This window comes from Paraburkholderia sp. GAS199, from assembly GCF_050436585.1.
GTDB lineage: Bacteria > Pseudomonadota > Gammaproteobacteria > Burkholderiales > Burkholderiaceae > Paraburkholderia.
In genome coordinates this window covers 344,477-399,298 of the sequence record NZ_JBNDMM010000003.1, presented here as the reverse complement: position 1 = coordinate 399,298, position 54,822 = coordinate 344,477, and the positions used below count along the sequence as shown (strand labels likewise).

At 63.7% G+C, this 54,822-nt stretch carries 57 protein-coding genes and 1 pseudogene (2 of these 58 only partly in view); 29 read left to right on the top strand and 29 right to left on the bottom strand.

The annotated features are described in order from the left end of the window. Positions 1–299 carry the 3' portion of a hypothetical protein gene (locus tag P3T18_RS13495; RefSeq protein ID WP_429300422.1) on the top strand. 88 nt of this gene lie to the left of the window's left edge, so the window shows 299 of its 387 coding nt (coding positions 89–387); the start codon falls outside the window, past its left edge; its stop codon occupies positions 297–299. 94 nt (positions 300–393) lie between these two features. Next, on the top strand, positions 394–1,362 hold the full coding sequence (locus P3T18_RS13490; RefSeq protein ID WP_429300421.1) for a phosphate acetyltransferase: 969 nt from the start codon (positions 394–396) through the stop codon (positions 1,360–1,362). Here the strand turns inward: P3T18_RS13490 and P3T18_RS13485 are convergent. The 4 genes from P3T18_RS13485 to araD all read right to left on the bottom strand — a co-directional run bounded on the left by P3T18_RS13485 (position 1,359) and on the right by araD (position 6,774). Continuing rightward, a complete protein-coding gene (locus P3T18_RS13485) occupies positions 1,359–2,969 on the bottom strand; it encodes a tetratricopeptide repeat protein (protein ID WP_429300420.1) in 1,611 nt (536 codons plus the stop codon). The two genes, P3T18_RS13490 and P3T18_RS13485, sit on opposite strands and share 4 nt — an antisense overlap. 108 nt (positions 2,970–3,077) lie before the next feature. Next, the gene (locus tag P3T18_RS13480; RefSeq protein ID WP_429300419.1) at positions 3,078–4,175 is read right to left on the bottom strand and encodes a LacI family DNA-binding transcriptional regulator; all 1,098 of its coding nucleotides are present in this window, start codon (positions 4,173–4,175) and stop codon (positions 3,078–3,080) included. A 48-nt stretch (positions 4,176–4,223) separates the two neighbouring features. Continuing rightward, positions 4,224–4,958, bottom strand: a complete 735-nt coding sequence (locus tag P3T18_RS13475; protein ID WP_429300418.1) for a ribonuclease activity regulator RraA — start codon at positions 4,956–4,958, stop codon at positions 4,224–4,226. A 28-nt stretch (positions 4,959–4,986) separates the two neighbouring features. Beyond that, the gene (gene araD / locus P3T18_RS13470; RefSeq protein ID WP_429300417.1) at positions 4,987–6,774 is read right to left on the bottom strand and encodes an L-arabinonate dehydratase; all 1,788 of its coding nucleotides are present in this window, start codon (positions 6,772–6,774) and stop codon (positions 4,987–4,989) included. Positions 6,775–6,931: 157 nt separating this feature from the next. Here araD and P3T18_RS13465 point away from each other — a divergent pair, with 157 nt between their 5' ends. Then, a complete protein-coding gene (locus tag P3T18_RS13465) occupies positions 6,932–7,411 on the top strand; it encodes a PRC-barrel domain-containing protein (protein ID WP_429301090.1) in 480 nt (159 codons plus the stop codon). Positions 7,412–7,582: 171 nt separating this feature from the next. Here the strand turns inward: P3T18_RS13465 and P3T18_RS13460 are convergent, their stop codons facing one another. The 6 genes from P3T18_RS13460 to P3T18_RS13435 all read right to left on the bottom strand — a co-directional run bounded on the left by P3T18_RS13460 (position 7,583) and on the right by P3T18_RS13435 (position 13,821). Then, on the bottom strand, positions 7,583–7,945 hold the full coding sequence (locus P3T18_RS13460) for a translation initiation factor Sui1 (protein WP_429300416.1): 363 nt from the start codon (positions 7,943–7,945) through the stop codon (positions 7,583–7,585). A gap of 88 nt (positions 7,946–8,033) precedes the next feature. Continuing rightward, positions 8,034–8,861 carry an iron uptake system protein EfeO gene (efeO, locus tag P3T18_RS13455; protein ID WP_429300415.1) on the bottom strand — a complete coding sequence of 276 codons (828 nt, stop codon included), beginning with the start codon at positions 8,859–8,861 and terminating at the stop codon, positions 8,034–8,036. Positions 8,862–8,928: 67 nt separating this feature from the next. Then, positions 8,929–10,299, bottom strand: a complete 1,371-nt coding sequence (gene efeB / locus P3T18_RS13450; RefSeq protein WP_429300414.1) for an iron uptake transporter deferrochelatase/peroxidase subunit — start codon at positions 10,297–10,299, stop codon at positions 8,929–8,931. 2 nt (positions 10,300–10,301) lie between these two features. After that, on the bottom strand, positions 10,302–11,591 hold the full coding sequence (gene efeO, locus P3T18_RS13445) for an iron uptake system protein EfeO (protein WP_429300413.1): 1,290 nt from the start codon (positions 11,589–11,591) through the stop codon (positions 10,302–10,304). Between the two features lie 25 nt (positions 11,592–11,616). Continuing rightward, a complete protein-coding gene (gene efeU / locus P3T18_RS13440) occupies positions 11,617–12,456 on the bottom strand; it encodes an iron uptake transporter permease EfeU (protein ID WP_429300412.1) in 840 nt (279 codons plus the stop codon). 198 nt (positions 12,457–12,654) lie between these two features. Further along, positions 12,655–13,821, bottom strand: a complete 1,167-nt coding sequence (locus P3T18_RS13435; protein WP_429300411.1) for a mandelate racemase/muconate lactonizing enzyme family protein — start codon at positions 13,819–13,821, stop codon at positions 12,655–12,657. 142 nt (positions 13,822–13,963) lie between these two features. On the opposite strand from P3T18_RS13435, the gene P3T18_RS13430 reads away from it, so the two are divergent. After that, positions 13,964–14,923 (top strand): LysR family transcriptional regulator, encoded by a 960-nt coding sequence (locus P3T18_RS13430; protein WP_429300410.1) that lies wholly within the window; start codon positions 13,964–13,966, stop codon positions 14,921–14,923. An 18-nt stretch (positions 14,924–14,941) separates the two neighbouring features. On the opposite strand, the gene P3T18_RS13425 is transcribed toward P3T18_RS13430, so the two are convergent. The 5 genes from P3T18_RS13425 to yghU form a co-directional block, all read right to left on the bottom strand. Beyond that, entirely contained in the window at positions 14,942–15,832 is an 891-nt protein-coding gene (locus P3T18_RS13425) for an ABC transporter substrate-binding protein (protein ID WP_429300409.1), read from the bottom strand. After that, positions 15,825–16,592 (bottom strand): ABC transporter permease, encoded by a 768-nt coding sequence (locus tag P3T18_RS13420; RefSeq protein ID WP_429301089.1) that lies wholly within the window; start codon positions 16,590–16,592, stop codon positions 15,825–15,827. The genes P3T18_RS13425 and P3T18_RS13420 overlap by 8 nt, the downstream gene beginning before the upstream one ends. 88 nt (positions 16,593–16,680) lie before the next feature. Continuing rightward, positions 16,681–17,514, bottom strand: a complete 834-nt coding sequence (locus P3T18_RS13415; RefSeq protein WP_429300408.1) for an ABC transporter ATP-binding protein — start codon at positions 17,512–17,514, stop codon at positions 16,681–16,683. Continuing rightward, on the bottom strand, positions 17,514–18,614 hold the full coding sequence (locus P3T18_RS13410) for an ABC transporter substrate-binding protein (RefSeq protein ID WP_429300407.1): 1,101 nt from the start codon (positions 18,612–18,614) through the stop codon (positions 17,514–17,516). The genes P3T18_RS13415 and P3T18_RS13410 overlap by 1 nt, the downstream gene beginning before the upstream one ends. Before the next feature lie 261 nt (positions 18,615–18,875). Continuing rightward, positions 18,876–19,751, bottom strand: a complete 876-nt coding sequence (gene yghU, locus P3T18_RS13405; protein WP_429300406.1) for a glutathione-dependent disulfide-bond oxidoreductase — start codon at positions 19,749–19,751, stop codon at positions 18,876–18,878. Positions 19,752–20,019: 268 nt separating this feature from the next. Here yghU and P3T18_RS13400 point away from each other — a divergent pair, with 268 nt between their 5' ends. From P3T18_RS13400 to P3T18_RS13390, 3 genes are all read left to right on the top strand, one after another. After that, positions 20,020–21,186 (top strand): HPP family protein, encoded by a 1,167-nt coding sequence (locus P3T18_RS13400; protein ID WP_429300405.1) that lies wholly within the window; start codon positions 20,020–20,022, stop codon positions 21,184–21,186. Positions 21,187–21,273: 87 nt separating this feature from the next. Further along, positions 21,274–21,687: a MarR family winged helix-turn-helix transcriptional regulator gene (locus P3T18_RS13395; RefSeq protein ID WP_429300404.1), complete on the top strand. Its 414-nt coding sequence runs from the start codon at positions 21,274–21,276 to the stop codon at positions 21,685–21,687. Between the two features lie 6 nt (positions 21,688–21,693). Beyond that, positions 21,694–23,478, top strand: coding sequence for a chloride channel protein (locus P3T18_RS13390; protein WP_429300403.1), 1,785 nt, complete (start codon positions 21,694–21,696; stop codon positions 23,476–23,478). Between the two features lie 79 nt (positions 23,479–23,557). On the opposite strand, the gene P3T18_RS13385 is transcribed toward P3T18_RS13390, so the two are convergent. Further along, entirely contained in the window at positions 23,558–23,848 is a 291-nt protein-coding gene (locus P3T18_RS13385; protein WP_429300402.1) for a hypothetical protein, read from the bottom strand. A gap of 111 nt (positions 23,849–23,959) precedes the next feature. On the opposite strand from P3T18_RS13385, the gene P3T18_RS13380 reads away from it, so the two are divergent. Beyond that, entirely contained in the window at positions 23,960–24,925 is a 966-nt protein-coding gene (locus P3T18_RS13380; protein ID WP_429300401.1) for a GlxA family transcriptional regulator, read from the top strand. Between the two features lie 18 nt (positions 24,926–24,943). Here the strand turns inward: P3T18_RS13380 and P3T18_RS13375 are convergent, their stop codons facing one another. Beyond that, a complete protein-coding gene (locus tag P3T18_RS13375) occupies positions 24,944–25,648 on the bottom strand; it encodes an SDR family NAD(P)-dependent oxidoreductase (RefSeq protein ID WP_429300400.1) in 705 nt (234 codons plus the stop codon). A gap of 164 nt (positions 25,649–25,812) precedes the next feature. Here P3T18_RS13375 and P3T18_RS13370 point away from each other — a divergent pair, with 164 nt between their 5' ends. Next, positions 25,813–26,724: a LysR family transcriptional regulator gene (locus P3T18_RS13370; protein ID WP_429300399.1), complete on the top strand. Its 912-nt coding sequence runs from the start codon at positions 25,813–25,815 to the stop codon at positions 26,722–26,724. 174 nt (positions 26,725–26,898) lie between these two features. Next, positions 26,899–27,987 carry an MBL fold metallo-hydrolase gene (locus P3T18_RS13365; RefSeq protein ID WP_429301088.1) on the top strand — a complete coding sequence of 363 codons (1,089 nt, stop codon included), beginning with the start codon at positions 26,899–26,901 and terminating at the stop codon, positions 27,985–27,987. Here the strand turns inward: P3T18_RS13365 and P3T18_RS13360 are convergent. After that, the gene (locus P3T18_RS13360; RefSeq protein ID WP_429301087.1) at positions 27,984–28,805 is read right to left on the bottom strand and encodes a LysR substrate-binding domain-containing protein; all 822 of its coding nucleotides are present in this window, start codon (positions 28,803–28,805) and stop codon (positions 27,984–27,986) included. The two genes, P3T18_RS13365 and P3T18_RS13360, sit on opposite strands and share 4 nt — an antisense overlap. A gap of 126 nt (positions 28,806–28,931) precedes the next feature. Here P3T18_RS13360 and P3T18_RS13355 point away from each other — a divergent pair, with 126 nt between their 5' ends. Together P3T18_RS13355 and P3T18_RS13350 are read left to right on the top strand one after the other, a co-directional pair. Beyond that, on the top strand, positions 28,932–29,783 hold the full coding sequence (locus P3T18_RS13355) for an alpha/beta fold hydrolase (RefSeq protein WP_429300398.1): 852 nt from the start codon (positions 28,932–28,934) through the stop codon (positions 29,781–29,783). Positions 29,784–29,807: 24 nt separating this feature from the next. Continuing rightward, positions 29,808–30,383, top strand: coding sequence for a cysteine hydrolase family protein (locus P3T18_RS13350; RefSeq protein ID WP_429300397.1), 576 nt, complete (start codon positions 29,808–29,810; stop codon positions 30,381–30,383). An 11-nt stretch (positions 30,384–30,394) separates the two neighbouring features. Here P3T18_RS13350 and P3T18_RS13345 read toward each other — a convergent pair whose 3' ends face one another. Further along, the gene (locus P3T18_RS13345) at positions 30,395–30,982 is read right to left on the bottom strand and encodes a DUF4865 family protein (protein WP_429300396.1); all 588 of its coding nucleotides are present in this window, start codon (positions 30,980–30,982) and stop codon (positions 30,395–30,397) included. 289 nt (positions 30,983–31,271) lie between these two features. Here P3T18_RS13345 and P3T18_RS13340 point away from each other — a divergent pair, with 289 nt between their 5' ends. Continuing rightward, positions 31,272–31,895, top strand: a complete 624-nt coding sequence (locus P3T18_RS13340; protein ID WP_429300395.1) for a LysE family translocator — start codon at positions 31,272–31,274, stop codon at positions 31,893–31,895. 28 nt (positions 31,896–31,923) lie between these two features. Here the strand turns inward: P3T18_RS13340 and P3T18_RS13335 are convergent, their stop codons facing one another. Further along, positions 31,924–33,339: a PLP-dependent aminotransferase family protein gene (locus tag P3T18_RS13335; protein ID WP_429300394.1), complete on the bottom strand. Its 1,416-nt coding sequence runs from the start codon at positions 33,337–33,339 to the stop codon at positions 31,924–31,926. A gap of 181 nt (positions 33,340–33,520) precedes the next feature. On the opposite strand from P3T18_RS13335, the gene P3T18_RS13330 reads away from it, so the two are divergent. Further along, positions 33,521–34,849, top strand: coding sequence for an aspartate aminotransferase family protein (locus P3T18_RS13330; protein WP_429300393.1), 1,329 nt, complete (start codon positions 33,521–33,523; stop codon positions 34,847–34,849). Between the two features lie 98 nt (positions 34,850–34,947). Here P3T18_RS13330 and P3T18_RS13325 read toward each other — a convergent pair whose 3' ends face one another. Next, positions 34,948–35,466 (bottom strand): DUF6496 domain-containing protein, encoded by a 519-nt coding sequence (locus P3T18_RS13325; protein WP_429300392.1) that lies wholly within the window; start codon positions 35,464–35,466, stop codon positions 34,948–34,950. 193 nt (positions 35,467–35,659) lie between these two features. Between P3T18_RS13325 and P3T18_RS13320 the strand changes: the two genes are divergently transcribed. Beyond that, entirely contained in the window at positions 35,660–35,911 is a 252-nt protein-coding gene (locus tag P3T18_RS13320; protein WP_429300391.1) for a hypothetical protein, read from the top strand. 85 nt (positions 35,912–35,996) lie between these two features. On the opposite strand, the gene P3T18_RS13315 is transcribed toward P3T18_RS13320, so the two are convergent. Both P3T18_RS13315 and P3T18_RS13310 read right to left on the bottom strand, forming a co-directional pair. Continuing rightward, complete coding sequence (locus P3T18_RS13315) at positions 35,997–36,323, bottom strand: DUF4148 domain-containing protein (RefSeq protein ID WP_429300390.1); 327 nt, start codon at positions 36,321–36,323, stop codon at positions 35,997–35,999. A gap of 122 nt (positions 36,324–36,445) precedes the next feature. Next, positions 36,446–37,459, bottom strand: coding sequence for a GlxA family transcriptional regulator (locus P3T18_RS13310; protein ID WP_429300389.1), 1,014 nt, complete (start codon positions 37,457–37,459; stop codon positions 36,446–36,448). Between the two features lie 404 nt (positions 37,460–37,863). On the opposite strand from P3T18_RS13310, the gene P3T18_RS13305 reads away from it, so the two are divergent. The 6 genes from P3T18_RS13305 (at position 37,864) to P3T18_RS13280 (ending at position 42,914) form a co-directional block, all read left to right on the top strand. Continuing rightward, positions 37,864–38,829 (top strand): choline ABC transporter substrate-binding protein, encoded by a 966-nt coding sequence (locus tag P3T18_RS13305; RefSeq protein WP_429300388.1) that lies wholly within the window; start codon positions 37,864–37,866, stop codon positions 38,827–38,829. A gap of 49 nt (positions 38,830–38,878) precedes the next feature. Further along, entirely contained in the window at positions 38,879–39,808 is a 930-nt protein-coding gene (locus P3T18_RS13300) for a 3-keto-5-aminohexanoate cleavage protein (RefSeq protein WP_429300387.1), read from the top strand. Positions 39,809–39,868: 60 nt separating this feature from the next. Continuing rightward, positions 39,869–40,834, top strand: coding sequence for an L-carnitine dehydrogenase (locus tag P3T18_RS13295; protein ID WP_429300386.1), 966 nt, complete (start codon positions 39,869–39,871; stop codon positions 40,832–40,834). A gap of 87 nt (positions 40,835–40,921) precedes the next feature. Then, positions 40,922–41,416: a thioesterase family protein gene (locus P3T18_RS13290; protein ID WP_429300385.1), complete on the top strand. Its 495-nt coding sequence runs from the start codon at positions 40,922–40,924 to the stop codon at positions 41,414–41,416. Continuing rightward, complete coding sequence (locus P3T18_RS13285) at positions 41,409–42,350, top strand: alpha/beta hydrolase (RefSeq protein WP_429300384.1); 942 nt, start codon at positions 41,409–41,411, stop codon at positions 42,348–42,350. The genes P3T18_RS13290 and P3T18_RS13285 overlap by 8 nt, the downstream gene beginning before the upstream one ends. Positions 42,351–42,431: 81 nt before the next feature. Next, complete coding sequence (locus P3T18_RS13280; protein WP_429301086.1) at positions 42,432–42,914, top strand: GNAT family N-acetyltransferase; 483 nt, start codon at positions 42,432–42,434, stop codon at positions 42,912–42,914. A gap of 71 nt (positions 42,915–42,985) precedes the next feature. Here the strand turns inward: P3T18_RS13280 and P3T18_RS13275 are convergent, their stop codons facing one another. After that, on the bottom strand, positions 42,986–43,762 hold the full coding sequence (locus P3T18_RS13275) for an SDR family NAD(P)-dependent oxidoreductase (protein WP_429300383.1): 777 nt from the start codon (positions 43,760–43,762) through the stop codon (positions 42,986–42,988). Positions 43,763–43,852: 90 nt separating this feature from the next. Here P3T18_RS13275 and P3T18_RS13270 point away from each other — a divergent pair, with 90 nt between their 5' ends. Beyond that, complete coding sequence (locus P3T18_RS13270) at positions 43,853–44,431, top strand: TetR/AcrR family transcriptional regulator (RefSeq protein ID WP_429300382.1); 579 nt, start codon at positions 43,853–43,855, stop codon at positions 44,429–44,431. Between the two features lie 21 nt (positions 44,432–44,452). On the opposite strand, the gene P3T18_RS13265 is transcribed toward P3T18_RS13270, so the two are convergent. Both P3T18_RS13265 and P3T18_RS13260 read right to left on the bottom strand, forming a co-directional pair. Next, a complete protein-coding gene (locus P3T18_RS13265; RefSeq protein ID WP_429300381.1) occupies positions 44,453–45,304 on the bottom strand; it encodes an alpha/beta hydrolase in 852 nt (283 codons plus the stop codon). 294 nt (positions 45,305–45,598) lie between these two features. After that, positions 45,599–46,486 (bottom strand): LysR family transcriptional regulator, encoded by an 888-nt coding sequence (locus P3T18_RS13260; RefSeq protein ID WP_429300380.1) that lies wholly within the window; start codon positions 46,484–46,486, stop codon positions 45,599–45,601. A 225-nt stretch (positions 46,487–46,711) separates the two neighbouring features. On the opposite strand from P3T18_RS13260, the gene P3T18_RS13255 reads away from it, so the two are divergent. After that, a complete protein-coding gene (locus tag P3T18_RS13255; RefSeq protein WP_429300379.1) occupies positions 46,712–47,329 on the top strand; it encodes a glutathione S-transferase family protein in 618 nt (205 codons plus the stop codon). A gap of 63 nt (positions 47,330–47,392) precedes the next feature. After that, on the top strand, positions 47,393–49,489 hold the full coding sequence (locus P3T18_RS13250) for a pyridoxamine 5'-phosphate oxidase family protein (RefSeq protein WP_429300378.1): 2,097 nt from the start codon (positions 47,393–47,395) through the stop codon (positions 49,487–49,489). Between the two features lie 32 nt (positions 49,490–49,521). Here P3T18_RS13250 and P3T18_RS13245 read toward each other — a convergent pair whose 3' ends face one another. Together P3T18_RS13245 and P3T18_RS13240 are read right to left on the bottom strand one after the other, a co-directional pair. Continuing rightward, positions 49,522–50,037, bottom strand: coding sequence for an SRPBCC domain-containing protein (locus P3T18_RS13245; RefSeq protein ID WP_429300377.1), 516 nt, complete (start codon positions 50,035–50,037; stop codon positions 49,522–49,524). Positions 50,038–50,040: 3 nt separating this feature from the next. After that, positions 50,041–50,643, bottom strand: coding sequence for an NADPH-dependent F420 reductase (locus tag P3T18_RS13240; protein ID WP_429300376.1), 603 nt, complete (start codon positions 50,641–50,643; stop codon positions 50,041–50,043). A gap of 165 nt (positions 50,644–50,808) precedes the next feature. Here P3T18_RS13240 and P3T18_RS13235 point away from each other — a divergent pair, with 165 nt between their 5' ends. The 5 genes and pseudogenes from P3T18_RS13235 (at position 50,809) to arsH (ending at position 54,474) form a co-directional block, all read left to right on the top strand. Continuing rightward, the gene (locus tag P3T18_RS13235) at positions 50,809–51,729 is read left to right on the top strand and encodes a LysR family transcriptional regulator (RefSeq protein ID WP_429300375.1); all 921 of its coding nucleotides are present in this window, start codon (positions 50,809–50,811) and stop codon (positions 51,727–51,729) included. A 92-nt stretch (positions 51,730–51,821) separates the two neighbouring features. Continuing rightward, positions 51,822–52,154 carry an ArsR/SmtB family transcription factor gene (locus P3T18_RS13230; protein WP_429300374.1) on the top strand — a complete coding sequence of 111 codons (333 nt, stop codon included), beginning with the start codon at positions 51,822–51,824 and terminating at the stop codon, positions 52,152–52,154. Positions 52,155–52,227: 73 nt separating this feature from the next. Continuing rightward, on the top strand, positions 52,228–53,313 hold the full coding sequence (gene arsB / locus P3T18_RS13225) for an ACR3 family arsenite efflux transporter (RefSeq protein WP_429300373.1): 1,086 nt from the start codon (positions 52,228–52,230) through the stop codon (positions 53,311–53,313). Next, entirely contained in the window at positions 53,310–53,735 is a 426-nt protein-coding gene (gene arsC / locus P3T18_RS13220) for an arsenate reductase (glutaredoxin) (RefSeq protein WP_429300372.1), read from the top strand. The genes arsB and arsC overlap by 4 nt, the downstream gene beginning before the upstream one ends. Then, positions 53,621–54,474: pseudogene (arsH, locus tag P3T18_RS13215) on the top strand (arsenical resistance protein ArsH). Before arsC ends, arsH begins: the two are co-directional and overlap by 115 nt. A 60-nt stretch (positions 54,475–54,534) precedes the next feature. Here arsH and P3T18_RS13210 read toward each other — a convergent pair. Next, positions 54,535–54,822: the end of an MFS transporter gene (locus P3T18_RS13210; protein WP_429300371.1), read on the bottom strand. Its footprint extends 951 nt past the window's final position; the window shows 288 of its 1,239 coding nt (coding positions 952–1,239); the start codon falls outside the window, past its right edge; its stop codon occupies positions 54,535–54,537.

Here is a 54,822-nt window from a genome sequence, read left to right as displayed (position 1 = left end):
ACAGCAGCGAGGAAAGAACCCGCGTCGCCGGTGCGCGCGCGCACTTTGCTCAGGAGTTCTGCGGAATTCCAAAGGAGAAGATCGCTCAGTTCAAGGAATCGATCAGAAAGAAATTCGCCGATTCCAAAGACTTCGACGCGCACTGGCAAGCCGGATGGAAACAGGAAGAGCGCGATGCCGGCGCACTGCGTGCAGCGCGTTTGGGCGATCCCGCCGAATACGCGGAACGCGTCAAGACGAGTTGCAGCCGCGTCAAATGGCAAGCCGAAAAATCGATACGCCAGCCGGAACAGAAATAACAGTCCGCGTTAAACTCACTTCGCTGTCGCGGCGCAACACGTGCAATGCGACACGTGCGGTTCAGTACGAATTTGCCGCGCCCGTAGCAAACCCTTGGCACAACCCCAAGCGAAAACCCACGAAATGGAACACGCGCGCGAAAAATACGAGCGGCTGGTTGCCTTCGCCACCACGTTGCCGCCCTTGCCGACCGCCGTCGCGCATCCCTGCGATCACGACTCGCTGTTTGCCGTGCTGGAAGCCGCGCGGCTTCGGCTGATCGCGCCGATTCTCGTGGCGCCGCGCAGCAAGCTCGATGCGGTCGCGCGCGAAGGCGGCTTCGATCTCGCCGCGCTAGACATCGTCGACGTGCCGCACAGTCACGCGGCGGCGGAAGTCGCCGTGCAACTCGTGCACGAAGGCAAGGCGGAAGCATTGATGAAAGGTTCGCTGCACACCGACGAACTGATGGGCGCGGTGGTCGCGCGCACCGGCTTGCGGACCGAGCGGCGTGTGAGTCATTGCTTCGTGATGGACGTGCCGGGCCGCGCAGATGCGCTCATCATCACGGACGCCGCCGTGAACATCTCGCCCACGCTCGACGAAAAACGCGACATCGTGCAGAACGCGATCGATCTCGCGCACGCCTTGCGCTTTCCGGTTGCGCGCGTCGCCATTCTCTCCGCGATGGAAACGGTGAACTCGAAAGTGCCGTCCACGCTCGACGCCGCCGCGCTCTGCAAGATGGCTGATCGTCAGCAGATCACGGGCGGCGTGCTCGACGGCCCGCTCGCGCTCGACAACGCAATCAGCCCGGAAGCCGCGCAAATCAAGGGTATTGCGTCGCCAGTGGCCGGTCATGCCAACGTGCTGGTCGTACCGGACCTCGAAGCCGGCAATCTGCTGGCCAAGAGTCTGTCTTTTCTCGCCGGCGCGGACGCTGCCGGCATCGTGCTGGGCGCCAAAGTGCCCATCATTCTGACGAGCCGTGCAGACTCGGTGATCGCGCGGCTCGCGTCCTGCGCGGTTGCGTCGCTGGTGGCGCTCGCGCGGCGCGAGAAGGCGTCGGCGGCGATCGTTTAACGGCTCGCGGGCCGTGCGTCGCGCGCTTGCGCAAACGCCTCGCTGCACGCATCGCGCACCTGCTCGACGAGCGCCGGCCATCGCTCCCCCAGCGGCTGACGAAACAGCCGCACCGTCCCCGGATACCAGGGCGAATCGGTGCGCTCGTGCATCCAGCGCCAATCGACTTCCGCCGACGGTAGCATGATCCAGCACGGCGTTCCCATCGATGCCGCGAGATGCGCGATCGACGTATCCACGCAAATCACCAGATCGAGTTGCGCGACGATCGCGGCGGTATCCGCCAGATCGTCTATCTCGCCACCGAGATGCAGAAGCGGCTGGCCAGCGCACGGCAAGTCGGCTTCTCCCGCGCCCTTCTGCAAACTCACGAAACTGACGCCCGGCACACGCCAGAGCGGCGCGAGCACGGCGAGAGACGGCAGCGAACGGTTCGCGTCGTTACGATGCAATGGATTACCTTTCCACACCAGCCCCACTCTGCGCCCCACGGGAAGCACGGCAAGACGTTCGCGCCATGTCTGCACGAGCGACGCATCCAGTGCCAGGCGAACGGGCGGCACGATGGTGTCGAGCGTCGTGCCGAGATGCAGGGGCGCGCTCAGCGGGCTCGTCCAGAAGTCGTAATGCAGCGCGTTCGACCATGCCGTCTCGTGGTCGAGCAATACGTCCACACCGTCTACGTCGGCGAATAAACGATGCAGCGCGGGCGCGCAGGCAAATGCGATTTCGCTCGCGCCGCGCGCCTTGAACTCCGCAAGATAACGGCCAAACTGGATGGCGTCGCCGAGGCCGCCTTCCTGCCAGACGAGCAGCTTTTTTCCGGCCAGCGGTTCGCCTTGCCAGCGCGGGCGGCCGAGCACCTGCTGCGTTTTGTATTGCACCGAGTCCGGGTCGGCGTGGCGCTCTTCGTAGAGACGCCAGCCTTCTTCGAAACGTCCTTCGCTGATGAGCAAGGTCGCCAGGGCGAACTTCGCCATTGGGTAATCGCCGCGGATAGTGAGCGCGCGCCGGTAAGCAGCCTCGGCTTCGTCCAGTTGTCCGAGTTCCTTCAACACGTTGCCGAGATTGCTGTGCCCCATGACGAAGCCGGGGTTCAGTTCGACGGACCGTCGATACGCTTGCGCCGCTTCGTGCCAGCGGCCGAGCGGTCTCAGCACGACACCGAGGTTGTAATGAAATTCGTAGCGATCCGGACGCAGGCGCGCCGCATCGGCATAGGCGGCATGCGCCTCGGGCACGCGCCCGAGGTCCTGCAAAACCGAGCCCAGCAGATTGTGGACATCGGCCAGATCGTCGCGCACGGCCAGCAATTGCCGATAGAGCGTCTCCAGATCGTGCAGGCGGCCGAGCCCTTTGAGCAAGGTGCCGAGATTCAGGTAAGCATCCACGAACGCGTGATGCGTTTCGATCGCGCGACGCCAGTACGATTCGGCGTCGTCGAGCAGGCCGATTCCGAGCGAACTGACTGCCGCGATCTGCAACGCCTCGGCGAGCGGCCCGGTTGCGAGCGGCGGTTGCGCGTCGAGCAACGGCTTGACCTTCGAGAGCGCGTCGGCGAATTTCGCCAGTGAATCGGACGACCCGGCAAAGGACGGTGAACTCATGCTGGTTTCGAGCTGGTTTCGATCGCGGTGGATTTGAAAACGTCGGGACGGCTTCGTGTGCGTCGGCCGCCAGCATAGCAGGCCTCGCGCAGTTGACTCGCACGTGATTCACACGTGACACGCAAGCAACGCGCGCCCACAGGTCGTCTCCCGCTCGACGATATGAAAGCCCACGTCGGTCACCTTGTCGCATTGCTGGCCCGCCAGCCGGTCGAGCAGGCAGCGCGCCGCCGTGAGTCCGATGCGCGTGCCGTCCACGCGCACTGTGGTCAGTTGCGGCGTGGTCTCGGTGGCGAATTCGAGGTCGCCGAATCCGCAGATGGACAAGGTCGACGGCACGCCGATATCCAATCGCCGCGCGGCGCCGAGCACGCCGATGGCGAGCAGGTCGGAGCCGCAAAACACGCCGTCGAGGGCGGGCGCCTGCTCAAGCAGCGTGGACAACGCAGCCTTGCCCAAGACTACCGAACTCGGCGGCGACACCAGCACTTCCGCAACTCCGTGAATGCCCGCTTCGGCGAGACGCTCGCGAAAACCGGCGCGGCGCGCGAGCGCGCGTTCGTCGTCGGCCGAGACGCGACCCGGTGTGCGCAGTTTGCGCTGCAGGAAATGCTCCGCCACGGCCACGCCGATCCGGTAATGCGAGAAGCCGACGAGCATGTCGATCGGCTCGCCGGTCATGTCCCACGTTTCGACGATCGGAATGCCCACGTTGCGCAAGCGTTCGCGCAGCGACGCCGTGTGCGCCACGCCCGTCAGCATCACGCCTTCGGGACGTCGGCTGAGCACGGCGTCGAGCAGCGCCTCCTCGCTCGAATCGCTGTACCCGCTCAACGCCAGCAACACCTGATAACCCGCACGCGACATCGTCTCGCTAAACACCTGGATCGTTTCGGAAAACAGCGAGTGTGCGATCGTCGGCACGATGGCGGCGATCAGCCGCGAGCGCGACGAAGACAAACCGCCCGCGAGACGATTGGGCACGTAGCCGAGTTTCTGCACGACCTGGCGCACGCGTTCCAGCGTTTCCGGCGCGACCGTCTCCGGACTGTTGAACACGCGCGACACGGTTATCGGCGCAACGCCAGCGAGCGTGGCGACATCGGTGATGCGCAAGCCTTTGGGACCGCCGCGCTGACGCCGCGCCGTCACAGCGGCATCCAGCTCGTCAGGGCTAGCTACGGTGCCCTGCTTGTGATTCGGCATGATTCGATCGCAAGAATTATCGGGGACGTGGCGAACGGATACAGACCGTCATGATTTCTGCGCGCGCCACTGCGCATAGGCGGCGAGCGTTTCCTCGTTGGGCGGATACGTGCCGCGCAATGGCCGGCCTTCTTCGATGCGTTGTGTGATGAAGGCTTCGAGCTGCTCCTGCTCGGCGGCGTCGCGCGCCACGTCTTCCGCCATCTCGCGCGGCACGATCACGACGCCGTCGCCATCCGCGACGACGATATCGCCCGGATACACCGCCACGCCGCCGCAGGCGATCGGCACGTTCATATCCACGGCATGATGCTTCGCGAGATTGAGCGGCGCGCTTGCGCCCGCGCACCACAGCGGCAAGCCGAGGCCGGCAATCGTGCCGCTGTCGCGCACGGGACCGTCCGACACCATGCCCGCCACGCCGCGTTTGACGAGGCGCAGCGCGAGAATCGAGCCGACCGAGGCGACCGCGCGTTCGCCACGACAGTCCTGCACCAGCACGCTGCCGGGCGGCGCGGTCTCGACGGCTTTGCGCTGCGGATGATCCGGGTCCTGAAACACGCCGACATGATCGAGGTCTTCACGCGCCGGAATATTGCGCAGCGTGAAGGCGGGTCCCACCAGATTCGCTGCGCCGGGCGACGGTTTGACGAGCGGCGTCACGCCTTGCAAAAAGACGTTGCGCAAGCCGCGCTTGAATAGCTGCGTGGTCAGCGTCGCCGTGCTGACGTGACGCAATAGCTCAAGCGCTGCTTCGCTCACCGTGATTTCGGAGGCAGTCATGAAAGGCCTGCAAGAGTGAGTGATTCGGTTAGTGGATTTCAGGCCCGGTGCGGTCGGCTGCCGTGCCGTCAGTTGCGGAAACTTGCGAGCGCGCGGTTTCAATCGGTTCTTCGAGGAAGTCGAAATCGCAGCCCTTGTTCGCCTGTGTCACGTGCAATTGATGCATGACGCCGAAACCGCGTTCGAACGGCGCCTTCGGCGCGGTCCATGCGGCTTTGCGCGCGGCCAACTCGGCGTCGCTTACGTCGAGATGCAAGCGCCGCGCGTGCACATCCATCTCGATCATGTCGCCGTCGCGCACCAGTGCCAACGGTCCGCCCACGAACGATTCGGGCGCCACGTGCAGCACGCACGCGCCGTAACTGGTGCCGCTCATGCGTGCATCGGAAATACGCATCATGTCGCGCACGCCCTGTTTCAGCAGCTTTTGCGGAATCGGCAACTGGCCCCACTCGGGCATGCCCGGCGCGCCCACCGGACCGGCGTGTTGCAGCACGATCACGGAATCGGCGGTAACGTCGAGCGATTCGCTGTCGATGCGCGCGGCCATGTCCGCGTAATCCTTGAATACGACGGCGGGGCCGCGATGCTTCATGAACTGCGTTTCCATCGCGGCGGGTTTGATCACGGCGCCGTCGGGCGCAAGGTTGCCGGTCAGCACGGCGAGGCCGTCGCTCGCCACTAGCGGACGACTGCGTTTGCGGATCACGTCGTCGTTGAAAATTTCCGCACCGGCGATGTTCTCGCCGAGCGTCGAGCCGTTCACGGTCATCTGCGAACCGTCGATCAACTCGCCCAGTTCGAGCAGCAAGGCGCGCAAACCGCCCGCATAGAAAAAATCTTCCATCAGGTACTGGCCGGCCGGACGCACGTTGCCGATCACCGGCGTGATCCGCGCGAGTTCGTCGAAACGCGCGGTGGTCAGGTCGATGCCGGCGCGGCGTGCCACCGCAACCAGATGCACGATCGCGTTGGTCGAACCCGACATGGCCAGCACGGTCGTGACAGCGTTGTCGAAGGAACGCGCGGTGAGAATGTCGGACGGCTTCTGGTCGATCCACACCATCTCGACGATGCGCTGACCGGTCAGCGAAGCGAATTGCGCATGCCGCGAATCCACTGCGGGAATCGACGAGAAGCCCGACAAGGTCAGGCCGAGCGCTTCGGCGGCGCTCGTCATGGTCGAGGCGGTGCCCATCGTCATGCAATGACCGGGCGAACGGGCAATGCCGCTTTCGATGCCCTTCCACTCGGCCTCGCTGATCTTGCCGGCGCGCAACTCCGCCCAATACTTCCAGGTGTCCGAGCCGCTGCCGAGCGTGCGGCCGTTCCAGTTGCCACGCAGCATCGGACCGGCCGGCAGATAGATGGCCGGCAGGTCCATGCTGATCGCGCCCATCAGCAAACCGGGCGTGGTCTTGTCGCAACCGCCCATCAGCACGCAGCCGTCGAACGGGTAGGACTTCAGCAATTCCTCCGTCTCCATGGCGAGGAAATTGCGGTAGAGCATCGTGGTGGGCTTCTGGAACGGCTCGGCGAGGGTCATGACCGGCATCTCCACGGGGAAACCGCCGGCCTGCCAGACGCCGCGTTTCACCTCCTCCACGCGCTGTTTGAAATGCGTGTGGCAGGAGTTGATCTCGCTCCACGTATTGACGATCGCGATGACCGGCTTGCCCATGTAGTCCGACGCGTGATAACCCATCTGCGCCGTGCGCGAACGGTGACCGAACGAGCGCAGGTCGTTCACGCCGTACCAGCGGTAGCTGCGAAGCTGCTCAGGTGTTTTCCGGGTCGATGACACGCTCGCCTCCATGATAGCGACGCCACCGCGCGACACATGTTCGCGTGAGGACGCGCTAATGAGTTGCCGTCGATGGTATCGCTACCATTAGCGAGGGTCGTCCTGGGGATTGCACGTAGGTATGGCGCTTGCGCGCACTCCGGTACACCCATTTTCCAAGGAGGCAATGATGGGCTCAATCAATCCCCAAGGCGATATGCGCAGCGGAGCGAACGTGATCGGCAGCGGCATGGGCGAGGGTCCCGGGCCGGACATCATGGCGGCGGCAACGCTGGACGGCAACAAGGTGATGTCGTCCGACGGCGAACATGTCGGCAAGATCTCCGACATCATGCTCGACGTGCGCAGCGGACGAATCGCTTACGCCGTGCTGTCGGAAGGCGGCTTTCTCGGGATGGGCGCGAATCTGCACGCCATTCCGTGGAGCGCGCTCACGCTCGACACCGACGAGAAATGTTTCCACGTCGATATCACCGCGCAACGTTTGAAAGACGATCCGGGCTTCGACAAGGATCACTGGCCGACAATGGCCGATTCGAAATGGGGCGCGTCGACGCACAGCTATTACAACCGTCAGCCGTATTGGCTCGCCACGCAGGAAGTGGTGGAAGACGACCCGGATGTCATGCGGCCGCCGCTCGACCACTAGTCGACCGGTAGAAAGGATAGGCCGCGATAAAAGTAATACTGAATCGCGGCACTGAAAGACGCTTCGCCGCCTGCGCGTTTCATGCCGCGCCGGCGGCGCGTTTTTTTGCGGCAGCTAATTAAAAACTTGCGGGCTGGCGAGCCAGTGCAAAAACGGCAGCGTGTGTAAAAGCTAGCCGCCTGCCCGCTTCGCATGATGACCGTCTTTCTTGAGCAATTCGACGACGCGCTCGGCGTGGTCGCCCTGAATCTCGATCACGCCATCTTTCACCGTGCCGCCGGAACCGCAGGCGGTGCGCAATTGCTTGCCGAGCGTCGCCAGCGCAAGCGGGTCGAGCGGCAAGCCTTTGACGAGCGTCACGCTCTTGCCGCCGCGCCCTTTCGTCTCGCGGCTCACGCGCGCAATGCCGTCGCCGGCAGGTGACGATTTATGTGCCGTCTTGCAGACGCAATCCTTGACCGGGCGCCTGCATTCGGGACACATCTGGCCGCCGTCGGTGGAATAGACGAGGCCGCCTTTCGAACTACTTTTCATGATCTCGATGACTTGCAGACGCGTGGACCGGAATGGCCCCGAGTCTAGCAGTCGGCGGCGAGGCTCGCACGCATCGTCGAGACCTTGCTTACTTCAGACCGAGTATGCCGCGCAGTCGCGACAGATCTTCGGCGAGCGTCTGCACCGGACGAACCAGCGCTTTGCGATCGGCGTCGCTGAGTTTGTCGTATGTCTGGAAACCGTCCGCCGTTTTGTACTTCGCGAGAATCGCGTCGACGGTAGCGAAGTTCGCATCGACCTTCTTCGCAAACGCCGGGTCCTGTTTCTGGATCATCGGCTCGAACAGCGTCACGATTTTCTTCGCGCCGTCCACGTTGCCCTGGAAGTCCCACAAATCCGTGTGGCTGTAGCGGTCTTCTTCACCGGAGATTTTCGTCGCGGCGACTTCTTCCATCAACGCGGCCGCGCCGCCCACCACCTTCGACGGCGGGAACACGAGGCCCTGAATGCGCGTCTGCAGATCGAGCACGTCTTTCATCAGCTTGTCGGCGAGCGGGCCGAGGTCGGCCGTGCTGTTCTTCGTGTACAGGCCGTATTCGATGCGGTGAAAACCGGTGAACGACGGATCGGCTTCTTTCTTTTCGTGGTCGTCGGCGCGGGAATCCACGGCGTTATCGAGGTCGCTGAAAAGCTCGGCGATCGGCTCGATCGATTCGTAGTGAACACGCGTAGGCGCATACAGGGCTTTCGCTTTCGCCAGATCGCCGCTCTTGATCGCGGCGACGAACGCGCGCGTTCCGTCCACCAGTTGCTGGGTTTCGACAGACACGTAGATCTTGTAGTCGGAAACCGGCTTCACGAGGTCGAGCGGCGCGACGGCTGCGTTTGCCTGATAAACCGTGCCGAAGAGACTCGTCACGAGTAGAGCCGCGATCAGAATGCGTTTTTGTTTCATGAGTTTCCCCTTGTCGATATGTTCACGTTCACAGGCCACCTCGTGACCCTTCGGCGGGCCAGCGTGGCTACGCCGACAACATGGCGCGTCCGAGATAATCGGCGCGGCTCGTGGCGCCAGGCAGCACAAAGAAGTAGCCGCCGCCGATCGGCTTCAAATACTCTTCCAGCGGCTCACCGTTCAGTTTTGTCTGCACGGCGACGAAACCCTTGTCGAGGTCCGACTGAAACGCGATGAACAGCAGGCCCATTTCGAGTTGCCCGTTCGGCGCGATCCCGTTCGAATAGTTGAAGGGACGGCGCAGCAGCAGATGGCCGCTGGCTTCGCGCGTGCGGTCGTTCGCGAGCCGGATGTGCGCATCCAGCGGCGTCGCCGTTCCCTTCGGATCGCGCGCGTAATTGGGCACATCGCTTTCTTTCTTGCCGTCGAGCGGCGCGCCGCTCGCCTTGCGCCGTCCGATGATGGTCTCCTGCTCCTGAAGCGGCGTGCGATCCCAGCGCTCGACGAAATTGCGAATGATGCGCACGGCCTGGTAGGTGCCGTTCGCGGCCCACGCCGGTTCGGCCGCGCCATTCGTGTCCGCCTGCGACGGCTGCACCCACACGATGCGGTTCATCAGCGCGGCGTCGTTGACATCCGGATTGGCCGACCCATCGCGAAAGCCGAGCAGATTGCGCGCGCTGCTGACCTCGCCTTTGGCTTGCGCGGGTGTCGGCGGCACGGTGCCTTCCTGCTTCCAGCGCAGCATCAGCAGATCCGGCGTGTTCTTGACGATATCGCGCAGCGCGTGAATGTTGGTGTCCGGCGTGTTGGCGCAGAATTGCAGCAGCAGGTCACCGTGGCAGAGCTTTTCGTCGAGCGCGTCGTTGGGAAAACCGCGCATGCGCGAGAGCCGCACCGGCTTCTTCGCGGCCAGACCGAAACGCTCGTCGAACAGGCTCGCGCCCACCGCCACCGTGACGGTCAAGCCATCCGGCGCGATCACGGGACCGAGTATGCCCGAGTCGGGCGGCGGAAACTTCGGGTCGGTTTCAGGCGTCTTGCCGCCCTGCGTCAGAAACGCGATGCGCTCGGTCAGCGTGCGAAACAGCCGCTCGAGATCGGCGCGATCCGTGCTGAGAACGTCGAATGCCACCACCATGCCGGACGCCGGACGCGGCGTCGTCACCCCTTGCTGACGCACGCCGAAAAACGGGTAGCGCTGGGTTTGATCGAGATGCGCCTGCGGGGCGTCGGTGACCTGCTTGCCCGCGCCCGCTTCGCGCGCGTTGGCCCAGTTCATGGCGAGCGCGCCCGCGCCCGCACCGAGTCCCGTCAGCAACCGGCGGCGTGTCGGCGACGGCGCGCGGCTGTCCTGTGCGATCGATGAATCCGTTGAGGTCACTGCGCTCGTGGCGTCCTGGTCGTGTTCTGGCTTGGGCATAAATGGAGTAGTCACGATCAATTCAGTCCGAGGGACGAGTTGATCTTTCGAAGATCATTGGCGAGCGTGCCGAGGCGGGCCGCGAGTTGTTCGCGCTGACCGGCGTCGAACGTCGCGAACGTGGCGTCGGCGCTCGCGTTGTCGAAGGTTTTCTTTGCCTGCGCGGTGCCGCCGTCGAGATCGGCGTTCAACGCGCTCATCAGCGCGGGATTCGATTGCTGCAGCAACGGCTTGAGCAGTCCGACGATTTCGCCGACGCCTTCGAGTGCCGGCGCGACATCGGACGGACTCATGGATGCGTGCGGCTGTTCGTTGCCGGCCTTGATCGCGGTGGCGATCAGATCGACACGACGCGCCGCCGCCACGGCCAGTTGCTTTGGCTGCACGGACAGATCGTCCATCCGCTGACGCAGCGCCTGCGTGTCCTTCAGCAATTGCTGCGACGGCGCGGCAAGCGACGCATCGGCGCCCGACGCATATAGCCCGTACTGCACGCGGTGGAAACCGGTGAAACCCGGATCTTTCTCGCGCTTGTCGAAGAAGTCGGCGGGCGCGTCGAGTTTCTTGTCGAGGTCGCTAAAGAGATCGGCGATCGGCGACAGGTGCATATAGACCGCGTGCGCGTCGGCATACGCCGTTTTCGCGGCTGCTGCATCGCCGCTCGCGATGGCGTGATCGAGCGTCTGTACGGCCGTGACGAGCGACATGGATTGCAAGGTCAGATAGACGCGGTATTCCGACAGCGGACCTACGAAGTCGGTCATGGAAGGCGCCGCCTTGCTGGCCTGCTCCGACTGCGCCGTGGGCGTGACGTGCAGTCTGCCGCGCGGATTGCTCAACAGGCCGCAGGTGATGTCGTAATCGCCGGGCGAGAGTTGCACGGACAACGTCTGCGCAAAGGCAGGCGCGATGTTCTCGCGTTCCTCGATCACCATCACGCCATCGAGAATTTCCCATTCGACCGCGCGGTCCGACGTATTGACGATGCGAAACGTCGAGAGTCCGGCGGGCACGGTCAGCTCGGCAGGCGTGCACTCGTGCGCGCCCACGTTGACCGTGATCACGCCCGCGCCGGCTTCGTGCGACTCGTGCGCCTGCCGCGCGAAACGCGTGGCCATGTAAAAGGCCACGAGTCCCACGACCACCAGCAACGCGGCCGCGACCAGCAGCACCCACATCGTCTTGCCGGCGGCCGGCGCGGCGTCCGGATTTGCAGCGGCGTTGGCGGCGGCATTCGCGGCGTGCTGCGCGTTCGGTGATTGACCGGCGTTCTTCTTCTCGCCCCGTGTCTGACTGGATTCGCTCATAAATACGTCTTGTTGGACCGTCTTTTTACGTTCTGGTTTGACCGACCTGCTGGCTCGGCGACGGTGCCGCCGGACGCAGAAAGCCGTAGAGGCTGACGACGAGGAACACCACGTAGGCGAGCACTTCGCTCTGCGTCGGTGCGTCTTCGTAGCCGAAGATGCCGGCGAAGACCGTGCCGAGCGCGCTGTCGGCCGGCAGGATGGAGCTTGCGTCGAAGACGACGCCTTGCAGGAGATTCCACACGCCCGCTTCGTGCAACGCGCGCACGGAACCTGCGAGAATGCCCGCGGCCACCACGAGGATGAAGACGCCGGTCCAGCGGAAGAAACGCTTGAGGTTCAGACGCACGCCGCCGGCGTAAATGGCGTAGCCGATGATGCACGCGCATACGAGGCCGAGCAGCGCGCCGACGGGCGCCGCCGCACTTTCGCTCTGCTGGAACGTGGCGAGCAGGAAGAACACCGATTCGAGCCCTTCGCGCGCCACCGCGAAGAAGATCATGCCGACGAGCGCATAGCCCTGGCGTCGCGACGACGCCAACGCGCTATCGACCGAGGCCCGCAATTCGGACGCGATGGAGCGCGACACCTTGCGCATCCAGAACACCATCGACGTCAGCACGCACACGGCGATCCCGCCGACCACGGCTTCGAAGAATTCCTGGGCTTTCTGGGGGAACTCGGCGCTGATGAACTGCAGTGCCGCGCCGACGAACAGGGACAGCGCGGTGGCGAGCAGAATGCCGATCCACACCATCGGCATCCAGCGCGCCCGCCCCGTCTGATTGAGATAACCGGCAACGATGCCGACGATCAGTGCTGCCTCGATACCTTCTCGAAGCATGATGAGAAACGGGACAAGCATAGTGACCTGGTAAGCGGAAAGATCGCGTTAGAAGCGACGTTGCCGACCACCGCGATCAAGCACAGGCCCGTGACAACGACGTGAACTCCGCAATGTACGCCGTCGACTATTTAAATGCAAGTGATTCGCATTACCGAAATTAACAATAGTACTGTCGAAAATCGGCAATAAGGGCCGGTCGAAGCCGGCCCCTCGTGCTTACGCCGACAGCTTCGTCATTTCCGCGAAGAGATCGGCCTTGCCCTCGAAGCCGATGCCGGGCAGATCGGGCATGGTGATGAAGCCGTTCTCCACTTTCACGCCGTCAGGGAAGCCGCCATAAGGCTGGAACAGATCCGGATAGGACTCGTTGCCGCCGAGCCCCAGACCCGCCGCGATGTTCAACGACATCTGATGGCCACCGTGCGGAATGCAGCGACTCGCCGACCAGCCGTGCTGATGCAGCATCTCGAGCGTGCGCAGGTATTCGACGAGCCCGTAGCTCAGCGCGCAGTCGAATTGCAGCCAGTCACGGTCGGCACGCATGCCGCCGTAACGGATCAGGTTGCGCGCGTCCTGCATCGAGAACAGGTTCTCGCCGGTCGCCATCGGCTTGTCGTAGTAATTGCGCAGCGTGGCTTGCAATTCGTAATCGAGCGGATCGCCCGCTTCTTCGTACCAGAACAGGTCGTATTGGGAGAGCGCCTTGGCGTACTGAATGGCGGTATCCAGATCGAAGCGGCCGTTCGCATCCACGGCGAGCTTCTGGCCGTCGCCGAGCACGCTCAGGATCGAATCGATACGGCGCAGGTCTTCGTCGAGCGACGCGCCGCCAATCTTCTTCTTCACGACCGTATAGCCGCGATCGATATAGCTGCGCATTTCGTCTTTCAGCTTTTCATGATCCTGGCCCGGATAGTAGTAACCGCCCGCGGCGTACACGAAAATCTCGCGATTCGGCTGACCGTTGCCGTAGCGATCCGCGAGTAACTGGAACAGCGGTTTGCCTTCGATCTTCGCGACCGCATCCCAGATCGCCATGTCGATGGTGCCGATGGCGACCGAGCGCTCGCCGTGGCCGCCGGGTTTTTCGTTGGTGAACATGGCGGCCCAGATCTTGTGCGGATCGAGGTTGTCGCCAGCGTCGTTCACGAGGCTGGCCGGATCGGCTTCGAGAATGCGCGGAATGAAGCGCTCGCGCATCAGCTTGCCCTGACCGTAGCGGCCATTCGAATTGAAGCCGTAACCGACGACCGGTTTGCCGTCGCGGATCACGTCCGTCACCAGGGCGACGAGACTCAGCGTCATCTTGCTGAAGTCGATATAGGCATTGCGGATCGGCGAACTGATCGGCATGGTTTTTTCGCGGATTTCAACGATTCTCACGGCGGTGTCTCCAGAATGAAGGGCAGCGATTGCATGCGCCCTGCTGCAATGACACGTAGCTTAGCCGTCAAACGCAGCGCTATAATTCACTTCGATTCATTTCATTTTTTACTTTCAGCGAATAACCTCGCGATTACGCGAAATGGCGACCGACGCCCTGCCCGATTTCGATTTCTTCATTCTGCTCGCGCGACTCAGGAGCATGTCGGGCGCCGCGCGTGCGCTCGACCTCACGCCGCCGGCTGCCACCAAGCGGCTTGCGTCGATCGAACAGCGTCTCGGCGTGCGCCTCGTGAACCGCACCACGCGAAGCGTCAGCCTCACGCCCGAAGGCGAAACGTATCTGCGCTACGCGACGCAAATCGCGGAGCAGGTCCGCCAGATGGAAGACGAGATCGCCGGCTCACGCGCCGATCCGCACGGGCTGCTGCGTATCAATGCAACGCTCGGCTTCGGGCGCACCTCGATCGCACCGCTCGTTTCCGAGTTTGCGAAACGCTTTCCCAAGGTCGAGATCCAGTTCGAAGTGACCGATCGGCCCATCGATCTGGTGGAAGAAGCCTTCGATATGGCAATCCGTTTCGGTGAACTGCCCGACAGCCGGCTCAGCGCGCGGCGCATCATGAGCAACCGGCGCTTTCTGTGCGCGTCGCCGAAATACCTCGAACGTTTCGGCACGCCCGAACGCGTGGAAGACCTGCTCCGGCACCGTTGCATCGTCCATCGTCAGAACGACGACGCGTATGGCGTCTGGCGCTATATGCAGGGCGATCAGATGGAAGCGTTGAAGGTGAAAGGCGCGCTATCGAGCAACGACGGCGACATCGTGCTGCGCTGGGCACTCGACGGCCACGGCATTCTGATCCGCTCGGAATGGGATCTCGCGAAGTACGTTCAGAGCGGTCGCCTGAAACTGGTCTTGCCCGACACGGTGCTGCCGTCGGCCGATCTGTTCGTGTACTACCCCAGCCAGCGAAATCAGACGGCGCGCGCCCGAGCATTCATCGACTTTCTGATCGACCACTTCCAGGCGCCGTTCATTCCCGTTGAAACGGGTGCGCGAATTTACGCCCGCAAAAAGAAGGCGGCCCGCAAGGCGTAGCGTTTTTCCGCTTTGGCTTTAGTGGCAATACAGGTCGGTTTCAGCGTTGAACATGTCGAACGCGAGACGGGTCGCCTGATCCTGGCGCACGGCCGATAACCAGCGCCGGCGTTGCCAGTCGTCCAGTGTGCGCTCGAGGAACGCTGTGCTGGCCGCGTCGCCGGCACGCGTTGCGATGAACGAAGGCGCGGCCGCGATGGTGCCGGACAGTTGCCGGTAGTAAGCCCAGTCGGGCTGTTTGAGCAAGGCGCGAATCACGTATTCGTCGTCGACGAGCGCGGCGCACTCGCCCGCCTGAAACGCGAGCAAGGCGTCGAGCGGACGATCGTAGCGTTGCAGCACGCTGCCGCTGTCGTGCGCCGCACGCGCCGCGAACGGACTGTCAAGCGACGCGCAAATCGCGCGGTCTTTCAGATCGCGCCAGTTCTCCACCTTGCCATGACGCAAAACCAGCGCTGCGCCACGTCCGGACGAATACGCGGTTGGCGCGAATGCAACCGACGCATCCGGCGAGAAAGCCAGACCGGCGATGGCAAGGTCGGCCCGGCCCGATTGAACCGCCGCACGCGCTTCGCGTGGCTCGGCAAGCAGCAACTGCACCGGAACACCCATACGTTGACCGAGATCGGCGGCGAGCGCCGCGGCGTAGCTTTCCGGTGCGCGCACCGAGCGGTCGACCTTGCCGACTGTCAGCGTCGGCGCGGGCTGCGACGGCACGGCCACGATCAGCGTGCCGCGCGCGACGGCGGCGGCAAACGGTTTGTCTTCCGCGAACACATGGCGTAGCCCGCCGCTTGCCGGCGACCACGCGACGGCGACGAGCAGCAGAGCGGCCGCCACGATCGCGAACGGCACGAAGCGCCAGCGCCCGCCCAACTGCAATGCCGCGACGTGGACCCCTTTAGCCATTTTGCGCGAGACCGACGCGCCAGCGCAGCAGGCGCCGTTCGAGTAGCGAAAGACTCTTGTTGATCAGGAGCCCGAATAAGGCCAGCAGCACGATACCCGCGTACATATCGGGAATCTGAAATGTTTCCTGCGAATTGAGCGTGTAGAAGCCGAGTCCCGATCGCGCGCCGATCATTTCCGCCGCCACCAGCGCCGTGATGCTGTACGCGCCCGCCAGCCGGATACCCGTGAGAATTTCCGGCAGCGCGGCCGGCAAAACGACCTTCGTGAAAATGAATCCCTGCGACGCGCCCATCGAGCGCGCGGAATCGATGAACACGCGTTCGACCTGCTTGACGCCGGAAATCGTATTCAGCAAGACCGGCCAGAATGCAGCCCATACGATGATCGCGATCTTCGACGACTCGCCAATGCCGAGAAACAGAATGAACACGGGAAAGAGCGCAAAAGCGGAGACCTGCCGAAGCAGTTGATAAAGCGGATCGATGATGCGTTCGGCGCGCCGGAACCAGCCGAGCGCGAATCCGCAGACCACGCCGCCCGCGACGGCCAGCAGCAATCCGCTGATCGATCGGAACGCGCTCGACCCAAGGTGCTGCCACACTTCGCCGCTCTCGAAAAGCCGCCCGATGGCGAGCGCCACTTGCGACGGCGGACTCAGATAAGCCGGACTCACGACGCCAAAGCGCGGCAGCAATTCCCACAGCAGAACGAAAGCCACGAGCGCGATGGAACGCTCGAACGCCGCCGACAGATGCACACCGCGACGAAGCGGCCGGGCGCGGCGCGCTCGGGACGCGGATGCGATCAGTACCGGAAGATCGCGAACAGTGTTGTGATCGGCCACGCTATGCCTCTATGTGTTTTTCGACGACGCGCCCGGGCACGGGCTGTTCGCCGAGTTCCTGGCTCAGGCTCGCCCAGGCACGCTCGCGCAACGCGACGAATGCCGCCGAGTGACGAATCGAAGCCGGACGCGGACGCGGCAGATCGACGGTCATGATTTCCTTCACGCGACCCGGAGCGCGTCCCATGATGGCCACGCGATCCGCGAGAAAGATCGCTTCGTCGATACTGTGTGTGACGAACACGACCGTCTTAACGCTTTGTTCCCAGATGCCCAGCAATTCCTGTTGCAACGACTCGCGCGTTTGCGCGTCGAGCGCGCCGAAGGGTTCGTCCATCAACAGAATCTCGGGACCATACGCGAGCGCGCGGGCGATGGCCACGCGCTGCCGCATGCCGCCGGAGAGTTGATGCGGGTAGTGATCCGCGAAATCGATCAGGCCCACGAGGCGCAGAAAATGTTCTGCCACACTGCGCCGCTCCGCGCCTTTCACGCCACGAATTTCCAGCCCGGTTTCGACGTTCTTGCGTACCGTGCGCCACGGGAATAGCGCATAACCCTGGAACACCACGCCGAGCTTCTGGCGCGCCGCGCTCACCGGCTCGCCATCCACCGTGATCTCGCCCGACGTTTGCGGCACCAGTCCCGCGAGGACGCTCAGAAAAGTGGACTTGCCGCAACCGCTCGGGCCGAGCACCGCGAGAAACTCGCCGTCGCGCACGCTCAGGTCGAAGCCGTCCAGCACCGTATGGCTCGACCCCGTTGCCGCGTTCTCGTACGTGAGCGAGAGGTTGCGCGCGACGATCTTCGCGAACGAACGTGCTTCATGGCTCATCACGAGTTTCCGTTGGACGGTGCGGCCGCGTTTGCTGGAGACTGCGCCGCGACCTGCTTGCCGGCGAAGGCGTTGTATTGGTTCGTATAGACATCTTTCACCGACACCTTGCCCTTCGGAATCTTGCCGGCCTGTTCGAGAATATCGATGTAGTACTGGATCGGCGGCTCGGTTACGACGAGATCTTTCACGTAGGCGTATCGCTCCACCAGCTTCACGTCGATGCCGAGACGCTCAGCCGTGAGCTGGCGCGCTTCGTCCGGATGCGCGTTGACCCAGTTGCCCGCCTTCGCGATTGCGGTGACAAAATCCTTCACCGCCTGCGGATGCGCGCGCGCAAACGCGCCATTCACGCTATACGGCGCCATGCCGCCCAGGCCGCCGTCTTCGTCCCAGTCGCTCCACAGCTTGTGCAGTTGCGTATCGGCTTCGGCCGCGCCGGAGAACGGCGGGTGAATGATGGCGACGTCGACGTTTTTCGTGACCAGCGCCTGCTGCGACTGATTGTCCGGCACGACGATCCAGTTCACCTTCGACACGTCGACGCCATGCTGTGACAGATATTTCTTCGTCACGAACTCGGCGCACGCGCCGAAGCTGTTGAAGGCCACCGTCTTGCCTTCGAAATCTTTCGGCGAGCGGATGCCGGAGTCTTTGCGCGTGAAGTACTTCATATGCGGCGCGTCGCGCAACGTCTCGCCGCCCGCCGACACGACCTTGATATCCGCGCCGCTGGCAATCGCCGAAATGACGAGCGGCACCATCCGCGTGCCGAAGTCGATTTCGCCGGTTCCTACCAGCGGAATGATCTGCGGCGCCGAAATCTTGCCGACGTATTTCGGCCGCGTGCTGGTGTTCTCGAAGTAGCCGAGTTTGTCGGCGAGATAGACGAGATCGAACGCAGGATTGTCCGGATACTTGAAGTAGGTAATGTCCTGCTTTGCCGGGCCGGCCGAGGCAAGAGAAGAAGACGCGGCATTCTGCGCGTGATCTTCCTGCGGTTTGCAGCCACTCAGAAGAAGCAGGGCCGCCGCCGCGCAGGCCGCAATGAGCATTTTTCCGGCGAACGGAGACCGGGAGTGGGAAAGAAACGCCTTCATGGAATCAGCCTGGCAAAGCAGCGTGGAATGGGAGCGGAAAACCGCGCGGCGGCGGCAATGCCGGCACCGTGCGCAAAAAATATAGCGCGACGGTCCGCGTGACCCAACCAACAAAATATGCTTTGTTTAGCTTCCAGCGTTCAATCGCCGGCAACGGATGCCGCAGCGGCAAAATGTCTGCCGATGCGCACAACCGCTTAGCGAACGATGAGCGACGCGTTGACGCCGGCGTCGTTGCGACGCCGGGCGCTTTCGCTGTTTTTACTTCTGCGGCGCCAGTTTGTCCTGCGTGTTGGTGTCGAAGTCGCTGGCGGCATGGCGTTCGTGAAGCTGGTCCGAGGGCTCGCCGAACAGACGGTTCACCTTGCGCCCGCGCTGCACGGCCGCACGCTTGCCGATGGTGTCGGCCCAGCGTTGCACGTGCCGATACTCCTGCACCGACAGAAACTCGCCACCGCTGTACAACAACCCTTTGGCTAGCGCGCCGTACCACGGCCAGATGGCGATATCGGCGATCGTGTAGTCGTTGCCCGCGATGTATTCGTTGGCCGCGAGCTGCTTGTCCAGAACATCGAGCTGACGTTTCACTTCCATCGCGAAGCGGTCAATCGCGTATTCGATTTTCGTAGGCGCGTAGGCGTAAAAATGTCCAAAGCCGCCGCCCAGGTACGGCGCGCTGCCCATTTGCCAGAACAGCCACGAAAGGCATTCAGCGCGCGCGCCGGATTCGGTCGGCACGAAAGCCCCGAATTTTTCGGCCAGATAGAGCAGAATCGCGCCAGATTCGAATACGCGCACCGGTTTCGCGCCGCTGCGATCGAGCAGCGCCGGAATTTTCGAGTTCGGATTCACCTCGACGAAACCGCTGCCGAACTGGTCGCCGTCGCCAATCCTGATCGGCCAGGCGTCGTATTCCGCGCCGCTGTGGCCGAGCGCCAGCAATTCTTCCAGCATGACCGTCACCTTGACGCCGTTCGGCGTGGCGAGCGAATACAGCTGCAGCGGGTGTTGACCCACCGGCAATGCCTTCTCGTGCGTAGCCCCCGAGATCGGACGGTTGATGCTGGCGAAACGGCCACCGTTGTCCTTATTCCAGGTCCAGACCTTGGGCGGTTCGTATTCGGCGGGCTGACTCATGTTCGACGCTCCTTGCGGATAAGTAATCATTGCGGTATCAGCCGCGAGATTAACAAAACCAGGGAAAACGCGCTGGCGAGCGAACTGGCCGCCTGGGACGGGAATTTGCCGCGCTGATCGGGCGGCATCGGCAACCGTCCGGCACGATTTTTTATATCACAATGACATATAATCACCGGCGTACGCGGTTTTCCGTCTCGCGACAGCCGGGCCTTCAATTCCAACTCCGGCTGGCGCGGCTTCTCCCTCTTTCTCTCCGGGTTCGACCTTGTCCCGCAACGCCCTACTCCGCTGGCTCGTCAGCTTTACCCCCAGTCCGATGGCCGTGCGCTGGCCCGAGCGGCTGCGATCCTGTCTGGGCGCACTGCTGGGCATCGCATTCACCGGCGGAACGATGCACGTTCTGCTCGGCCCCGCTGCGAACATTCCCCTGCTAGTTGCGCCGATGGGCGCCTCGGCCGTGCTGCTGTTCGCCGTTCCCGCCAGTCCGCTTGCACAACCGTGGTCCATCATCGGCGGCAACCTGGTGTCCGCCACGGTGGGTGTGGCGTGCGCGAATGCAATCGGCGACCCCGTCGGCGCCGCGGCGCTCGCCGTTTCACTGGCCATCTGCGCGATGTTCGCGCTGCGCTGCGTGCATCCGCCATCCGGCGCGGTCGCGCTGACCGCCGTGCTCGGCGGACCCACGGTGCATGCACTTGGTTATCGCTTCGTGGCCGAACCCATCGCGATCCAGTCTGCCTTGCTGCTGTGTGCCGCGATCGTCTATCACGCCGCCACCGGGCATCGCTATCCGCATGTTGCGCCGCAGAGTTCGGGCAAGGGCACGCAACCGTCCGCCACGCCGCCGTCGGAAGGCTTCACGCGCGCGGATCTCGAAGCCGTGCTGAGCCGGCGCGGCGAACTGCTCGACATCGGCACGGACGATCTTGAATCGCTGCTGCGCGACGTTCAATTGCAGTCCTATGCCCGCACGTTCAATGAACTGACCTGCGCCGACATCATGTCGCGCTCGCTGGTGGCCGTCTCCGCGGTAACGAGAGCGTCCGCGGCGTGGCGTCTGTTGAAACAGCGTCATATCAAGGCATTGCCGGTGACGGACGAACGGCAGCATGTCATCGGCATCGTGACGCGTACCGATCTCGTCGACAAACGGGCGTTTCGCCGGGTGGCCGGGATGCCGCCTGCGGTGCAGCGGTGGTTCAGGCGCAACGTGGTGTCCGAGCCGCTGGTGGGCGCGCTGATGAATGCGGAAGTTCACACCATCGACGCCGCAACGCCCATCGTCGAACTGGTGCCGGTGTTCGCCAATTACGGCCACCATCACATCCCCGTTCTCGACTCGCACAAACGGCTTGCCGGCATGATTACGCAGGCCGATCTCATCGCGGGACTGTATCGTCAGTCATATGCCGAGAAGCATCGCGCGGTGTGACGCGCACGCGGTTCAGCGAGAAATCGAACGCGGGCATAAATATCACGTCGTGATATAGTTTGTCTTCGGCATCCTCACGACACTTCGATGAAAACACTCACACGCGGCCTGACCAAGGCGAACTTCGAACAACTCTCCGAGTTTCGCTATCAGATGCGGCGCTTCGAGCGTTTTTCCGAACAGGCCGCTCAGGGCGAAGGCATCACGCCGCTGCAATATCTCCTGCTGCTGCATATCAAGGGCTATCCCGAGCGCGACTGGGCGACCGTCGGCGAACTTGCGGAGCGGCTTCAATCGCAGCATCACGGCGTGGTCGCACTGGTGTCCCGCTGCGAAGCGCTCGGTCTGGTGCGCCGCAAAGTGAGCGCCACCGATCGTCGTCAGGTGGAAGTCCATTTATTGAAGGCCGGTGAACAGGTACTCGCCCGTCTCGCCGAAATGCATCGCGCCGAATTGAAGTCGCTCAAAGGCGCGTTCAACGTCCCGCAAATCGATGTCTGAAGCGCCATGAACCTTTCCAGTCACAAACGCGATTTCGCCGTGAATGCGCGGCTGCCCGGCATTGCCGCGCTGGCCGCCGGCATCGGCGCGCTGAGCACGCTCGCCGCTTTCGTGTTGCTGAGCCTGATCCACCTTTTCACCAACCTCTTTTTCTTCCAGCAGTTTTCATTCGCGGACCGTTCGCCCGCGCTCAATCATCTGGGACTCTGGGTCGTATTCATTCCGGTGGCCGGCGGTCTGATCGTGGGTCTGATGGCGCGCTACGGTTCGGAAAAAATTCGCGGCCACGGCATTCCCGAAGCCATCGAAGCGATTCTGTTCGGCAAGAGCCGCATGTCGCCGAAAGTGGCGGTGCTCAAGCCGCTGTCGTCGGGCATCGTGATCGGCAGCGGCGGCCCGTTCGGTGCTGAAGGACCGATCATCATGACGGGCGGCGCACTCGGATCGCTGATCGCGCAATGCTTCAAGGTGACGTCCGCCGAGCGCAAGACGCTGCTGGTAGCGGGCGCCGCCGCGGGCATGACCGCCGTGTTCGGCACGCCCGTCGCGGCGGTTCTGCTCGCGGTCGAATTGCTGCTGTTCGAATGGCGGCCGCGCAGCTTTCTGCCCGTGGCGCTCGCGTGTGCGGTGGCGGGCTTCGCGCGCGCGGTGTTCTTCGGCACGGGCCCGCTGTTTCCGCTCGAAACCGCGCCGCCCGGCGCGTTGTCGCTGGTGTCGTGCGTGATCGCCGGGTTGCTGTCCGGTGCGCTGGCGTCGGGCCTGTCGGCGGCGCTCTACAAAACCGAAGACCTGTTCGGCAAGTTGCCGCTTCACTGGATGTGGTGGCCGGCGCTCGGCGGACTGGTGGTCGGCATCGGCGGCTTTATCGAACCGCGCGCGCTCGGTGTCGGTTACGACGTGATCGGCGACCTGCTTCATCAGCATATGGCCGTGCAGATTGCGCTGGCCATCCTGCTCGTCAAGGCGGTCATCTGGGTGGTGGCACTGGGTTCCGGTACATCGGGCGGCGTGCTCGCGCCGCTCCTGATGCTCGGCGCCGGGCTCGGCGTTCTGCTCGGACATGTGTTGCCGGGCGGCGAACCCGCATTGTGGCCGCTCGTGTGCATGGCCGCCGTGCTCGGCGCGACGCTCGGCGCACCGCTCACCGCCATCGTCTTCGCCTTCGGCCTCACGCACGACAGTAACGCGTTGCTGCCGCTGCTCGCCGCCACGCTGGTCGCGCACGGCTTCGCGACGGTCGTCATGAAGCGCTCCATCATGACGGAGAAAATCGCGCGGCGCGGCTATCACATCTATCGCGAGTACGGCGTCGATCCGCTCGAACGTCATCACGTGGACGAAGTCATGTCGCGCACGATCGAAACCATCGACGGCGATCTGCCGCTTGCCGAGGTTCTGTCCGGCTACTTCGGCGCGGCGCAGACGCATCGCGCCTATCCCGTGGTTCGCGCCGGCGTGCTGCTGGGCGTGGTCGACCGCGCACTGCTCGACGCTGCCGGCGAACATCAACACGGCCAAGCGCATCAACGGCGTCTGGCCGACGTACTGCACGATACGCCGGCCTTCGCGTTGCCCGGCGAAACCTGCCGGCTCGTCGCGACGCGGCTTGCCGTGCTCGGACTCGAACGCCTGCCGGTCGTGGCCGATTCCACCACGCGGCAACTGGTCGGCATCGTATCGCGCAGCGATCTGATCAAGCCGTCGCTCGCGCATTTCGACGACGAACACAAAAAAGAACGCTTCCGTCGTTTGCCGATGCCCACGGGCAAACGGCATTTCCCGCCGGCGTGACAAGCACCGGCGCAACGGTGGGTCTTCACGCCAACGTGCGGGCGATCCGCCACTGCTTCCGATGGATCGCCCGACGTCATCAGCCAGCCTGAATCAGGCGGCCCAGCGGTGCAAGCGGACCGACCGGCAGGAATTCGTACGTCATCAGTCCGTCGGCCACCAGCGGCAGCGCGTCCAGCGTCGCCTTGGCCTGCTCGACCGATTCCACGTTCATCAGGAAGATCGGGCCCGCCTTCTCGCGAAACCAGAATTGCTCCACCTTGCCGTCGAGATACAGCTTGAGCGTGGCGGGCACTTCGCTCGGCATGTGCTGCTGGAGCTTGTCCGGGGTGAGGGTCAGTTGCGCCGATGCGATAGCAAATACTTTCATGTTCGACTCCGTGATCGAGGTTGGTGTTGCGCTGTACAACGGAGAGAACTGTAGCCTTCCGGCGCAAAGACCGGTATCGTCGCAAATGCCAACTTTATGGTCATTTACGCCATGCGCATTTCGATCCTCGCCCTCGAAGGACTGTTCGACACCGGCCTGACGGCCATGCTCGACACGCTGTCGCTCGCCAACAAGTTTTCGGCCCGGCAATTTGGCGGCACGCCCTATTTCGACGTGTCGATCGTCGGCGTACGCAGGAAGGTGCGCTCCGGTCAGGGCCTCGTCATACCCGTGCGCCCCATCACGCCCGATCTGAAGCCCGACTGGGTCGTCATTCCGGCGCTGGGCACCGGCACGCCGGACGAACTGGTGCCCGCGCTCGCGCGACCCGACGTGCGGGCGGCGGGCGGGCAACTGATGGCGTGGCACGCCGAAGGCGCGCAAATCGCGGCGTCCTGCATCGGCACGTTTCTCGTCGCGGAAACGGGGCTGCTCGATCACCGTGCAGCCACCACGACCTGGTGGCTCGGGCCGCTCTTCCGGCAGCGCTATCCGAACGTGCTGCTCGACGAATCGCGCATGCTGGTGCCGTCCGATGTCGGCGTCACGGCGGGCGCGGCGCTCGGTCATCTCGACCTCGCGCTCTGGCTGGTGCGCCGCGCGAGTCCGGAACTCGCCGCTGTCGTGTCGCGCTATCTGCTCGCCGATATTCGCTCGTCCCAGGCGCCATACATCATTCCCAACCATCTCGCGCAGGCGGACCCCTTGATCCAGCGATTCGAACGCTGGGCGCGCGATCATCTCAAGGACGGCTTCTCGCTACGGGATGCGGCCAGCGCGCTCGCCACCAGCACGCGCTCGTTGCAGCGACGCTGCCAGGACGTGCTCGGCAAATCGCCGCTCGCCTACTTCCAGGACCTGCGCGTCGAGCATGCGCAGTCGCTGTTGCACGGCAGCGGTCTCGACATCGACGCAATCGCCGCCGAAGTGGGTTACGTCGACGGTGCGACCTTGCGCACGCTGCTGCGTCAACGGCTGGGACGCGGCGTACGCGATCTTCGCGCCGAACTGCGCTAATTCCCGTCTCTCATCCGCTCACCACGGCACAGTCCGGCCGAGATAGTCGAGATAGTGCAGCCCGGCCTGACCTTCGTGAGCTTCGATGGTGTTCACCAGATTCGGAATGCTCTCGTCGATGGTGAGGCGGGCGCCCGGACCGCCCATGTCGGTCTGCACCCAACCGGGCGCCATCAGCAGCAGCGTGCGCGGCACCTCGGCGCGGCGGGCCGCGTAAGTGCGCATGAACATATTCAGCGCCGCCTTGCTGCCCCGGTAGACTTCGTAATTCGCGTTGGTGGCGTTCGTCAGGCTGCCCTGTCCCGACGACATCACACCGATCGTGCCGGTCGGCGGCACGAGGTCTTCGAGCGTGTCGATGACCCGCATCGGACTCAGCGAATTCGTCACCATGACGCGCACGAATTCGTCCGTCGAGACATCGGCCAGCGTTTCACCGTCGTCGTTTTTCACGCCGGCATTCACGAACAGCACGTCGATGCGCCGGTCCGCGAGACGTTGACGCAGAGCGCTCACCTGCGCGGGGACGGTCACGTCCACGGTCTCGACTTCCAGCGCGCCCGCGCTGCGCGCCGCCAGTTGCCGGAGTGCGTCGGTCGAGTTGGCGCGCCCGGTTGCGATGACGCGATAGCCGCGCTTCAGATACGTTTCGACCATCGCGAAGCCGAGTCCGCGCGACGCGCCAATCAATAGAACGGTTTTCTGCGAAGCAATGTGCGACATGGCTCTCTCCTGGTTTCAAATGCGCCGGCAAATGCTGCCGTTCAAGCGATTCAATATAGCCAGCCGGGGCGAACGCCGGAAGGCGCGGCCGCTGCAACTAAACTATGCGCCAGACGCCTTCGTCGCCGTTGCCGTCCTCCACTTCTGCCCGCTGCCAACGACACATGTCCGAACCCGATCTCAATCTGCTATTCGCGCTCGACGCCCTGTTCAGCGAGAAGAACGTGACGCGCGCCGCCAGATCGCTGCATCTGAGTCCGTCCGCCATGAGCCGCACACTGACGCGTCTGCGTGAAACGACCGGCGATCCGCTGCTCGTGCGCGCCGGTCGCGAGATGGTGTTGACGCCCTACGCCGAGGAAATTCGCGAGCACACGCAGCGCACGGTTCACGAGGCGCGCGCGTTACTGCTTCCGTCGGTGACGTCGCCCGACTTCTCGACCTTGCGCAGAACGCTCGGGATTCGCGCCAATGAAGCCTTCGTGGAAGCCTTCGGTGCGCCTCTGATTGCCGAACTCACCGCGCTTGCGCCGTTCGTGCGCCTGCACTTTTTCGCCAAAGCGGAAAAGAACGCCGAGAGTCTGCGCAAGGGCGAGGCCGATCTGGAGATTGGCGTGGTGGAAGACATGGGCCCCGAGATACGGATTCAGGCGCTGTTCCGCGACCGCTATGTGGGCGTGGTCCGCAAAGGGCATCCGCTGGACACCAGGGCAAAAGTCACGATGCAACGGTATGCGGCGTTCGGCCATGTGCTCGCGCCGCATGGCAGGTCGACCGTCGAGGCGCTCGACGCCGGGCTTGCACGCGCGAATCTCGAGCGGACCACGGTCGCGATCGTGCCGAGCTTTCCCGCCGCTCTCGCGGTGGCGCGCGCGTCCGATCTGATCGCGCTGCTTCCCGCGTCTTTCATGCAGGCGCAAAACGCCGCCGCCGGCGATTGTTCGTTCGAGCTTCCCGTTCCCGCCGACACCTTCACGATCTCGCAGATGTGGCATCCACGCTCGGAGAACGATGCGGTTCACCGCTGGCTGCGGCAGATCGTTCTCAAGGTATGCCGTCAGCGAATTCCGCTGTAAGCGTTGCCGTCCCGGCGAGCAAAACGGCGGCGGTCTACACTGCGGTGTCGCAGTCTTCGCCTGGTCAGCGCGCTTAGCTGCGTTGCTTACTTGCTTCGCTCATCACCGTCCAGCCATTTCGATCCGCTTACGATGCCACGTTCAACAGGCCTGCCTCTGCGTCACACCGTCCTCATGCTCTGCGCCGCAAGCGCGATCGGCTCAGCTGCCGCGCAAGACGTCGACCCGTCGCCGGAGCGTCTCGCCGCCAGCGGCATTCATCACGCGAAACACACGGATAACGGCTTCGAAAACAGCGACGGCCCGCTCGCGCGCGGCTCGGTCTGGAAGTGGCGCTGGGAGCGGCTGATTCACGGCCTGCCGCGTCCGCCGGAGAACGGCTACGCGTTTCCCGTCGATCATCCCGATGTGGCGTGGCTCAAGGCCAACCGCAGCGTGAACACGATGACGTGGATCGGCCATGCGAGCGCGCTGCTGCAGATAGACGGCGTGAATATCCTGACCGACCCGGTGTTCTCCGAACGCGCGTCGCCGTTCTCGTTCGCGGGACCGAAGCGTTACGTGCCGCCCGGCCTCGCGCTGACGGACCTGCCACATATCGACGTGGTGCTGATCTCGCACAGCCACTACGACCATCTCGACGCGGCGAGCGTGCAGGCCTTGAATGCCCAGGCGGGCGGCCCGCCGCTCTTTCTCGTGCCGCTCGGCATCAAGGCGTGGCTCGCGAACAAGGGCATCGTGAATGCGCAGGAACTGGACTGGAGCGATCGCACGCGGGCGTCGGGGCTCGACTTCTGGTTCGTGCCGGCCACGCACTGGTCCGCGCGCAGCCTGACCGACCGCAACGAAACCTTGTGGGGCGGCTGGGTCGTCAGGACGCCGCCGCATGCGGCGCATCCGTTCTCGCTGTATTTCGCGGGCGACACGGGTTATTCCGGCGACTTCAAACGGATCGGCGCGGCCTTCGGCTGCTTCGATCTCGCGCTGATTCCCATCGGGGCGTACGCGCCGCGCTGGTTCATGGGTCCACAGCACGTCGATCCGCAACAGGCCGTGCAGATCTTCCAGGACATCCACGCGAGAAAGGCCATCGGCATTCACTGGGGCACGTTCGAACTCGCCGACGAACCGCTCGACGAGCCGCCGAAAAAGCTCGCCGACGCCACCCGCGACGCCGGACTTTCCCCCGATGCGTTCACCGTGCTGCATCACGGGCAGATGATGACGCTCGACACGTCCACTGCCGGCGCCTGCACGCCCTAGCGTCTCAGTTCGGAAAGAATCGCCTCGGCGAGAAAATCGCAGGGCGGACGTTTGGACGCCGTGCTGCGCGCGAGCACCATCTCGAGCGCGTCGATTTCGGGCAAGCCTTGCGCCGGTCCCAGCAACGAGAAGTGCTTCGGCACCGCGCAACGCGCCAGCGGCACGATGGCGAGCCCCGCTTCGGCCATCGACAGCAGGCCGAGCAGGCTTGGGCTTTCATACGACGTCCGGTAGCTGATCTTCGCCCGCTCCAGGCTGCGAATTGCGTTCTCGCGCGCCACGCTGCCCGTCAGAAAGACGGCGATCGGCAGCGGCCTCTCCTGCCAGATTTCGTGAGCGCTCGGCACCGCCGCCCATTCCATCGGTTCGAAGCGGATGAACTCGCCGGACACGCCCTTCACGCGCGTCGCGCAGACCAGATCGACGGAGCCGTCCTTCACCATCGGCGCGAGCGCGAGGCTCGGCAAACCGACCACCTGAATCTCCACCTTGGGATAAGTCGCGGAAAATTTCTTGAGAATCGGCGGCAGCAGCGACGACGCGTAGTCGTCCGGCACGCCGATGCTCACGCGGCCGGTGACGTCCGGACGGACCACGGCGGCCCACGCTTCGTCACGCAAGGCCAGCATGCGGCGGGCGTAGGTCAGCAGCACTTCGCCGTCCTGCGTCGGCACCACGCTGCGCGGTTTGCGCACGAACAGCGGCTTGCCCAGCGCGGTTTCGAGGGTCTTGATCTGCATGCTGACCGCCGACTGCGAGCGGTGCACGACTTCCGCCGCGCGGCTGATGTTACCGGTGTCGGCCACCGCGACGATCATCGACATGACGTCCAGGTCGAGTGCTTTCAAAGGGCTTGGTATCAGAAAAGTGAATAGATTCGATCAATATTACGCGATTTTCTAAAATATCGACATCGGGCATAGTGACCCCAAAGGAGCCTGTCAATGAACGCCCGTACCGATTTCTCTGTGCTTGCCGTACCTGAAGTGTCGTTCGCGACCATCGCGTCCGGCATCAGCGTGCCGTATGTCGAGTGCGGAGAAGGCGAACCGCTGCTGTTCGTTCACGGGTCGTTGTGCGATTTTCGCTACTGGGATGCGCAAACGGCCGCGCTGTCCCAGCACTATCGCTGCATTTCGGTGAGCCTGAGCCACTATTGGCCGGCGAATGAGGCATGCATTCAGGGCGAATTCGGCTGGCAGACGCATGTCGCCGAACTGGCTGAATTCATCGAGGCGCTCGATCTCGCGCCGGTCCATCTGGTCGGCCATTCGCGCGGCGGTTGCGTGGCGTTTCATATGGCGCGTGAGTATCCGCGTCTGGTCAAAACGCTGACGCTGGCCGACCCCGGCGGTCCGCTGCACGTCGAAGGCACGCCGGAAGCGTCGCTGCCGCCGGCCACCAACGTGCTGCGCGCGCGCGTCGCGGAACTCATCGAAAGCCATCAGATCGACGCCGGACTCGAACTGTTCGTCGATTCCGTGAGCATGCCGGGCGCGTGGCGCAAGAGCCCGATCGCGTTTCGCACCATGGCCATCGACAACGCGGACACCTTGCCCAAACAGCTTCGCGATCCGCTGCCCGCCTATTCGCGCGAAGCGGCGCAGGGCGTGAAGTGCCGCACCCTGCTGATCGACGGACAGCGCAGCCCGCGCATGTTCCGCAATAACGTCGAAAAGCTCGTCGAGTGGATCGACTACGCCGAGCGGCAGACCATCGCCGGGGCGTCGCACGGCATGAACGTATCGAATGCCGGCGCGTTCAACCGGGTCCTGCAGGCGTTTCTCGCTGCGTAAGCACGTTTCGTCGGCACCACGACCATGACCACGCTCGCCAACCGCCCGAATACGGCGCTCCTCGTCATCGATCTCCAGAACGACGTCATCGCCGAAGCGTACCGGCGCGACGACGTGCTGCGCGTCGTCAACACGCTGGTCGACAAAGCGCGTGCTGCGAACGTACCCGTGATCTGGATTCGTCATTCGGACGAAGAACTAGTAGCCGGCAGCGACGCGTGGCAGTTGGTCGGCGAACTCTCGCCCGCGCCGCTCGAAACGATTGTCGAGAAGCACTATCGCGACGCGTTCGAAGCGACCGAACTGGAGCCGACACTCGCCGCGCTCGGCGTGGGACGGCTCATCGTGACCGGCGCGCAAACGGACATGTGCGTGCGCTCGACGCTGCACGGCGCCCTCGCACGTGGTTACGACGCCATCCTCGTGGCCGACGCGCACACGACCGTCGACTCCTCCGCACACGGCGCACCGCCGCCGCACAGCGTGATCGCCCACACGAATTTCTACTGGCGCAACCAGCGTGCGCCGGGCCGCACGGGCGGCGTCGTGGAAAGCCGGGAAGTCGATTTCGGGCGCCCGAGCAATTCCGCGCGGCACTGACTGCACGCGCGCTACCCGGCTTCCCGCAGGAGTTCGTCGAAGCCCGGTCGCGACAGATGCAGCACTTCGTAGCGCTCGCCCGGCACCGCGGCCGGCGGATTGTCGATCCATAACGTCAGGACCACGCGCTCCCACGAACGCGGATCGATCGCGCACGCGCTGATCAGCGCACTGCGATGCGCGGCCAGTTGTTCGACCTCGGCCATCGCGTCGCGCGCGGCGTTGGCGAGATCGGCCTCGCGAGCGAGCGGCACGCGATCACGCGTGGCGCTCACCGGAAACGTAAACGCCGCTTCTCCCCGCACGCACAGCAGGCCGGACCACGTCTGCACGACAGGCCGTCCGAACGATTCGACGATGCCCTGAAAGCCGCCGCCCTCCCACAGAAAGCGGTTCATGCCCGCCGTGTCGTTCCACAAATAGAACGGCGCGTACTGGTTCAGCGTGGACCCCGCCTTGCCACGTTCGCGAATCAGGTAAGCCTTCACACCGAGCCCGCCGAACGCGTCGGTCATATGTCCGCGCTCCGCCACGCGGTTGCGGATCGTGTTCATATCGTAGTCGGCGGGCAACGTGATTTCGTAATGCATCGCATACATGGTCGCGCTCCAGGTTCCGCTTCGGCCAGACGGACTGCCAGCTTTGCACTCTAGAAGATTATCGGTAGAACGAACGATATCCGTCGCGCGAACATGAGCGTTTGGCGGATGATCGCCTGCCGGTTGGAAAGCGCGACGTGCCGTGCGCGCGGCCTGGTCGAAGGGCGGCGGCCTCACCGGCAACGCCGCCACGCGCGCCGTACCGGACACCATCTCTAAAATCGTACCGGTACTGTACCGGCTCACGTCGATAGAATGTTTTCCAGTTCTACCGATCCCGGAGCCTTCCATGTCGTACCTGAGTCTCAGCGCATTGCCCGCGGGCATCCTGTTCGCGCTCGTCACCACCATCACGCCAGGCCCAAATAACACCATGCTGCTGGCCTCGGGCGTCAATTTCGGGTTTCGCCGCACCTTGCCGCATCTGTCGGGCATTAGCGCCGGCGTCGTGCTGCTGATGCTGTCGGTGGGGATCGGTCTCGGCGAAGCCTTCGTCCACTTTCCGGTGCTGTACACCGTGCTCGAAGTGGCGAGCGTCGCGTATCTGCTGTATCTGGCGTGGAAGATCGGCACCTCGGGTCAGCTGAAGGTGAAGAAAGCCGACAGCCGGCCGATGAAGTTCTACGAAGCGATCGCCTTCCAGTGGGTCAATCCGAAAGCGTGGATGATGGTGCTCACCGCCGCGACCACCGTCCACCTGAGCGAAAGCTTCAGCGTCAACGCGATGGCCATGGCGGTGATCTTCTACGTGATCGGCTTTCCGTGCATCTGCCTGTGGGCCGGTTTCGGCACCGCCATGCGCCGCGTGCTGTCGGACCCGAAACGTCTGCGCATCTTCAACGTGGCGATGGCGCTGCTGCTGGTGGCTTCGCTCTATCCGATCGCGCTGAAGCTGTCGGGACACGCCGGCTGAGTGCCGCCACCGTGGCGCGCGTCAGTTGCTAGAGCGCGCCCTGCCCGACCCGCTCGATGAAACGCCACAACGCGTCGTCCGTGGAATAAGGCGCGTTGAAGCGAAACCAGGCGCTGGGCGCGTCGTCGGGGCGGAAGTAGGAACCGGGCGCGAGCCAGATGCCGTGCGCGAGCGCGGCGGTCGCCACTTCGCCGGCGCGCTCGGCCTCGATCGGCAAACGCGCCCACAGGAAAAGCCCGGCGCGCGGACGGTGAAACAGTTCGAGCCCGAGCGAATCGATGCGCTCCTCCACCGTGGCATGCGCGGCCTTGAGCCGTTCGTTCACGGCTTCCACATGACGCGCGTAGCGCCCTTCGAGCAGCACCTTGTCGACGATCCGCTCGATCGCCTCCGACGAAGTCAGCCCCACCGCCATCTTGGTCCGCGCCAGTTCGCGCAGAACCGCGCGCTCGGCCACCACATAGCCGCAGCGCAGCCCCGGCGTCACCGTCTTCGAAAACCCCCCTACGTACAGCACGCGCTGCAAGCCTTCCATGGCCGCGAACAGGGGCGCGCCGGTGGGTGCAAGCTCACGGCTCACATCGTCTTCGATGACCCACATGCGCTGACGCTCGGCGATCTGCAACAGGCGGAACGCCGCCGACATGCCGAAAGTCGCGCCGGTCGGATTCTGCAGCGTGGTATTGACGAAGATCGCCTTCGGCTTGTGCTGCGCGACGAGCGCCTCCAGCACGTCCGTATCGACGCCGGCCGGCGTGCGCGGCACGCCATGCACCACCAGACCGGCGAGCTTGAGAATCTGCAGCAGATTGCAGTAACCCGGATCTTCGACGATCACGGCGTCGCCGGCGCGCAGCAACGTACGCACGATCAGGTCGAGCCCTTGCGTCGCGCCCTGTGTGAGCAGCACGTTGGACACGTCGACCGGCAAACCGCGGCGGTCAAGTTGCTCGGCGATGCGCTCGCGCAACGGTGCGAAGCCGTACGGATGCCCGTAGTCGCCCAGACGCGCCGCCGGCACGCGGCTCATCGCCCGCAGCGCGTGCTGCAAGCCGCTTTCGTTGATCCACTCGTTCGGCAGCCAGCCGCCGCCGGCCTTGATCGGCACCGAATGGTCGGCGAATACGTCCGAGAGCAGCCAGGTGGCGGTCAGGCTCGGCGGCTGCCATTCGGTGGCGGCCGCGCGCGCGGGCTGCGAGCGCAGCGCCACGCGATAGCCGGAGCCGCGCCGCGCCACGACCAGTCCCATCGAAACAAGACGGTTGTAAGCCTCCGTCACGGTGAAGGTGCTCAGTTCGTGACTTTGCGCGAGTTGCCGCACCGAGGGCAGCAGCGCGCCGGCGCGCAGCGATTGCGCCTCGATGGCGCTCGCAAAGCCTTGCACCACCTGCTCGACGAGGGTTGGAGCGGCGCGGCGGTCGCGCTCGAGTTGTAGTTCGATCATGGTCGGAACGGGAATGATGCCGGGCGAGTGTCGAACCGATCGACACAGTTATCGCGTTTTCACCAGCACAGTTAGCACCACACTGCGTCAACTGTTTATGCCGCCATTAAACCGCGAACGCTACAGTTTTGGCTACGCCCCGAAGGAAGTCCTTTTGGGGGACCACTTCGAGGAGAACACCATGACTTCGCGCCCCGTCATCGACGATATGTCGTCCTTCTGGATGCCCTTCACCGCCAACCGCCAGTTCAAGGCCGCGCCGCGCCTGCTGGAATCGGCCAAGGGCATGTACTACCGCAGCACCGACGGCCGTGAAGTGCTCGACGGCTGCGCGGGTCTGTGGTGCGTGAACGCGGGCCACGGCCGCGAGGAAATCGTCGCCGCCATCACGCAGCAGCTGTCCACGCTCGACTTCGCCCCGACCTTCCAGATGGGTCACCCGCTGGCATTCGAAGCGGCCACCAAGGTGGCGGAACTGATGCCGGAAGGGCTCGATCGCATCTTCTTCACCAACTCCGGCTCGGAATCGGTGGACACCGCGCTGAAGATCGCCCTCGCCTATCACCGCGCGCGCGGCGAAGGCCAGCGCACGCGCCTGATCGGCCGCGAGCGCGGTTACCACGGCGTCGGCTTCGGCGGCATTTCGGTGGGCGGCATCGCGCCGAATCGCAAGACCTTCTCGGGCGCATTGCTGCCGGCCGTCGATCATCTGCCGCACACGCATAACCTCGAACACAACGCGTATTCGAAAGGCCAGCCGGCCTGGGGCGCGCACCTCGCCGAAGAACTCGAACGCATCGTCACGCTGCACGACGCCTCGACCATCGCCGCGGTGATCGTCGAACCGGTGGCCGGCTCGACCGGCGTGCTGATTCCGCCGCAAGGCTATTTGCAGAAGCTGCGCGAGATCTGCACGAAGCACGGCATCCTGCTGATTTTCGACGAAGTGATCACCGGTTTCGGCCGCGTCGGCAAGGCCACCGCCAGCGAGTTTTTCGGCGTAACGCCCGACCTCATCACGATGGCGAAGGCCATCAACAACGCGTCGATTCCGATGGGCGCGGTGGCCGCGAGCCGCACGATCCACGACACCATCGTCAACGCCGGCGCGCAGGGCGCCATCGAGCTGTTCCACGGTTATACGTACTCGGCGCACCCGGCCGCCGCTGCCGCCGCCGTGGCCACGCTCGACCTGTATCGCCGCGAAGGCCTGTTCGAACGCGCCGCCACGCTCGCGCCGACTTTCGAAGCCGCGGCCCACTCGCTGCGCGGCACCAAGCACGTCAAGGACGTTCGCAACCTCGGCATGATCGCGGGCGTCGAACTGGAGTCGCGCGAAGGTGCGCCGGGCGCACGTGCTTACGAAGCCTTCGTGAAGTGCTTCGAGGCCGGCGTGCTGGTCCGCTTCACGGGCGACATCCTGGCGTTCTCGCCGCCGCTCATCATCAACGAAGAGCAGATCGCGCACATCTTCAAGACCGTGGGCGACGTGCTGGCGACGGTGCAATAAGCCGTGCGATAAGCGGTGCAATAAGCGCTTGCCCAGACAAAACGGCGGGACGTATCGCTCAGATACGTCCCGCCGTTTTTTTTATGACCGCGGCCGGCTCAATGATGCGAGCGCGCCGCCCGCGTATGCGCAGCTTTTTTGGCTGCCGCCGAACGTCCTGCCGCCCCCTTCGTGGCAGCGGCTTTCTTCGCGGCCGCGGAGCGACTGGCGGCCGGCCGTTTCGCGGCGGCTGCCTTGGTCTGCTTCGACAGCGCCGTGCGCGAAGCCCCGGCCGTGCCCTCGCGTTTGAGCGCATTGGTGGCCGCGCGCGAGCGCTTCGCGGTCGATTCGCTGCTCTTCTTCGACGCCGTCTTATGCTGACCGGCGGCCGAATCCTTCTCAGCCTTCTTGCGGGTCGCCTCGCTTGTCGCGCCCTTCTTCGGCGCCTTCACGGCAACACCCGCGCGACGTGCCTCCGACAAGCCGATGGCAATCGCCTGCTTCGCCGACCGGACGCCGTGCTTGCCGGCGCGAACCTGATCGACCTGTTCCTTCACGAACTCACCGGCCTGAGTGCTCGCCGACTTGCCGGCGCGTTTATCGGCACTGGCACGTTTAAGCGTTTTTTGCAGGGGCATGGCGTCCTCCGTTGGCTGTTGACTCCAATGGAGTCAGCAACGGCCGTGCCGCGCGGCAGGCGCACAGATGGTCCATCGCGCCTGCCGCGCCGCAAAAATTCTGAAATTACCCGACGAGGCGTGCGCCGTGTGGCGGGACGGGGTATGGTGAGGGTGAAGGTTCGCACCGCGGACCGTCTGCCGGGAGAGACCCATGAAGACACCGACCGTACGCGCGGGCGCGCATATCGAAGGCGTGCACTGGATCGCCGAGTACGCAGAAGTCGCCCACGAGATTCGCATCTTTCGTGAAGGCCTGGAAGTGGACGTTCACGATGCGCCGTCTGCCCTGTTTGGCGACGAAGAGAATGCCGGGTCGAAAAGCACCGCCGACCATCGCGGCGTGGAAGCCGCCGTGCTGGCTTACCTGAAACGCTTCGTCATCGAGCACGACGCGGAAGAATGAGCGGCGCGCGGCAAGCCTGGGTTTGCCTGCGCTGGCCGCAGGCAATCACTCCTCAGCTGCCGCGCTCGCGCCGATCAGTGGCCGATTAGTGGCCGATATAAACGACCGGTGCCGAATAGGAACTCACGGCGCCTGAACGCTTCGCGCCTGCCTGCGAAGTACCGTCGGTTGCGGAACCGTAGCCGCTGTTGCGGGTAGCGGCATTTTCAGCGGCGACACGCGCTTCGGCGGCTTGCAGGTCGCCCGGATAATTCGTGTCGTTCGCGATGGCCGGGTTATAGCCGGCCTTTTCCAGTTGCACGAGTTCAGCGCGAACCTGCGCACGCGTGACGGGCTGGCTCGACTGTGCGAATGCTGCCAACGGTGCGGTAATAAGAGCGGCGATAACAGCGGCTTCGATGAGCGATTTCATGATAACTACCTCCAGAGATTGTTTTTGCGTCGCTTCGGGATCACATTTCCCCAGCGCATGAAGACAGTCTAGAAGGCAGTCGAATCAGGGTAAACACTTAAACGTTGAATTCACTGTTGTGATTACGGACACAATGCCGCGGCCACGAGCGGCGTATGCCGTTCAACGGCGGGTTGGTCCGCGGCATTGCGGCCGCCGCTCGCCTGCCGGTCGCTTCTCGGACTCGCGCCGAAACGCGCGCGATAGGTCCGCGAAAAGTGCGAGGGAGATTCGAATCCGCACGCGACGCAAATCGCCGTGATCGACATATCCGTTTGCTGCAGCAGTTCACGGGCGCGCGTAAGGCGCAGTTGCAGATAGAAATGCGTCGGCGTGTCCTTGAGCGACGCGCAGAACAGGCGCTCCAGTTGCCGCCGCGTCACCCCTATTTCCGCGGCGAGCCGGTCGGGTGACAGCGGTTCTTCCATGTGCTGTTCCATCACGCCGATCACCTGAATCAGCTTCCGATTGTGCACGCCGTAACGCGCCGCGACTTCCATGCGCTGATGGTCGGAGCGTTGCCGGATACGGCTCACCACGAACTGCTCCGACACGGCCGACGCCAGCGCGGCGCCGTGCTTGCGGCCGATCAGGTCGAGCATCATGTCGATCGACGCCGTGCCGCCCGCGCACGTAATGCGTCGCTCGCCGATTTCGAACAGTTCCTGACTCGCGTTCAGCGACGCATAGCGCTCGCGAAACGCCGACAACGCTTCCCAATGCACGGTCACGCTATCGGATGCGCCGAGGAGCCCCGCTTCGGCCAGCACGAAGCTGCCGGTGTCGATGCCGCCGAGCGTCGCGCCGAGGCGGTTGAGCCGCTTGAGCGTGTCGCCGAGCGCGCGTGTGTAGCAGCCAAGCGGATCGAAGCCCGCCACCACGAAGACCGTCTGCGGAGAATCGACTTCGCCGATGGCGGCGTCGGCGTTGATCGAAATGCCGTTGCTCGCGACGACCGGCGCGCCGTCGAGGCTCAGAATGCGCCAGCGATACAACCCGGCGCGAAACCGGTTCGCCACACGCAGCGGTTCGACCGCCGACATGAAGCCGATCGCCGAGAAGCCGGGCAGCAGCAGAAACGACATGTCTTCGGGCATCGGCCGCACTCGATAGATGACAGGAACGCACAGGGATGTGCAAACCCGGCGAGCGTAGCAAGCGACGCACGACGCGGCAACCCGCGAAAACAATGAGTGGCCCGCGATTCTGCACTGCAACGTGCCGGCGTGGCGGCTTGCCTCGTGGCGACGCACGTGTCGCTGGCGGGCAAGAACGGGTCGCCGGCGGTCGCTTGCCGGTGAATATGGGGCATTAACGTTAGGGCATCGCTTCACGCCGCCATGCAAAGTCAATCGACGTCAATCGACGTCGATGCAGCGGTGACGCAGCGGCGACGCAATCGCAATCCAGTCAGCAACCGAGTCGTATCGCGCAGGTCCGGGGCCGCCAGAACGCGGCCGTTTCGAAACACGCTGTCGAACGTGTCCGAAGGGAGAACATCATGAAGTGGAACGTCAAAGCCTTGCTGAACCAACTCGCGTGGCTGACGGCCGCCACCGCCGTCGCGTGGTCGTCCACGCCGGCGCTCGCGCAGGACCCGGCGGCCTGCAAGGCGGTGCATTTCGCCGACATCGGCTGGACCGACATCACCTCGACCACGGCGCTCGCTTCGACCGTCTTCGAGGGCCTCGGCTATCAGCCGGTCACGACCGTCGCATCGGTGCCGATTTCCTTCGCCGGGCTGAAAAGCCGGCAGCTCGATGTGTCGCTCGGCTACTGGTGGCCGGTGCAGGAAAAAGCGATCGCGCCGTTCGTCGAATCGAAATCGATCCAGGTACTGCAACCGCCCAATCTGACCGGCGCGAAAGCGACGTTCGCCGTGCCGAGCTACGAATACGACGCGGGGCTGAAGACCTTCGCCGACATCGCGAAACATCGCGACCAGCTCGACGGCAAGATTTATGGCATCGAACCCGGCAGCAGCGCCAACGCCGCGATCCAGAAAATGATCGCCACCAACCAGTTCGGGCTCGGCGGCTTCAAGCTGATCGAATCGAGCGAGGCCGGCATGCTGGTGTCCGTGGATCGCGCGGTCCGCGAGAAAAAGTGGGTGGTGTTTCTCGGCTGGCAGCCGCACCCCATGAACCTCACCATCGACATGAAATACCTGAGCGGCAGCGACGGCGTATTCGGTCCGAACGACGGCGAAGCACGCGTTTATACGCTGACGTCCCCCGACTTTCTGACGCGCTGCCCGAACGCGGGCAAGCTCGTCAGCAATCTGCGCTTCACGACGCAACTGGAAAACCTCGTGATGCAGTCGGTGATGAACAAGGAAAAACCGGCCGACGCCGCCAAGGCGTATCTGAAGCAAAACCCACAACTGCTCGACGCCTGGCTCGCCGGCGTCAAGACCTACGACGGCCGCGACGGTCTGCCCGCGGTCAAGGCCTACCTCGGACTCTGATCGCGCTCCGCGCACACGAACAGCTCGCACATAGAGGAACTCACCCGCAATGAACCATGAAGTCATCGTGACCTGCGCCGTGACCGGCGCAGGCGATACGGTCGGCAAGCATCCGGCCATTCCCGTCACGCCGAAGCAGATTGCCGAAGCCGCAATCGAAGCCGCGAAGGCGGGCGCCACCGTCGCGCACTGCCACGTTCGCGATCCGAAGACCGGACGCGGCAGCCGCGACCCGAGTCTGTACCGCGAAGTGGTGGATCGAATCCGCTCGTCCGGCACCGACGTCATCATCAATCTGACGGCGGGCATGGGCGGCGATCTGGAGATCGGCCCCGGCGAGGACCCAATGCGTTTTGGCGCGGGAACGGACCTGGTCGGTGGACTGACGCGTCTCGCGCACGTGGAAGAACTGCTGCCGGAAATCTGCACGCTCGACTGCGGCACGCTCAATTTCGGCGACGGCGATTACATCTACGTGTCGACACCCGCGCAACTGCGCGCGGGCGCAGCGCGCATTCAGGAACTCGGCGTGAAGCCGGAACTGGAAATCTTCGATACGGGGCATCTGTGGTTCGCCAAACAGCTGCTCAAGGAAGGCCTGCTGGACGCACCGCCGCTGTTCCAGATCTGCCTCGGCATTCCATGGGGCGCGCCCGCCGACACCACCACGATGAAGGCGATGGCCGACAACCTGCCGCCCGGCGCGCAGTGGGCGGGCTTCGGCATCGGCCGCATGCAGATGCCGATGGTCGCGCAGGCGATGCTGCTCGGCGGTCACGTGCGCGTCGGTCTCGAAGACAACATCTGGCTCGACAGAGGTGTTCCCGCCACCAACGGCTCGCTCGTGCAGCGCGCCGTGGAAATCATCGAAAGGCTCGGCGCGCGCGCGCTCACTCCCGCCGAAGGGCGCAAGAAGCTCGGCTTGCCCGCGCGCGGCGAGCGGCAACTGGAGCGTCGCGCACTCGCGCAGTACGCATAACGCGACCGGCGTGCGCGCCGGCGGCATCGTCCAATTTTTCAGGTCAAAGGATCGTCAGACATGACAGTGATCGTCGATATCAAAACCTTCGCCGCGATCGGCGTGGGTGTCATCGGCAGCGGCTGGGTGGCGCGCGCGCTCGCCCACGGACTCGACGTGATCGCGTGGGACCCCGCGCCGGGCGCGGAAAAGCAACTGCGCGAGAACATCGCCAACGCATGGCCGGCGCTGCAACGTATCGGGCTTGCCGAAGGTGCGTCGCCGCAACGCCTGCGTTTCGTGGACACCATCGAAGCCTGCGTCGGGAACGCGGACTTCATTCAGGAAAGCGCGCCCGAGCGCGAATCACTGAAGCTCGAACTGCACGAGCAGATCAGCCGGGCGGCGAAACCGGACGCGATCATCGCGTCGTCCACCTCGGGTCTACTGCCGAGCGATTTTTACGCGCGTGCGCTGCATCCGCAACGCTGCATCGTCGGGCATCCGTTCAATCCGGTGTATCTGCTGCCGCTCGTGGAAGTGCTCGGCGGCGAGCGCACCGCGCCCGGCACCCTCGACGCCGCGCTGCAGATCTACCGTTCACTGTCGATGCGGCCGCTGCACGTGCGCAAGGAAGTCCCGGGCTTCATCGCCGACCGTCTGCTCGAAGCTTTGTGGCGCGAAGCACTGCATCTGGTCGACGAAGGCGTGGCGACCACCGGCGAGATCGACGACGCAATCCGCTTCGGCGCCGGCATCCGCTGGTCCTTCATGGGCACGTTTCTGACCTACACACTGGCGGGCGGCGACGCCGGCATGCGTCATTTCATGCAGCAGTTCGGCCCCGCGCTCGAACTGCCGTGGACTAAACTGGTAGCGCCCAGGCTCACCGACGCACTGATCGACCGCGTGGTGGACGGCACGGCCGAGCAGGTCGGCGCGCGCTCGATCAAGCAGCTCGAACGTTACCGCGACGACTGCATCACGAGCGTGCTGGCCGCGATCGGCGAGGCCAAGGCACGGCATGGCATGTTGCCGTCCGAGTAACATGATCGCAGCACGACGGCGGCGTTCAGATATGGCCGCCGACAGTTGCACATATTGCACCGTTCAGCACGACTGAGAGGAGACGCCTTGCTGCCCAGCTATCGCGACACCGTACGCGCCGAGTGGGTCGACTACAACGGTCACCTGCGCGACGCGTTTTACATGCTGATTTTCAGCTTCGCAACAGACGCCCTGATCGACCGGATCGGTCTGCCCGACACTGTGCGCGAGGCACGGCACCGCTCGATCTACACGCTGGAGGCGCACGTAAGCTATCTGCACGAGATCAAGGAAGGCGCGCAGGTTCGCGTCGATATGCGCATCCTTGCGCACGACGCGAAACGCATCCATCTTTACCTCGAAATGTTCACCGAAGGCAACGCCGACCCGGTGTCCGCCGGCGAGCAGATGCTGCTGCACGTCGACACGACCGGACCGCGCGGCGCGGCGTTCGACCCCGACGTCGCCGTCAGCCTGAGCGCGCTCGTCGAAGCCCAGACCGCGTTGCCGCCGCCGCGATTCGCGGGGCGCGTCATCGGCCTGCCCGCCAAACGATCGCCGACGGGAGGCGAACATGCTTGAGCCGGAGATTGCCGCATTCGTCGAGCGCACGGCCGCGATCTATTCGCACACCACGCCGCTGTCGCCGCCCGAACAGCGTGAGCTTTACGAACGCTACACGGCAGCGCTCGCGCCGCAGATGCCGGCCAACGTGAGCACGCAAGATGCGGTATTCGAGTCGCGCGCGGGCCATGCCATCGGTCTGCGTCTGTATCGCAATACGGCGGCTGCGGGGCTCGCGCGTGGCACCGTGCTGTATTTTCACGGCGGCGGCTTCGTGCTTGGCTCGCTGCAAAGCCACCAGCCCGTCACGGCGCGGCTTGCCGCAGATACGGGTCTGGACATCGTCGCCGTGGACTACCGTCTCGCGCCCGAACATCCCGCGCCGGCCGCTCACGACGATTGTCTGGAAGTCACCATGGCCGCGCTCCGGCATGCGTTGCCATTCGATTCGCTGTCGACCGGCACGCTGCAACTGGCGGGCGACAGCGCCGGCGCCACGCTCGCCGCCGGCGTCGCGCTGCGTTTGCGCGACGAAGGCATAGCAGGCGTGAGCGGCCTCGCGCTGGTCTACCCGATGCTCGGCACCGACCCGCAGAAACCCGCGCGCGATACCGAAGCGCACGCGCCCATGCTGACGCTCGCCAACGTGCACGGTTTCAGCGATCTGTACTGGGGTAAAGAGCGGCCCTATCCCACCTGGACGATTCCACTCGAAGCGGATCGCTACGACGGCCTGCCGCCCACGCTGGCCATCGGCGTCGAGCACGATCCGTTGCGCGACGACGCCCGCGTGTTCGTCGAACGCATGACAGCCGCGGGCGGCGACGCTCGTCTGTGGATCGCCGCCGGCCTCGTGCACGGCTGCTGGCGCGCGCTGGACATGAGCCCCGGCGCGCTGGCATTGCATCGGGAGGTGTGCGGCTTTTTGCGCGCCCATGTGACGCAGACGTGACGCCGAGGTGATTCGCGATGCTACGCTGTGCCGATGAACAACATGTCGGCACTCGCGTCGGCACATCAGGGAACGGCACACATGGTGGAAATCGTCGAAGCGCAATTTCCGGAACAGGTCGCCACCGTGCGCGCCATCTTCCGCGACTACGCCGACTCGCTCGGCATCGATCTGGGCTTCCAGGATTTCGAAACGGAACTCGCGCAATTGCCCGGCAAATTCGCCGCGCCGCGCGGACGCGTCCTGCTTGCCTGGCAGGATGCGCAAGCGGTGGGCTGCGTCGCCATGCGTCCGCTCGACGACACCGTCTGCGAGATGAAGCGGCTGTATCTTCGCCCCGAGGGACGCGGCCAGCAACTCGGCCGTGCCCTCGCAACACGCATTTGCCGGCTTGCCAAAGACGCCGGCTACACGCGTATCCGGCTGGACACGCTGCCGACTATGACGGCCGCGATGCAACTCTATGCATCGCTCGGTTTCGAGCCGATACCGGCTTATGTTTTCAATCCGATCGAGGGCACGAAATTTCTCGAACTCGACCTCGACCGGTTCGAACCGGCATGAACCGAGCGGCGCGCAGGCATACCACCCGCGCGCGCTCGCCGGCCTCTCGCCGCTAGCGCGACGCGCCGGCTTCAGCCCTGGCGAAACAGCGGCGCGCCCCACGGCGCGCCGATCGTGCCGCCGTCCACGACAATCTCGGCCGCCGTCATGCCCGAGGCGTCGCCCGAGGCGAGGAACAGCACCGCCGCCGCGACTTCTTCAGGCGTGGCGAACCGGGCGAAGGGCACCCGCGGCGCGAGCATCTGTTCGGTGCCGTCGAGCGTCGCGCCTTCACGCGCACCACGCGTCCAGATCGGCGTGCGGGTGCCGCCCGGAATCACCGTGTTCACGCGAATGCCACGCTGCACCAGTTCGGCCGCAAAAACCTTCGCCATGCCGGTGACGCCGGCCTTGGTGGCGGAATACGCGGCCGTTCCCGGCGCGCCGAGTTCGCGCATCACCGAGCCGTTCAGCACGATCGCGCCGCCCGCTTTCATCAGCGGCAACGCGCCCTGGACGGTCAGAAACACGGCTGTCAGATTGGTGCGGAGAATCGCGTCGAATGCCGCTGCGGTGGTGCCGCCGAGCGGCGTCGGTCCGGAGATGCCGGCATTGGCGAAGACGATATCCAGCGCCCCGAACGCCTCGCCGATTTGCTTGAACACGGGATCGATGGCCGCTTCGTCGTTCAGGTCCGCTTGCAGACCCAGCGCGTTCGGTCCCAGTTCGGCTACCGCCTGATCCAGCTTGGCGCGATCGCGCCCGGTGATCGCCACCCGCGCGCCTTCGGCAATCAGCATTTTTGCCGTGACAAACCCAATCCCGCTGTTGCCGCCCGTGACCAGGGCCGTTTTTCCTTCGAAACGCATCGTGCTACTCCTTGAAAAATCTGTATGTTGATCGTCATGCACATTTTCAGTATTATTCGCATCATGCAGATTGTCAAGGGCGGATAAGCGATGGGTTACTCACAGGCACAGAAAGCGGAAAGCAAGCAGCGCGTGCTGGAAACAGCGTCGCGGCAGATTCGTGAGAACGGCATCGAGGCGCTCGGCGTGGCGGACTGCATGCGTAGCGCGGGACTCACGCACGGCGCGTTCTACGGCCACTTTTCATCGCGTGACGCGCTGATCGTCGAGGCGTTGGAGTACGCGGTCGCGCAAAGCCAGAAGCGCATGATCGCGTTCGACGAAAGTTTTGACGGGAAGGCGCCGCTGCGGGCGCTGGGAGAGTTTTTTCTCAACGCGAATCACGTCGGCAATCCGGGCGCCGGCTGCGCCTTGTGCGCGCTGGCCGGTGAAGCGCGCCATGCGGGGCCGGAAGTTCGCGAGCAACTGACCCGCTATGTGCACGCGCTGGCCGCGCGGATTGCTGGAACGCTGGCGGGACGCGACGAGAAGATGGCGCTCGGCATCGTGGCGACCATCGTCGGCGCGATCACGCTGGCGCGTGTGGTCGACACCGAAGAACTCGCCGGTTCGATTCTCTCCGGCGCGCTGGATCTGATCGTCACGCAGGAGCGCGACAGCGCGTCTTGAAACAACCCGGCGAATAGAAACTCAGGTCTGGGCGCTTTGGCCGTAGGCTCCGTTGCGCTTGAACGAACTGGCGAAGAACAGCACCTGATACTGCACCGCGTTCGACCAGTACTTCCAGGTGTGGCCGCCCGGCCGTTCCGCGTAGTCGTGCGGCACGCCCAGTTCGACGAGCCGCGCATGCAGCATGCGGTTGGACTGGACGAGCGAGTCGTTCACGCCGCAGTCGATGGTCAGCGCAATGTGGGCGTTGCCGAAATTGCGCGCGTTCGCGACGATCGCTTCGTTGTTCCAGAAGTCGGCATGGCGCGCGGGATCGCCGAATACCTGATCGATGCCGGGTTCGTCCTCGCAACCGCGCGGATCGACCGCGCCGCTGATGCTGCCCGCCGCGCCGAACGCGTCCGGGCGATCCAGCGCGATATGCAGCGCGCCGAAGCCGCCCATGCTCAGACCAGTGATGGCACGCGCCTGACGGGTCGCCACCGTGCGGAAATGCATGTCGACATACGCGACCACTTCCGTGCCCACGTAGGTTTCGTACAGGCTGCGCGGGTCGACCGGACTGTCGATGTACCAGCTTTCGTGACCACCGTCGGGCATCACGAGAATCATGTGATAACGGTCGGCCAGTCTGCCGATCTGCGAATTCGAGGTCCAGTCGGTGTAGTCGCCGCCCGAACCGTGCAGCAGATAGACCACCGGAAAGCGGTCGGCCGCCTTGCCGTGGCTGTACTGATCGGGCAGCACGACCGTCGCCTCGAACGACTTATGCATTGCCGCGCTGGGAATGGTCACCACCCGCGTCTGGAAAGCCCAGGCCGGGGCCGTAAAAAGCAGCGTCAGAATGAGCCAACAGGCACGAGCTATGTTCATGGTTGTCGCTCTCCCACTGTTCGCGTGTGCTCGGAAACACCGTCTGGCTTCCGGTGGAAAATTGCTCGGACGACTCTAGCAATAGCGACTTACAACCAAATTTCAGTTCGGCCTACGATCCCGTCAGTTTGTTTCCGTTTGTTTCCGTTTATTTCCGTTTTTTTTGGCAGTTATGCGAAATGGGCAGATGCATCGCGTCGACCGGCAGCGACATAGGTTTTCAGTGTGCACTCCGGAACATCGTGCTTCTGCTCGCGCACGTGCTCGCGTGTGTGCTCGCGCTAAAGATAACGATCACGCCCAGTCGCCGGTGCCGAACTCGCTTCTCAGCCGCTCGACCGCCAGATCGATAAAGCCTCGAATCTTCGCTGGCGTGTGAAGCCGCTCGGCGTAGACGACATGCACGGGCATGGGCGGTTCTTCGAACTCGTCCAGCACTGTTTGCAATGCGCCGGACTGGAGTTGCGCCGCGATCTGATACGCAGGGACGCGCGTCACGCCCATGCCCGACTCGGCGGCTGCAATCGCGGCGTCGTTCGTATTGCACGACAAGACCGGGCTCAGCCGCGCCACGATGTCGCTCGCGGCTCCAAAGCGCCACTCGAACGCGGACCAGGCCGCCGTCGAACCGATGATCCGATGACGAGACAGGTCATCGGGGCTCTGCGGCACGCCATGACGCCGCCAGTAATCCGGCGCGGCGCAGACGACACGCCGCACGGCGCCGACCGTCCGCGCGACATAACTCGCGTCCGGCAGATGGCCGATGCGAACCGCGACGTCGATCCCCTCTTCGACCAGGTTCGTCATGCGGTCGACGAACAGCGCGTGCCCGATCAACTTGGGATGACGTTCGAGAAACGCGTTGAGAATGGGCAGCACGTGCATGCGGCCGAACAGTACCGGCGCCGACACCGTGAGCGTCCCGGTGGGTGCCGCATACGAGCCGGAAGCGGCCGCTTCGGCTTGCTGCACTTCCGCGATGATGCGGCGGCAGTCGTCGAGATAGCGCTCGCCGATGTCGGTGAGCTTGATCGACCGCGTCGTTCTGACGAACAGGCGCGCGCCGAGCGTCTCTTCGAGCAACGCGATGGTGCGGGTCACGGTCGGCGGGCTGGCGTTCAGTTGACGGGCCGCGCCCGCAAAGCCGCCCGCTTCGGCAACCTTCACGAAGACCGTCATGGCGTGTAAGCGATCGATGATATTCCCCTTGTCGTACTCAGCCGGCGCGCGCTCAGTATTCTGTTCGCTGGATGATATACGAGCCGATCGTGCCGGATTCCGCGCCACCATTCGAAAAAACGGAAGAGTCTATTCAGCCCGATTGGCGTTCTGTTCGGGCGCGTGTGTCTTTACGCTTCGTTCATCTGAGCGGACTGGCCGCCCAGGCTAACCGAGGTTGAACACATGAAACTCTATTACGACGCATTGTCGGGCCACTCGCATCGCGTGCAGCTTTTCCTGTCGCTTCTTGGCAAGCCGGTTGAAATCGTCAACGTGTCGCTCGCGGCCGGCGAACACAAGAAGTCCGAGTTCCTCAAACTGAATCGCTTCGGCCAACTGCCGGTTCTCGAAGAAAACGGCGCGGTGCTCGCCGACTCGGCCGCCATCCTCGTGTATCTCGCCAAAAAATTCGGCCACGGTGCGTGGCTCCCTGAAGACGCGCTGGGTGCAGCACGCGTGCATCGCTGGCTCTCGGTGGCGTCCGGAGAAATCGCCTATGGCCCTTCGGCCGCGCGCCTCATCACCCTGTTCGGCGCGAAGCTGAATGCGGACGAAGTCATCAAGCGTTCCCACGACATCCTGAAGCTCATCGACGCGGAACTCGACGGCCGTCAGTGGATTGCGCTCGATCAGCCGAGCATCGCCGATGTCGCGCTGTACAGCTACATCACGGCGGCGCCGGAAGGCAATGTCGACATTTCCGGCTACGCCAATGTCAACGCGTGGCTCAAGCGTGTCGAAGCACTGCCCGGCTTCGTGCCCTTCGCACGCAACGCGGTCGGCCTGCGGGCTGCTGCCTGATCTTTCGAACTCAGGGAAGCCGCTGCTTGCCGGGCGTCTTCCCGTCGCGACCTCGAGCTCATCATGTCGAATACGCCACCATCGCCGGGCTGGGGCCTGGAACAATCGCCTTTCCATGAAGGTGAACTGGCCGTGCAGGAACGGGTCGGCGTACGCGAGAAAATGGCCGTGGCGGGCCGCCAGGTCGTGCGGGAATATCTCACTGAACAGCACCGGGAATTCTTCGGTCTACTACCCTATATTTTCGTTGGATCGGTCGACGCACAAGGAAGACCGTGGGCGTCGATTCTGCTCGGCAAGACCGGCTTTCTCGATGCAATCGACACGACCACGGTCAAGGTGAAAGCAACGCCGCTCCACGGCGACCCGCTCGCCGACAATCTGCGAACCGGCGCCGAGATCGCCATGCTCGGCGTTCAACTCCACACGCGTCGTCGCAATCGCTTTTTCGGCAGCGTGGCCGATCTGAAAGACGGCGAATTCACGATCGCCGTGCGGCAGACGCTGGGAATTTGTCCTCAGTACATTCAAGGCCGCGAGCCGGTCTTTCACCGTGACCCGGCGCTGCGCGAAGCGACGCCGGTGCACCGTCATGAGCGTATCGACGCAACAGTGAAGGCCATGATCGGAAGCGCGGACACTTACTTCATTGCGTCCGCGAACATGCGCGAAGGCGACGGTGTCGCGCGTGGCGCCGATGTCTCTCATCGCGGAGGCCGGCCGGGTTTCGTTCGCGTCGACAATGAAACGACGCTCACGGCGCCAGATTTCGTCGGCAATTTCATCTTCAACACGCTCGGCAACTGGCAGCTCGACAACCGTGCAGGGCTGCTGTTCATCGACTTCGCGCGCGGTGACCTGGTGTATATCGCGGCCACCGCCGAAATTATCTGGGACGGCCCCGAGGTGCGCGCGTTCGCCGGTGCGCAGCGGCTGGTCCGCTATCACGTCACCGAGGTAATTCGTGTCGAGGCGAGTCTGCCCGCCCACTTCACGCCTCCCGAAGATTCGCCGCTGCTCGCACGGACCGGCAGCTGGAGCGATGTCGCGCAGACGCTCGAGGTCGAGCGCTACCGAAACGAATGGCGGCCGTTTCGCGTTGCGCGCGTTGTCGAAGAGACCGCGCAGATCCGGTCGTTCTATCTCGAACCCACCGATGGCCGAGGGCTGGCCGCTTATTCGGCCGGACAATTCCTGCCGGTGCGTGTGCAGCCCGATGGCTGGAGCGAAGCGGCGAGCCGGACATACACGCTGTCGAGCGCGTCCGGCGGATCGAGTTACCGCATCACGGTCAAACGCGAAGGTGCGGGTGGCATCTCCGACTGGCTCCACGACCACGCAACCGTGGGCACGCTGATCGAGGGCATGGCGCCGCGCGGCTCGTTCGTCTTCGACGTCGATGCGCGCACACCGGTCGTACTCATTTCGGCCGGCGTCGGCATCACGCCGATGATTGCGATGGTGGATACGCTGCTCGTCAATAACGGACGAACCATCCACCACGCGCCGATCTTTTTCGTGCACGCCACGAGAACGCCGGCAAGCCACGCGTTCCGCGCGTTTATCGACGACAAGGCGGCACGCGCCAGCAATTTTCATCCGTACATCCGCTACAGCCGACCGCTTCCTGACGACGCGATTCTGGGCAAGCATGAAAGTATGGGTATGGTGGACATCGAACTGCTGAAATCCATCCTGCCGTTCGACAACTATCACTTCTACCTGTGCGGTCCCTCTGCATTCATGCAATCGCTCTACGACGGGCTAACTGGTTTAGGTGTGCGCGATTCGTCGATTCATTTCGAGAGCTTCGGCCCTGCATCCGTGAAGCGTCGTAGAGAAACTCTTGCTACGGATAACGATGCGGAGGAATCCGTCGTCGTGAAGTTTGCCAGGTCGGGAAAGACGGCGCGCTGGCGTCCCGCTCACGGGTCGCTGCTCGACCTGGCAGAAAGCTGTGGAATAAACGCGTTGTCGAGTTGCCGCGTTGGAGTTTGCGGCACGTGCTCGGCAAAAGTACTCGACGGCACGGTCGATTACGCCCAGCCGCCGGGTCACGACATTGTTCCGGGTGAGGCGCTGATCTGCTGCGCTACGCCGCATCCCGGCCCTCATCTCGAAGGTTCGCTCGATAGAGAGGGGGTGACGCTCGATCTTTGATGAGCATGTTTTTTTTGGTGAGGTGTGAGGGGTCAGGCGATGCTTCGACCCGCAGCGTTCTTCGCGACCTCCTCCGCCGCGCGCGCGAGACGCTCGACCCAATCCTGGTGATAACGATAAAGGCCGCCGGGATGCTGCCGTCCAAGCATGTCGAGGAACCACGGCCCTTGCTGCGTTTCTTCCGTCAGCAAGTGGCAACCTTCGTCGGTCGGCGTGATGACCCAGCCGTGGTACGCGCTGGAACCGGTCTCGTCGCCATCGACCGTGGTCGCCCAGGCGAGCCTGCGGTTCGGCACGTATTCCGTCACCACGAGGCTCATCGGGAAGCCGACCGTTACGCGTGTATAGCGGGTTCCCAATGCCAGTTCCGGCTCGGCCGACTGAATCTCGACCTGGTCCTCGGGCGGAAAATACGCCGACCATTTTTTCGCATCGACGAGCAGTTTCCACACCACTTCGGGCGGCGCCTTCACGTCGATGTCGTTGAGCGCGTAGATGGCGGATATTTTCGGATCGTAGCGCTCCGGCCAGATGACATGGTCGTACATGGCTTATTGCTCCTTCCTGAAGAGGTCCTGAAAAATCAGCGGCGCCCAGCGCTTGTCGCGCGCCTGCACGAGCTGACCGCCCTCCGCGATCTTGCCGAGACTGACCGCCGCATAGCCGAGCCGTTCGACGAGCGCCGCCACTTTCGTGCTCGCAGACTCGTCGTCGCTCGACAGAAAAATCACGCGACGGCCAGCGGCGCTGGCGGGATTGTCAGCGAGCACTTTGGCGGGCAAATGATTGAACGCCTTGACGAGGGATGCGCCCGCAAACGCCTTCGCCACGATTGCCGAGGAAGGCTGGTTGTCCAGTTCGGACAACGGCACGCCATACGCGTTGGTGGCGTCGATGACGATCTTGTCTTGCCAGTCCGACACCGCTTTCGCGACGTCGCGGTGTGCCCAGAAAGGCACGGCGAGAATGATGACGTCGGCCTCGAGCGCCTTCTGAAGCGTGACGGGCGTCACCTTGTCGCCCAGCGCATGGGCCAGTGAAGCGAGCGACGCCGGCCCGCGCGTATTCGCGATGCCGACCGCAATGCCGCTGCGGGCAAACTGACTGGCGAGCGCGGCGCCCACGCTGCCGCTGCCGATGATGGAACAGGTCATACAACCTCCCGGATAAATGGATGGACTCGACGGAGCCGTAAAGCGCCGCTGCTGCGCCTCACGACGATGTCGCTGCGTTGGTGGAAATCATCGCAGCGCCTCATGCATCTGGGAAGCCGGTATATCGAGATACAATCCATCTATCTTTGAGATGGATGAAACACCATGCTGGACGGGATTTCGCTGGATCAACTGAGAACCTTCATCGCCGCCGTGGACGAGGGCAGCTTCTCGGCGGCAGCCCGCAAGCTCAACCGGGTGCAGTCGGCGGTGAGCGGCTGGGTCGGCGGCCTGGAAGACCAGACCGGAGTCGTATTGTTCGACCGCTCCGGTCGTTTTCCGAAGCTCACGCCGGAGGGCGCGCTGCTGCTCGCCGACGCACGCAACATCGTCGCCGGCGTGGACACGCTGAAGGCACGCGCGAGACTCATGACCTCCGGCGTCGAGGCCGAACTCTCGGTGGTGGTCGATGTTTTCTTTCCGACCGCAGTGGTGAGCGCCGTCGCGAGGGCGTTCGCGGAAAAGTTTCCGCTGACGCCGCTGCGCCTCTTCGTCGAAGGACTGGGCGCCGCCTATCAGCCCGTGCTGGATGGCCGCTGCAGTCTGGGGATATTGCCGCCGCTGCCGCAATCGTTTCCTTCGCTGGTGAGCGAGCGCATCGGCGACGTGCCGCTGATTGCCGTCGCGTCGGCATGTCACCCGCTCGCCAGTGTGAAGCATCGGATACCCCGGCGCGAACTGGCCAAGCATGTCCAACTGGTGCTGACCGACCGATCCGATCTCACGGCGGGCCGCGACTTCGGCGTAGCGTCGGCCATGACCTGGCGTCTCGCGGATCTCTCGACGAAACACGCCTTTCTCAAAGACTGCGTGGGCTGGGGCGGCATGCCCTTGCACATGGTCGAAAAAGACATTGCCGAAGGCACGCTGGCCGTTCTCGACGTGGACGACATGCCGCCCAGCGGCTGGATGCTGACGATGTCGGTTTATCACCGGCCGTCGCAGCCGCCCGGACCAGCGGGCAAATGGTTCGTCGATTGCCTGAAGCGGTTATGGAAGGAGTCGGATGGCGGGCGGTTGGTGTAGGGGCGGCGCCTCGTCTTGCAACCCGGCTCAAGCAAACGACGTCATTTCAATATTTCTTGAAATGTTGGAGCGGATCATTTATCGTTCCGTTCATGGACTCAAATCTCGTCGTACGCGCCCTCGGTGCGCTCGCTCATGAATCTCGTCTCGCCGTGTTCCGACTGCTCGTCGTCGCCGGTCCGGATGGCATGGCGGCCGGTGAGATTGCGCAGCAGGTTGGGCTCTCCCCGTCGAGCCTGTCGTTCCATCTGAAAGATCTCACCCACGCCGACCTGGTCAAGCCACGGCAGGATGGAAGGTTCGTCTACTACGCAGCCAATTTCGACGCGATGACAGGCCTGATTGGTTTTCTGACGGAGAACTGCTGTGCGGGTGAAACGTGTGTCGCGAGCGACCTCTCCGATTGCTGCGGGAAGACTCCGTGAAGCGCTGTGTTGTCGGCTTCACGAGCGAGCATTTCAGCGCACCCGCGCTGGTTTAAAGTCCGCCAGGAATTTCATGAGCACCGTTGACACATCCAGCGACGACATTCGTCCGGCGATCGGTTCCTTCGAGCGTTATCTGACGCTTTGGGTCGCACTTTGCATTGTCGGCGGCATTCTGCTCGGCCAGATATTTCCGGGAATCTTTCACGCGATAGCGCGCCTGGAAGTGGCGCAGGTTAATCTTCCGGTCGGCGTTCTGATCTGGGTGATGATCGTTCCGATGCTGGTCAAGATCGACTTTACCGCCATGACTCAGGTCAAGCGTCATTGGCGAGGCATTGGCGTCACGTTGTTCGTGAACTGGCTGATCAAACCTTTCTCGATGGCTCTACTTGGCTGGATTTTCGTTCGCCATGTGTTTGCTTCATGGCTGCCCGCCGCGCAACTCGACAGTTACATCGCCGGCCTGATCCTGCTCGCCGCCGCACCGTGCACGGCGATGGTGTTTGTCTGGTCTCAACTATGCAAGGGCGACGCGTATTTCACGCTGTCGCAGGTCGCGCTGAACGATTCGATCATGATCGTGGCGTTCGCTCCACTGGTCGCCCTGCTGCTCGGCCTGTCGGCCATCACCGTGCCATGGGACACGCTGATTATCTCCGTCGTGTTGTACATCATCGTTCCGGTCGTACTGGCACAAGTGCTGCGCAAGCGGCTGCTTGCCAAAGGCGAGGCGAGTTTCCAACGGACCGTTGCGCATCTCGGACCGTATTCCATTTGCGCGCTTCTGACGACCCTGATTCTGCTGTTTGCGTTTCAGGGACAGGCCATCATTAGAGAACCGCTCGTTATCGCATTGCTGGCGGTACCGATCCTGATTCAGGTGTTTTTCAATTCCGGTCTCGCTTATCTGCTCAATCGTCGCCTGGGCGTCGCGCATTGCGTCGCGGGTCCGTCGAGTCTTATCGGCGCGAGCAACTTCTTCGAGCTTGCCGTGGCCACCGCCATCGGTCTTTTCGGTTTCCAGTCGGGCGCGGCACTCGCGACCGTGGTAGGTGTACTGATCGAAGTTCCGGTCATGCTGGTCGTGGTCAGCGTGGTGAACCGGTCACGGCACTGGTACGAAGCAGGTAACGCAATCAAAGGACAGAAGCCATGACCGTCACGATCTATCACAACCCCGATTGCGGCACGTCTCGCAACACGCTGGCCATAATTCGCCATGCAGGCATCGAGCCTCTGGTTATCGAATATCTGAAAACGCCGCCGGATCGCGACACGCTGAAAGCGCTGATCGAGCGGGCGGGTCTCACGGTACGCGCGGCACTGCGCGAGAAAGGGACACCGTACGCGGAACTCGGGCTGGGTGACACGTCGCTCAGCGACGAGCAATTGCTCGACGCCATGCAAGCGCATCCGATACTCATCAATCGTCCGTTTGTCGTCACGCCTCACGGTGTGCGTCTGTGCCGTCCCTCGGAACTCGTCCTGGACATCTTGCCCGACGCACTGAACCAACCTTTCACCAAGGAATACGGCGAAGTCGTGATCGACAACACGGGCCGGAGAGTGAACAAGTGATCGACAACCTGCCCAACATCAGCGCTGCACATCTCGATACGCCCGACCTGAACAAGCTCTCGCCCGGCGTCGAATTGCAGCACGCGCCGCGAATTCTTCTGCTCTACGGGTCGTTGCGCGCCACGTCGTTCAGCCGTCAGCTCACGCTGGAAGCGGAGCGCATCCTGCGTCACTTCGGCGCCGATACCCGCGTCTTCGATCCGCACGACCTGCCGATCATCCCAAGGTGGTCGAACTGCGCAAACTCTCGGAGTGGTCGGAAGGCCATGTCTGGTGTAGTCCGGAACGTCACGGCACACTCACCGCCGTTTTCAAGAACCAGATCGACTGGCTGCCGCTGGAGAGCGGTGGCGTGCGTCCTACGCAAGGCCGCACCCTGGCAGTCATGCAGGTATGTGGCGGCTCGCAGTCGTTCAACGCGGTGAACGCTCTACGCGTGCTGGGTCGATGGATGAGGATGGTGACGATTCCGAACCAGTCGTCGGTGGCGAAGGCGTGGCAGGAGTTCGATGCAGAAGGACGGATGAAACCGTCTTCCTACTATGACCGTCTGGTCGACGTCATGGAAGAACTGTACAAGTTCACGTTAATGGTGCGCAGCCGCTCGGCCTACCTCACCGACCGCTATAGCGAACGCAAGGAAGCTCACCCTGAACTCGCCGAACAGCTCGCCGCTGCGGCGATGGACCACGAGACGGTTGCCGCCAATAGCGACACTGACGAGAACGAAACCGAATAGACGTGGGCTCGTGGCCATGGCTGCAATGTCCGGAATGCGAACGACCAGTACCACCCCACCTCACGTCGGCGAAGTGGATACTGCGGCCGCCGATTCATCGCAAACCCCACAGGCCTTCTTCAGCGAGCCACGAAACACCAGCCACAGCCCAAGCGAGCCCATCGACACCGCTCCCAGCACGAGAAAAGCCACCGTATAGCCGAAGTGCTGCGCGAGCACGCCACCGAGCGCGGGACTCAGCGCCGCGCCCGCGCCCTGCAAGGTCATCACTACGCCTTGTCCGACGTTGACCCGTCCGGTGCCCTGCAAAAGCCGCACGATCAGCGCGGGAACGGCCACACTCTGCAG

Excerpts from the sequence above, each read along its gene's own strand:
- P3T18_RS13485 (WP_429300420.1), bottom strand. The coding sequence starts at position 2,969 with ATGAGTTCACCGTCCTTTGCCGGGTCGTCCGATTCACTGGCGAAATTC.
- P3T18_RS13480 (WP_429300419.1), bottom strand. The coding sequence starts at position 4,175 with ATGCCGAATCACAAGCAGGGCACCGTAGCTAGCCCTGACGAGCTGGAT.
- P3T18_RS13475 (WP_429300418.1), bottom strand. The coding sequence starts at position 4,958 with ATGACTGCCTCCGAAATCACGGTGAGCGAAGCAGCGCTTGAGCTATTG.
- araD (WP_429300417.1), bottom strand. The coding sequence starts at position 6,774 with ATGGAGGCGAGCGTGTCATCGACCCGGAAAACACCTGAGCAGCTTCGC.
- P3T18_RS13465 (WP_429301090.1), top strand. The coding sequence starts at position 6,932 with ATGGGCTCAATCAATCCCCAAGGCGATATGCGCAGCGGAGCGAACGTG.
- P3T18_RS13460 (WP_429300416.1), bottom strand. The coding sequence starts at position 7,945 with ATGAAAAGTAGTTCGAAAGGCGGCCTCGTCTATTCCACCGACGGCGGC.
- efeO (WP_429300415.1), bottom strand. The coding sequence starts at position 8,861 with ATGAAACAAAAACGCATTCTGATCGCGGCTCTACTCGTGACGAGTCTC.
- efeO (WP_429300413.1), bottom strand. The coding sequence starts at position 11,591 with ATGAGCGAATCCAGTCAGACACGGGGCGAGAAGAAGAACGCCGGTCAA.
- efeU (WP_429300412.1), bottom strand. The coding sequence starts at position 12,456 with ATGCTTGTCCCGTTTCTCATCATGCTTCGAGAAGGTATCGAGGCAGCA.
- P3T18_RS13430 (WP_429300410.1), top strand. The coding sequence starts at position 13,964 with ATGGCGACCGACGCCCTGCCCGATTTCGATTTCTTCATTCTGCTCGCG.
- P3T18_RS13425 (WP_429300409.1), bottom strand. The coding sequence starts at position 15,832 with ATGGCTAAAGGGGTCCACGTCGCGGCATTGCAGTTGGGCGGGCGCTGG.
- P3T18_RS13415 (WP_429300408.1), bottom strand. The coding sequence starts at position 17,514 with ATGAGCCATGAAGCACGTTCGTTCGCGAAGATCGTCGCGCGCAACCTC.
- P3T18_RS13410 (WP_429300407.1), bottom strand. The coding sequence starts at position 18,614 with ATGAAGGCGTTTCTTTCCCACTCCCGGTCTCCGTTCGCCGGAAAAATG.
- yghU (WP_429300406.1), bottom strand. The coding sequence starts at position 19,751 with ATGAGTCAGCCCGCCGAATACGAACCGCCCAAGGTCTGGACCTGGAAT.
- P3T18_RS13395 (WP_429300404.1), top strand. The coding sequence starts at position 21,274 with ATGAAAACACTCACACGCGGCCTGACCAAGGCGAACTTCGAACAACTC.
- P3T18_RS13390 (WP_429300403.1), top strand. The coding sequence starts at position 21,694 with ATGAACCTTTCCAGTCACAAACGCGATTTCGCCGTGAATGCGCGGCTG.
- P3T18_RS13385 (WP_429300402.1), bottom strand. The coding sequence starts at position 23,848 with ATGAAAGTATTTGCTATCGCATCGGCGCAACTGACCCTCACCCCGGAC.
- P3T18_RS13380 (WP_429300401.1), top strand. The coding sequence starts at position 23,960 with ATGCGCATTTCGATCCTCGCCCTCGAAGGACTGTTCGACACCGGCCTG.
- P3T18_RS13375 (WP_429300400.1), bottom strand. The coding sequence starts at position 25,648 with ATGTCGCACATTGCTTCGCAGAAAACCGTTCTATTGATTGGCGCGTCG.
- P3T18_RS13370 (WP_429300399.1), top strand. The coding sequence starts at position 25,813 with ATGTCCGAACCCGATCTCAATCTGCTATTCGCGCTCGACGCCCTGTTC.
- P3T18_RS13365 (WP_429301088.1), top strand. The coding sequence starts at position 26,899 with ATGCTCTGCGCCGCAAGCGCGATCGGCTCAGCTGCCGCGCAAGACGTC.
- P3T18_RS13360 (WP_429301087.1), bottom strand. The coding sequence starts at position 28,805 with ATGATCGTCGCGGTGGCCGACACCGGTAACATCAGCCGCGCGGCGGAA.
- P3T18_RS13355 (WP_429300398.1), top strand. The coding sequence starts at position 28,932 with ATGAACGCCCGTACCGATTTCTCTGTGCTTGCCGTACCTGAAGTGTCG.
- P3T18_RS13350 (WP_429300397.1), top strand. The coding sequence starts at position 29,808 with ATGACCACGCTCGCCAACCGCCCGAATACGGCGCTCCTCGTCATCGAT.
- P3T18_RS13345 (WP_429300396.1), bottom strand. The coding sequence starts at position 30,982 with ATGTATGCGATGCATTACGAAATCACGTTGCCCGCCGACTACGATATG.
- P3T18_RS13340 (WP_429300395.1), top strand. The coding sequence starts at position 31,272 with ATGTCGTACCTGAGTCTCAGCGCATTGCCCGCGGGCATCCTGTTCGCG.
- P3T18_RS13335 (WP_429300394.1), bottom strand. The coding sequence starts at position 33,339 with ATGATCGAACTACAACTCGAGCGCGACCGCCGCGCCGCTCCAACCCTC.
- P3T18_RS13330 (WP_429300393.1), top strand. The coding sequence starts at position 33,521 with ATGACTTCGCGCCCCGTCATCGACGATATGTCGTCCTTCTGGATGCCC.
- P3T18_RS13325 (WP_429300392.1), bottom strand. The coding sequence starts at position 35,466 with ATGCCCCTGCAAAAAACGCTTAAACGTGCCAGTGCCGATAAACGCGCC.
- P3T18_RS13320 (WP_429300391.1), top strand. The coding sequence starts at position 35,660 with ATGAAGACACCGACCGTACGCGCGGGCGCGCATATCGAAGGCGTGCAC.
- P3T18_RS13315 (WP_429300390.1), bottom strand. The coding sequence starts at position 36,323 with ATGAAATCGCTCATCGAAGCCGCTGTTATCGCCGCTCTTATTACCGCA.
- P3T18_RS13310 (WP_429300389.1), bottom strand. The coding sequence starts at position 37,459 with ATGCCCGAAGACATGTCGTTTCTGCTGCTGCCCGGCTTCTCGGCGATC.
- P3T18_RS13305 (WP_429300388.1), top strand. The coding sequence starts at position 37,864 with ATGAAGTGGAACGTCAAAGCCTTGCTGAACCAACTCGCGTGGCTGACG.
- P3T18_RS13300 (WP_429300387.1), top strand. The coding sequence starts at position 38,879 with ATGAACCATGAAGTCATCGTGACCTGCGCCGTGACCGGCGCAGGCGAT.
- P3T18_RS13295 (WP_429300386.1), top strand. The coding sequence starts at position 39,869 with ATGACAGTGATCGTCGATATCAAAACCTTCGCCGCGATCGGCGTGGGT.
- P3T18_RS13285 (WP_429300384.1), top strand. The coding sequence starts at position 41,409 with ATGCTTGAGCCGGAGATTGCCGCATTCGTCGAGCGCACGGCCGCGATC.
- P3T18_RS13280 (WP_429301086.1), top strand. The coding sequence starts at position 42,432 with ATGGTGGAAATCGTCGAAGCGCAATTTCCGGAACAGGTCGCCACCGTG.
- P3T18_RS13275 (WP_429300383.1), bottom strand. The coding sequence starts at position 43,762 with ATGCGTTTCGAAGGAAAAACGGCCCTGGTCACGGGCGGCAACAGCGGG.
- P3T18_RS13270 (WP_429300382.1), top strand. The coding sequence starts at position 43,853 with ATGGGTTACTCACAGGCACAGAAAGCGGAAAGCAAGCAGCGCGTGCTG.
- P3T18_RS13265 (WP_429300381.1), bottom strand. The coding sequence starts at position 45,304 with ATGAACATAGCTCGTGCCTGTTGGCTCATTCTGACGCTGCTTTTTACG.
- P3T18_RS13260 (WP_429300380.1), bottom strand. The coding sequence starts at position 46,486 with ATGACGGTCTTCGTGAAGGTTGCCGAAGCGGGCGGCTTTGCGGGCGCG.
- P3T18_RS13255 (WP_429300379.1), top strand. The coding sequence starts at position 46,712 with ATGAAACTCTATTACGACGCATTGTCGGGCCACTCGCATCGCGTGCAG.
- P3T18_RS13250 (WP_429300378.1), top strand. The coding sequence starts at position 47,393 with ATGTCGAATACGCCACCATCGCCGGGCTGGGGCCTGGAACAATCGCCT.
- P3T18_RS13245 (WP_429300377.1), bottom strand. The coding sequence starts at position 50,037 with ATGTACGACCATGTCATCTGGCCGGAGCGCTACGATCCGAAAATATCC.
- P3T18_RS13240 (WP_429300376.1), bottom strand. The coding sequence starts at position 50,643 with ATGACCTGTTCCATCATCGGCAGCGGCAGCGTGGGCGCCGCGCTCGCC.
- P3T18_RS13235 (WP_429300375.1), top strand. The coding sequence starts at position 50,809 with ATGCTGGACGGGATTTCGCTGGATCAACTGAGAACCTTCATCGCCGCC.
- P3T18_RS13230 (WP_429300374.1), top strand. The coding sequence starts at position 51,822 with ATGGACTCAAATCTCGTCGTACGCGCCCTCGGTGCGCTCGCTCATGAA.
- arsB (WP_429300373.1), top strand. The coding sequence starts at position 52,228 with ATGAGCACCGTTGACACATCCAGCGACGACATTCGTCCGGCGATCGGT.
- arsC (WP_429300372.1), top strand. The coding sequence starts at position 53,310 with ATGACCGTCACGATCTATCACAACCCCGATTGCGGCACGTCTCGCAAC.